This is a genomic window from Corynebacterium uberis (assembly GCF_020616335.1).
Lineage (GTDB): Bacteria > Actinomycetota > Actinomycetes > Mycobacteriales > Mycobacteriaceae > Corynebacterium > Corynebacterium uberis.
Genome location: NZ_CP085051.1, coordinates 631,117 through 688,632 on the forward strand (window position 1 = coordinate 631,117; position 57,516 = coordinate 688,632).

Genomic DNA, 57,516 nt, shown 5'->3' on the forward strand with positions numbered 1-57,516 from the left:
CTTTGCGCCGGGGGAGCCTGCGGCCCGGGTGGATGAGACCGCTGCCGCGGCGTTGCGGCTGGCCGATGCCTTAGCGGAGGTTTCCGAGCGGCCGGACCAGGGCAGCAGCGATGTGTTTTCCTTGGCGGATCAGGCGGCTTGGTCGGCGACGCTGACGCAGGTGGATCAGAACTTAGAAGACGGATTGGATCGGGACCTGATCGCGGTGCTGCGCCAGGCGCGCACGGCGGTGTCAGGTCCGGTCCAGGTGGGCCATGCGGACATGCTGGCTACCACGATTTACGCGGGCGATGCGGCCCCGGTGGTCACTGATCTGGTGGGCGTGGTCCACCCGCATGGGTATACGGCTGCTCAGGTGATTGCGGACGGCCTGCTTGCGCGGGCGGTGGACCCGGGGATTTTGGATCGCTTCTCCTTCGTGCCGGATTGCCTCCAGCTGGTGATTCGCGCGTTGCTGTATCGCGTGTACGTGCATGCCTTGTTGGATTCGGCGCATCCGAAGGCCACGGGCCGCCTGGCGGAGGTCACGGAGCTGGTGTTGTCTCATCCGGGGGCGCGGCGTTAAACCCATGGTCAGTGCTGCACATGCGGGGGTTGGTGGCGCACCGATTCCACAGATTCGGTTGGTGGCGGGCACACCGGGGGCGTCGACAAGCGATGTGCGCCGCCAGTGGCCGCAGCTGCCGCACGAGGGCTCCTGGGTGGTGTCGGGACCTGCGGGTTCGGGGGTGAGTTCTTTGCTTATCGACGCCGCCGTCGCGCGCGTCGACGCCACCCACCCATTGTCGGGACTACTCATGATCGCCGCGTCGAAGGATGCCGGGGTACGGATGCGCCGGGAGCTCTACGCGGCGCTTCCCCCCGCGGCGATGGTGACTCAGGATTCCCCGGTGCGCTCGATCCACTCGCTGGCGTTCGCCCTGCTGCGGCAGGCGACGCGCACCGATGAGGGCGCGCAGGTGCGCCTGATTACGGGGGCGGAGCAGGATGCGGTGTTTAGGGAGCTGCTCGCCTGGCAGGCCGCGGAGGGGCGTGGTGGGTGGCCGGCGGAGTACGTCCCGGCGCTGACCATGGTGGGTTTTGCCCGTCAGCTGCGCGACTTTTTGTTGCGCGCCGCGGAGCGTGGCGTGGGCCCGGAGCGGCTGCGCGAGCTGGGTAAGACGTACCGGCGTCCCGTGTGGGTGGCGGCCGGGAATTTCCTGCAGGAATATGACCGCGCCATGGCGCTTACTGAACAGCGGTGGTACAGCGCCTCTGAGCTGGTCAGCGCGGCGCTCGACCAGGTGCGCCGGGACCCGGACCTGATAGCGGACGCCGGCTGGCACAGCATCTTCGTCGATGACGCCCACAATCTGGACCCGCGCTCGGGCGAGCTGATCGCCGAGGTGGCCAAGCACGCCGAGCTCGTGGTGGTGGGCGGGGACCCGGAGCAGTCCATTTTCCACTTCCGGGGCGCAGACCCGGCGGTGTTGAAGAATTTTCCGGCTGACCACCACCTGCGGCTGGAGCATTCGTGGCGCCACCCCACCCGGTCGGTGGTGCGGGCGGCCACCCCAGCCGCGGAGATGGCGGCGGTGGCCGATTGGGTGCGCCGCGCGCACCTGATCGATGGGGTGGAGTGGTCCCAGATCGCGGTGGTGGTGCGGTCCTCGCCGCAGGTGGAGGCGGTGCGTCGGGCGCTGCACGCGGCGGGCGTCCCGGTTTTCGTGCCCACCACGGATGTGGTGCTGGCCCACCAGCCGCTGGTGCGCTCGGTGCTGCTAGCGGCGGCGTCGTTAGCGCGGGAGCTGACCCACGAGGAGTGGGAGGCCGTGGTGCTCGGCCCGGTGGGCGGGGCGGATCCGGTCACGCTGCGGCGGTTGCTGCGCGGATTGCGCCGGTGGGACATGTCGCGGCGCGCGATGGATACGCTGCGCGACCTGCTGGTTCATTCTCCGGATCCGGACGTGCAGCTGGAGCTCGAAGAGGTGCTCACAGGCCGGGAGCTGGAGATCCTGGAGCGGGTGCGTGGGGTGCTGGCCGCGGGCCGCCAGGAGCGCAACCAGCACGGCTCGGCCGAGGAGGTGCTGTGGGCGCTGTGGCAGGAGACCGGCGTTGCCGATCGGCTCATGGCGCAGGCCCTGCGCGGAGGGGTCGCCGGGGCGCAGGCTGATCGGGACCTGGATGCGGTGATGGCGTTGTTCGATGCCGCGGGCGATTTCGTGGAGCGCCGCCCGGCCGCCGGGGTGGATTCCTTCGTGGAAACCATGATGAGCCAGGATTTGCCCACTGGCGTGCGCGACCGCCGCGGCGTGGTCTCGCCGGCGGTGGAGGTGACCACCGTGCACGCCACCGCCGGGCGGCAGTGGGCGCGCGTGGTCATCGCCGGGGCGCAGGATCACCTGTGGCCGGCGTTGGGGGAGACCGGCAGCCTCTTCGAGCAGGAAGAGCTGGTGGATCTGCTGGACAGGGACGTCGACCCGGATGTCTTTGTGGGGCGCCGCGAGGACAAGTTAGCCGAGGAGGCCCGCCTGTTCGGGGTGGCCTGCACGCGGGCGACGCAGGCGGTCCTCATCACCGCGGTGCATGACCCGGACTCAGAGGAGCCAGTGGAACTGACCAGGTTTGCCGCGGACCTGCCGGGTGCCACTACCCCCGCGGTGGCCGACGCCGCGCCAGACGCACCAGCCCCGGGGGACCACGAGGTGCCGGAGCTCGGCCACCGGGTGCTCTCCCGCACGCACCTGATCGCCGAGCTGCGCCGGGAAGTCTGCGATACGGCGGCCCCACAGTGGCGGCGCACGCAGGCGGCGCGCGGGTTGGCGCGGCTGGCGGCAGCGGGAGTGCCGGGGGCGGATCCGGAGCAGTGGTGGGCGACCACGGAGGCGTCGACAAGCGTAGAGCTGCGGCCCGCCGGGCAGACGGTGGCGCTGTCCCCGTCGCGCATTGAGTCGCTGGATGCCTGCCCGCTGCGCGCCGTCGGCGAACAGATCCTCGGCGAGTCCACGCATTCTGATGCTTCCGTCTTTGCCATGCTCAAAGGCACGCTGGTGCACGGGTTTGCGGAGGCCCTCCAACGCGGCGCGGATCCTGCCGCCGCCCGCGAGCTGGTCACCGCCGCTTTCGCCGAGCTGCCCGGCATGCCGCCGTGGGCCCGCCAGACGCGAAGGGAGGAGTGGGACGAACTCCTCGATCGGACCTCCTCCTGGCTGGCCGCCCGCGGGCGCTTCACGCTCGTTGGCGTTGAGGTGGACGTGAATGTGGACCTGGGCAACGGGGTGGCCATCCGCGGGCGCATCGACAGGCTGGACAAGGACGACGCCGGGGATCACTTCATCGTCGATCTCAAAACCGGCAAGAACGCACCTACCCAGAAAAAGACCGAGCAGCAGATGCAGCTGCAGGCCTACCAGCTGGCGTTGACCCGCGGCACCATCACCGCCCGCGGCGTGACCACCGGGCAACCCCACCCGGAGTGCGGCGGCGCGCTGCTGGTCTACCCGGGAACCTCGGCGAAGTCCGTGACGTGCCGCCAGCAGGCACCGCAAACCCCACAACAGGGCGAGCAACTCGCCGCCTACCTGCCCGAGCTGGCCCACCACATGCGCGGGCCGCGGCTGTGCGCCCGCCTCAACGATGGCTGCTCGTCGTGTCGCCTGCGCACCATCTGCCCACTGCAACCAGAAGGACGGGCGAGCACGGATGTCTAACCGCGAACCCATCTCCCCAGCGCTGCTCGCCGCGGTGCTGGGGCGCAACAAGCCCACCGACCAGCAGGCCCGCGTCATCGCCGCGCCTCCGGGGCCGCTGCTGGTGGTCGCCGGTGCGGGCGCCGGCAAGACAGAGACCATGGCGTCGCGGGCCGTGTGGATGGTGGCCAATGGACTCGTCGCCCCGGAACAAATCCTCGGGCTGACGTTTACGCGCAAGGCCGCCCGCCAGCTGGATAAGCGCATCCGGGACCGGCTGGCCATGCTTGCGGGCAGCCCCAAGCTGCGCGATGTTGATCCCACCGGGCAGCTCGCCCGGACGTTGGCCAACCCGCAGCCCAGCGTGCACACCTATGACGCCTACGCGGGGGCGCTCGTCCACCAGTACGGGCTGCTCGCCCCCGTCGAACCTGACGCCCGCCTCATCGGACGGGCAGAGCTCGTGGACCTAGCCTCCCGGATTCTTAGCGACTACCACGGCGACCTGAGCACCAGCCATGCCCCGGCAACGGTGGTCAATACCCTGCTTGACCTGCATGCGGAGATGGCTAACCACCAGGTCGCCGCCGCCGACATCCAGGAAGAAACCGCGGCGCTGCTCGACATGTTCGAGCAACTGCCCAAGGGGCCGCGGCAACGCGGTGATGGGACCACCGACGTCATTCGTTCCTGGCTCAAGACCCAACGCCAGCGCCTGGACTACCTGCCGCTGGTGGACCTTCTGAACACCACGCTTGCGGACCGCGGCCTGGCCACCTTCGGCGGGCAGATGGCCGTCGCCGCCGCCCTGGCCCGCAACCACCCGATCGTCGGGGAGAGCCAGCGCCGCCGCTACCGGGTGGTCATGCTTGACGAATACCAGGACACCTCGCACGCCCAGCGGGTCCTGCTGCGCTGCCTGTTCGGCCAGGGCGCAGACCCGGAGCTCACCGTCAATGCGGTGGGCGATCCCATGCAAGCCATCTACGGGTGGCGTGGCGCCACCGCGGCCAACCTCCAGGCGTTTGCGGAAGACTTTCCCACCCCCACCGGCCCTGCGCCCCACGCCGAACTGACCGTCAGCTTCCGCAACCCACCCGCGGTCCTGGACCTGGCCAACGCCGTGTCCTCCAGCGTCCTCGGCGCCCCGGGAACCCCCAGCCGCAGCGTCGCGCCCCTGGAATCCTTTGACGCGGCCGCCCCCGGGCGGGTCCAGCTGGCCTGGTTCGACACCGCGGATGCGGAGCGCTCCTATGTTGCAGACGAGCTGGCGCAGCGCTACGAACGCGCCCAGCAGGAAGGCGAGCACTTCACCGGCGCGGTACTCGTGCGGGCGAACAAGCACTCCGGGCCAATGGCGGCCGAGTTAACGCAGCGCGGAGTCCCGGTGGAAATCGTAGGCCTCGGCGGGCTGCTCAGCGTCCCGGAAGTCGCCGACATGCTGGCCTTTGCCACCCTTCTGATACGCCCGGACGATGACACCCAGGCCGCGCGGATCCTCCTGGGGCCCGCCGTGGGCCTGGGCTGGGCAGACGTGCGCGCGCTGGCGCGCCGGGCCGCCAACCTGGCCGGGCGTTCCCGCGATCACAGCGCCCCCCAGCCCCAGGACGAGGATCCGCTCGAACGCCTCCGCGCCATCATCGCCGAGGCCACCCCGCCAGTAGCAGAACAAAATGCCGGACTGGGCGATGCGATTGCAGACCTCGGCGAGGCCCCCGACTTAAGCCCGGAGGGGCGCCGCCGCATCAGCGACCTGGCCAGCCGGCTGCGCTACCTGCGCACCCACAGCCTGGCCAAACCCTTGCCCGAACTCTTCGCAGACATTGAGACCCTCAGCGGTATCCGCATCGAAGTGCTCGCCCGGCAGGATCCGCGTGCCGACGCCGCCGCCGGCACCGTCCACCTGGACCGACTCGCCGAAGAAGTCGCGGCCTACTCCCACATCCCCGGCGCCACCCTCGCCGGCCTGCTGGACTACTTCGAGCTCGCCCGCACGGAAGAAGACGGGCTGGCCCCCGGGCAGGTGATCGTGCGTGCAGACCGGGTGCAGATCCTGACCATCCACAAAGCCAAGGGCCTGGAATGGGGCACCGTGGCCGTGCCGCACACGGACGCCGGCACGTGGAAGGTCAAGGTCAGCTCCTTTCTCACCAACGTCGGCCACGTCCCGTCCACCCTGCGCGGCGATGCCCAGGAGGAAGGCCAGGACCGCGGCCATTCCGGGGCCGTGCCCATCTTCGCGGCAGGTGACGCCGAGGATCGTTCCGAGTTTCAGGCCCTGGGCAAGGATTTTCTCAAGGAGATCCGCGCCGACCTTAGCGAGGAGCACGCGCGCCTGTTCTACGTGGCCATCACCCGGGCAGAACGCGACCTGCTGGTCACCGGCGCCACCAAACGCGACTCAGGCGCACAGAGCGCACCCTACGAGCTCATGGAGCTGCTCGCCCGAATCGCGCCGGATGCCGTCGACCCGGACGCGCCCCTGCCGGGGGCAGACGGCCCCGAGGAGGACGAACCCGGCCCCGAGGACGCCGAGGCCGTGGCCACGGAGCTCAGCCCCCGCCTAGAGCCCAGCCCGCAGGTGGCCGACGGCGCGGCCCTTGTCGCCGCCGCGCTTGAGCAGCTACCCGCCCCCGCTGACGGTGAACTCGCCGAGCTGTGGGAGGCGGACGTGACCGCCCTTATTGAAGAACACCGCGCCGCATCCGCCCCCCGCGTGGACGTGGAACTGCCCGGCCAACTGACTGCCTCCCATCTCGTGGCGCTGCGCAGTGACCCGGAGCAATTCGCCCGCCGCCTGCGCCGCCCCGTGCCGTTTCGCCCCAATTCCTATGCCAAGCGGGGCACCGCCTTCCACCAGTGGCTCGAAGACCGTTTTGGGGCCCAGCACCTCCTGGACGAAGACGAGCTGCCCGGCGTGGGCGAGGAGGCGGTGCGCGCGCAGGACCTTGACCGACTCAAGGAGGCGTTCTTAAACAGCCCCTGGGCGCAGCGCAGCCCCGTCTACGTGGAGCACCCCTTCGAGGTCTCCATCGGTGGGCGTACCATTCGTGGGCGCATCGACGCCATTTTCCGGGACCCCGAGGACGGCCACTGGATCATCGTGGACTGGAAGACCGGGCCCAAGCCGCGAGGAGCGGAGCTGGAGGCAGCCGCCGTGCAGCTGGCCGTCTACCGGGTGGCCCTGGCCCACCAGCTCGCCGCGCAGGGGTATCAGGACCCGGACATCCGTGCGGCCTTCCACTACGTATCGTGGAACTACACCTTCGAGCCGGCGCAGCTGCTTGATGAACGCGGCCTCGAAGAGCTCATGGCCCGCGCGACGTCGCCGGGGGACAGGCCCGCCGACTAAGGTCTGTGGCAGCAATGGCGTGCGCGCCAACCATGCCAACGGGGCTGACGGAGAAAGGATCCAGCGTGGCCAATAGATTCCGGGAGCGCTTTCGCACCGACGGCGAGCTCAATTCGCTTCCGGTGCACGGCCTGTTGGGGGTCATCTCTATCCCCGGCAAGCCGCGGTCGAGCCCCTGGGTGCTCATCGCTACCCGCATCGGGTATGCGCTGCTGCTGCTCATCATCGTCTCAGTCATCGTCTACCTGGACCGCGATGGCTACACAGAGACACTGACCTTCATCGACGCGCTGTACTACTCCGCGGTGTCCCTGTCGACTACCGGCTACGGGGATATCACTCCGGTGACCCAGCATGCGCGTCTGCTCAACATCGTCCTGATCACCCCGATGCGCATTGCCTTCCTGGTCATCTTGGTTGGCACCACGCTGTCGGTGTTGACGGAGGAGTCCCGTAAATCCCTGCTTATCCAGCGCTGGAGGAATCGCGTGCGCAACCACACCATCGTCGTCGGCTACGGAACCAAGGGGCGCTCAGCGGTGGCGGCGCTGCTGGCCGATGGGGTGCCGGCCAACCAGATCGTCATCATTGACACGGACCGCTCGGCGCTCAACCGGGCGGAAAACCTGGGCCTGGTCACCGTCTATGGCTCTGCCACCAAGGCGGATGTGCTCAAGGTCGCCGGTGTGAATCGGGCGCGCGCCGTGGTGGTTGCCCCCAACATGGATGACACGGCCGTCCTGGTCACGCTCTCGGTGCGCGAGCTAGCCCCCAGCGCCATGATCGTGGCCAGCGTGCGCGAGCACGAAAACCAGCACCTGCTGGAGCAGTCCGGGGCGGATTCGGTGGTGATTTCCTCCGAGACCGCCGGGCGCATGCTCGGCCTGGCCACCGTCACCCCCTCAGTGGTGGAGATGATGGAAGATTTGTTGTCGCCCGATGAGGGCTTCTCCGTGGCTGAGCGTCCCGTCGCGGAGGATGAGGTGGGGGCCAACCCGCGGCATCTGGCAGACATTGTGCTGGGCGTGGTGCGCTCCGGGGAGCTCTACCGCATCGATTCGCCGGAATCGGAGACTGTCGAGCCAGGCGACCGGCTACTATTTGTCCGCCGGGTCACCGGTGATGATGTGAAGGGGCAGTAGATCGCGGTGTTGATTGGCATTGACCCGCAGTATCGGGTGGCGGTGCGCCCGGGCGGCCAGCCGGTGGATATGAGCGGCCAGGTGCCGCTCGGCGGGTTGACGGTGGGGCTTGGCCCCGAGGTGTCGGTGGCCCGCATGAGCGCAGAGCTTGTCGACGCCGCGGCCGCACAAGTCGGCGGTCGCGTTGCGGCGGTGCGGGAGCTCAGTGGGCTGCAGCTGGTGGTGCGCGCGGCGGCGGTGCTGCGGCACCGGGAGACCTGCCGCTTCGACGCGGCGACGGGAGCCGAACTGAGCTTCGCACAAGACAGCCTGGTTGGCCGCACCCCGGAGGGCGCGCAGGTCTATCCGCAGATCAGCCCGGCGGTGATTGGGTTGGTGGCAACGCAGGACGGCCAGCGGGTCCTGCTGGGGCGCAACGCGCAGCGCGCGCAGTATTTCTCCCTGATCGCCGGCTACGTGGAGCTGGGGGAGACCATCGAGGCCGCGTTCGTGCGGGAGCTGCGCGAGGAGACCGGGGTGTTGGGTACGGATGTGCGCTATTGGGGCAGCCAGCCGTGGCCGATGTCTGGGTCTGTGATGCTCGGGGTGACGGCAACGTGCCTGGACCCCACCGCGGTCGGCCCCACGGACGGCGAGCTGGTGGAGACCCGCTGGGTCACCCGCGCCGAGCTTGCCCAGCTGCCGCTTCCCGCGCCGGGATCCATAGCGCATACGATGATCAGCTGGTGGGCGAACCACCAGGAACACCTAGAAAAGGGGGGAAATCATGATTGATCTTGAGGCGTTGGATGCGGATCAGCGGGTGGCAGCGACGGCGCCGCGGGGCCCGGTGTGCATCCTGGCCGGAGCTGGCACGGGCAAGACCCGCACCATTACGTACCGGATTGCCCATCTCATCGACGCGGGATTTGTCTCGCCCCAGCGGGTGCTGGCGGTGACGTTTACGGCCCGCGCGGCCGGGGAGATGCGCGACCGGCTGGTGCACATGGGCGTCGGCGGGGTGCAGGCGCGAACGTTTCACGCCGCGGCGCGGCGCCAGCTGCGCTACTTTTGGCCGCAGGTGGCCGGGGACCTGCCGTGGCGCTTGGTGGATAACAAGTTTCCGCTGGTGGGGCGCGCCGCGCGCGGGGTGGGCCTGGAATCCCACAAGGAAATGGTGCGCGACCTGCTCGGGGAGATCGAGTGGGCCAAGGCCTCGCTGATCACGGCGGATCAGTATGCGGAGGCGATAGCCGGCAGCCACCGCACCCCGCCGGCGCGCCCGGAGCAGGTCGCCGAGGTCTACCGGCGCTATGAGGCCGCGAAGTCAACCCCGGAAGGGATGCTGCTGGACTTTGATGACCTGTTGCTGCACACGGCAGGGGCGTTGGAAAACTCCCCGGCCGTGGCCGAGGAGTTCCGCGAGCAGTACCGCACGTTTATTGTGGACGAGTATCAGGACGTGACCCCGCTGCAACAGCGCGTGTTGCAGGCGTGGCTGGGCCAGCGCGATGACCTGACGGTGGTGGGGGATGCGAACCAGACCATTTACTCGTTCACGGGAGCCAGCCCGGAGTTCTTGTTGAACTTTTCGCGCGACTATCCGGACGCCACGGTGGTCAAGTTACAGCGGGATTACCGCTCGACTCCGCAGGTGACAGACTTGGCCAACACGGTCATCGGGCAGGCCCGCGGCCGCATCGCCGGCACTCGCCTCCAGCTGGAGGGGGTGCGCGCGCCGGGCCCGGAGCCGGAGTATCACGGCTATAGCGATGAGCCGACGGAGGCGCGGGAGATCGCGGGAGCGATTTTGACCCTGCTCAACTCGGGGGTGCCCGCCCACGAGATCGCGGTGCTCTATCGCGTCAATAGCCAGTCGGCGGTCTTTGAGCAGGCGCTGTCGGATGCCGGCATCGTCTATCAGGTCCGCGGTGGAGAGGGGTTCTTCCAGCGCCCGGAGATCAAGCAGGCGATCAGCGAGCTGGTGCGCGTGGCACAGCGCCCGCGTGACGACGCCCCCTTAGCCGACGTTGTGCGCGCCGCGCTTGCCCCGCTGGGGTTGACGCCCACCGAGCCGGCCGGTGCTCAGGCGCGGGAGCGCTGGCAGCTGCTCGGCGCGCTGGCGGACCTGGCCGAGGAGCTGGCCCACGACATTCCAGACCTGGACATGCCGGGGCTGATCGCCTCCTTGCGGCAGCGCGCGGAGGCAGGCCAACCCCCGCAGGTGGCGGGGGTGACCCTGGCCAGCCTGCACGCGGCGAAGGGCCTGGAATGGGACGCGGTTTTTCTGGTGGGGCTGGTTGAGGGCACGCTGCCCATCCGGCACGCCATCAAGGCCGGGGATCACCAGATCGAAGAAGAGCGCCGCCTGTTCTACGTGGGGATTACTCGTGCGCGCGAGCACCTGCACCTTTCGTGGTCGGCCGCCCGCCAGGAGGGCGGGCGCGGCACGCGTAAGCACACGCGTTTCCTTGACGGCATCATCGCGGAGCCAGAGATCTCTCAGACGCCACCGCGCGGCTCCCGCCCGCAGCGCTGCCGGGTGTGCGGCAGGGCGCTGCACTCGGCCACCCAGAAGGTCCTGGGCCGCCACGAGGATTGCCCGGCGGAGGCGGACGCGGCCGTGTTTGAGGGGCTGCGCGCATGGCGCAGCGAACGCGCCCGCGAGCTGGACGTGCCCGCCTACATCGTCTTTTCGGATGCCACCCTCACCGCCATTGCTGAGGCACTGCCCAGCACGAACGAGGAGCTGCTGGACATCTCCGGGGTGGGGCCGGTGAAGATAGAAAAGTTTGGCCCCTCCCTACTTCAGGCCCTGGAGGCTTTTCGGTAGCTCAGCGGGCACCCGGGGCGCGCCGTGGGCAGCCCGGCACAGCGGGCACAGGCGGTGGGTGTGGCACTGCGAGGCAGTAGTCGTACCGTAGGGGTCCACGGTGATGACGTCACCGGGCAAAGGCGTGCTGTGCGGCCAACCCGGCGGCGCGGGCAGGCCACTGAGGATGCTTAGCCAGGCGGCCGCCCGGGCGGCCGTGGCCGCGACGAGCACCGGGTCTGCGCGCTGAGCGGCCGGGCCGTAGTCGGGGGCGACCCGGTGCCAGCCCGGGTCCGCCTGCGATCGGTGTAGGTCGCGGCACATAGGGCATGGCCCGGAGCCCCACATGCGCAGGGGGCCGACCACCCCGCGGGCGTCCATGATCGCGGCGGGGATGATGATGTCCGCCCCGGCGACGATCGCGGGGGCGATGGTGCGGGTGTACGCGAGCTGATCGGCAAGGACCACCGGGGTGCCGGGGGCGCTGTAGGACAGGTAACTGCGCAGGTCCTCTTGCGCGAGGGGGCGGCGCACGGTGAAGGAGAGGCTGTCGGTCAGGGCGGCGAGGGCGTCGGCAAGCGGGGAGCGGCCCACGATGATCACGGTGGGGGTCTCGGGCACCGGATGGATGATGCCGTAGGCGAGCAGATCGGACAGTACGATCGCGGCGTCGTGGGCGTCCATGCCCGCGGCGACGAGCCGGGAGCTGAGTGTGCAGAGTTCTTCCGGGGCGTCGGCAAGCGGGCATAAGGCGGCCACGACTTGGGCGGCGTGGTCGACGTGCAAGACACCCGCGGTGGTGGCGTCGAGCCCGAATTGCACGTGGGAACCGTCGCGCAGGAGGGGCCAGCTGTAGCGCGAGAGGGCGACGACGCTCATGGCCGATCCGCCCCGCGGCGGCGAGAACAGTAATATCTCATGCTATGTCCGACCGCTCCCGCGCCGCTGCGGTTCCCGACGGCGGCGATACACCCGAAGTCACCGTCATTCGTTCTGCGCGGCGAACGCGGACGGTGCAGGCCCGCTGGGTCTCCGGGAAGATCGTCGTGCGCATCCCCGCCCGCATGAGCGCGCAAGAAGAGCGCGATGTGGTCGCCGACATGGTGGCCCGACTCCGGGCACGCAGCGCGGCGAGCGTCGGGGACGCGGAGCTGGCCTCCCGCGCCGCGGCGCTCAACGCCGACTACCTGGAGGGGCGCGCCCGCGCCGGATCGGTGAGCTGGTCTGCGCGCCAGGCCACCCGCTGGGGGTCCTGCACCACGGCCACGGGGGCGATTCGCATCAGCGATCGGCTGCGTGAGGTGCCCGGCTACGTCCTTGACGCGGTGCTCATCCATGAGCTCGTGCACACCTTCATCCCCGGTGGGCACACCGCCGAGTTTTGGAGCTGGGCTAATCGGGCCCCGCAGGCCGAGCGCGCCCGCGGGTACCTGGAGGCCTACCAGCGCTGGGGGACTGGCTCCCGCTAAAGGCCCTGGGGCGGCAGGCAGCTAGGAGTCCGAGCGGGGCTGTTGGTCCTGCCCGTCATCCGAATCCGAATCAGAATCCGGGGTTTCCGTCTCCTTCTCGGTGCCCTCTGTGGCGGCGTCTGTGCTGCCTTCTTCGGTGGCCAGCCGCTTCTCCAACGCCTCGATCTCGCTGATGGGATCGAAATCAGCCATGCCGCCATCATCGATGAGCCCGTCAATGAACTCGGCAGAGTTGTCCAGGTCCTCCGCGACGGGGAGGAAGTCCGGGTGATCCCACACCGCATCGCGGCGCTGGGGGCCCACGGCGGTGTCGGCGCGGGCCCACAATTCCATGGCTTCCGCGACCTTGGGGGCGGCAAATTCGATGCCCACCACCCGGGAGAAGGCCTGCTCGGCGGAGCCGCCGGTAGCGCGGCGCCGACGCCACGCCTCATTCATGGCGGCGGTCGACGGGATCCTCTCGCCCATGGCCGCGGTGACCACGTGCTCAACCCAGCCCTCGATAAGCGCCAGCAGCGTCTCCAGGCGGGTAACTGCCGCGGCGTTGCGGGAGGTGATCCGCGGGGACAGGTCCATGCCCTGCAGCTGGCTCATCGCCTCCTGGATGGCACTCGGATCGCCGGACTCCAGGTTGAGCCCGCGGGCGGCCTCCTCAATGTGCGAGGTGTCAATGACCAGCCCCTGCGCGTACTCCTCCACGGAGGAAACCAGGCGCTCCACCAGCCAAGGCACGTGGCGGAAGAGCCGCTGGCGGGCAGCCTCGCGTGCGGCGATGTAGACCAGCACCTCCTGAGAGGCGATGCCCAGATCGCGCGCGAGGGTTTGAATATTGCCGGTGAGCAGCGCGGTGGTGCCGGTGGGGGCGACCGGAATGCCAAAGTCCGACCCAGTCAACGCCTGGGTGGCCAAGTCGCCGAGCGCGTGGCCCAGCTGCATACCAAAGTTCATGCCGGACATCTGCTTCATCATCGCGGCCATGGGGCCCATCATCGAGCGGGCCTCCTCCGGAAGCGAATCCAGCTGGGCCTGGCCCATGTGCTCGGCGACCGGGGTGACCAGGCGCTTCCACATGGGCATGGTCTTATTCAGCCAATCCTCCGCGGACCAGGCCACGGGGGTGCCCTCCCCGGCGGGGAGTTCCGTGGCCTCACTGAGCCACAGGTCTGCCAGGCGTACGGCCTCCGCCACCGCGGCGGTGTCAGAATCCTTGACGCTGCCGGCCCGGTGCTGGGCGTCTAAACGCTGGCGAGCAATGCGCTCAGCCATATCAAAGTTCACCGGCCCCGCCCCGTCCGGGGAGTTCATGGAGGAACCCATGCCGCTCAGCATCTGCCCAAATTGGCTAAGAATATCGCCTAGGCCACCGCCGGCGCCGCCGAAGCCGAAGGCCTCGAAAGGATTCGATCCGCCCCGGTTGCCGTCATTATTGGACCCGGAGTCGCCGGGCTTGCCGGAGTCGCCGGAACGATCGTCATTGTTGTCATCGCCAAAGTTGCCAAAATGGAAGCCAAATCCGCCTGTGCTCATGTCACCAACCTACCGGCGCGACCGACCCGGGAGCCATAGTGCGAGCTACGCTGACAGCGAACACGCCGGGTACGCTGTCCGATTGTGTCCCATCAAAGCCGCCGCCTAACCACACTGACCTGGGGAGCGCTGCCCCTGCTCGCGCTGACGGTGCTGGTGAGCCTGGATCATGTTCCCGGTACCAGCATTGATCTGACCGTTCCCTATGCCGCCCAGGGGCCCGGCCCCACCATCGATACGCTCGGCGCGGTTGATGGCAAGCAGGTCGTAGAGATCACCGGCGCGCAGGCCCAGCCGACCGACGGGCACCTCAATATGACCACCGTGTCAGTGCGCTCCCACATGACCCTGGCGCAGGCGCTGGGCCGCTGGCTGCTCACCGATGACACCCTGGTGCCCATCGAGCAGGTCTTCCCACCGGATAAGTCCCCCGAGGAGGTCACGCAAGCCAACACCATCGCCTTTTCCAACTCGGAGGCCTCCGCCACGGTGGCCGCCCTCAACCACCTCCACCGGGCGCTCCAAGTCGAGGTTGCAGACGTCCTTGGGCAGTCCGCTGCGGAAGGGACCCTCAAAGCCGGAGACGTCATCCGGGCAGTCGACGCCACCCCGGTGGATCGGCCCGGACAGGTGCGCGACGCGGTGGCGCGCCATCAACCCGGAGAGCAGCTTGCGCTGACCATCGAGCGCGACGGTGCGCGGCGCGATGTCACGGTCACCCTGGGCTCCGACCCCGAAGACCAGACTGCCCCCTTGTTGGGGATCCTCATGAGCTCCGCATCCGCCGACGGCATTGCTGTGGATTACAACCTCAGCGATATCGGCGGCCCCTCGGCGGGACTGATCTTCTCCCTGGCCGTGGTGGACAAGCTCAGCCCGGGGTCCGTGACCGGCGGCAAGTTCGTGGCGGGCACGGGCACCATCGCGGAGGACGGCACGGTGGGGCCCATCGGCGGCATCGAGCATAAGGTGACCGCGGCCCAGGAGGCGGGCGCGGAGGTCTTTTTGTCCCCGGCGGCCAACTGCCAGGCGGCGCTGGGCGGCAAGCATGATTCCATGACCGTGATCAAGGTGGATACCCTCGACTCGGCGTTGCGCTCCCTGCATGACTACGCGGAGGGCAAGCAGGTCCCCACCTGCTAAAACCCGCAGAACTGGCCGCTCCTGTTGCGGTGGCCGCTGCGCGGAGCGCCCGTGCGCAGGGCCACCGGGGCAACGGGGCTACCGGCTACCGGGGCTACCGGGCGCTCGGTGTGGGGTGCGCGCTCGCGGTGGGGGAGACGGAAGCGGTGGGGCTGTGGGTGGCCGCGGCGGCGTCGACAAGCCCCAAGTCGATCAGCCGGGTCATCGGATCGATTTTGCCGGAGGACACCGGCTGCTGCATGAGCTGCCCAGCCTTGCGATCAACCACCGTGATCACCGCGGTGGAGCCCAGCGTGGACCAGCCGACGATGCGCGAACCGTCGTCGGAAACGATGTGTGAGCTTTGCAGACCCGTGAGCAGCTCGACGGTCGAATCGGCCTTGGCGCGATCGTTGAAGAACTGGAACTGCCCGCTCGCCGCGCCCGTGCACTCGGGCGATCCCTCCAGGCCAGAGGGGTTGCAGGAGTCAAAGTGCGTAAAAAAGCTCTCCGGGGCCAGCGCGGAGAAGGTGTGCGCCACCTCGGCGATGGCCTGGGCCTCCTTGGACTCCTTGGCGGCCTTCGGATCCTTGTCCGCTGACGCGCTGGCGGACGGGGAGGAGGTACTGTCCGCGGGGGTAGCGGCGTTGGTGGCGCCGGATTCCTGCGTGGGCTCCGGATCGGGCGCGGATCCCCCGCACGCGCTCAGCCCGGCGGCGAGGGCGAGTGTGCATGCGGTGAGGAGCACCCGCGTGGCGCGCGGTTGGGGGGACACGAGGGCGAGGTCGACGTGGCTCACTTGACAGGGTTTCCTTTTTTAAACAATCCAGAATCCAACTTCGATGGCGCCGCACTCGGGTGCGCCCGGTGGGGGCCAAGCAGAGTCGACGCGGTACCGCTTCATACTAATTCACCGCGCCTTCCCCCCGCTCGGAGTCGAAACCGTAGGCCAGGGCGGCAATGACGTCCGGGGCCACCCCGGGGCCTCCGCGCAGTTCAACCTGGTCTTCTGCGAACAGTCCGGCGCGTTCGAGGTCCTCCGGGGAGGGGCGCAGCTGCAGCAGCGTGAGTTCCTCGCCGGTATGGAGCACACCGGAAAATAGGCGGGCGGGGCGCGGCGCGGCGTCGCTCGTTGCGGTATCGCGGAAGACAATCTCTTGTGCCAGCACCGCGCCGACGACCTGCGGCGGCCACGTCACGCGAGACAGGTAGTCTGCCAGCTCACCAGATCCGGGGCGCAGGTGGCCCGGGAGATCCTGAACCACCAGCGTCAGCGGGGAGTCATCTTCTCCGCTTATCGACGCCCCCCACTGCTCCTCGAGCACATCCGCCGGCACCAGCCCAAACAGGGTTGGGGGGCCGTCCCAGCCCTCGGCATGAACAAAGTCCACGGCCTCAAGCATGGCCTTGTTGAGCATTTGTTGGGTCAGGGGCTGGTGGGGCATGAAAGTCCTTCGTCGTTAGTCGTCATTGTTCAGACCACATAACAGTGTGCGTATGGTGGAAGACTACCGGCAGCATTTATCTACAGAACAAGGAGACCCACGTTGGCCACAGGATTTAGTCCCACCAACGCGCCCCTGCGCCGACCCTCGCGGGCAGTGACCTGGACCATCGGAATCATCGCGGCGTTGGTGATTATCGCCCCGGTGGTCATCGGCATCTATACCGACTGGCTGTGGTTCGGGGAGGTGGACTTCCGCGGGGTCTTTGGCAAGGTCATCGTCGTTAGGGTCATCCTCTTTATCGCCTTCGGCCTCATCGCCGGCGCGGTGACCTGGCTTGCCGGGTATCTGACCTGGAAGAACAGGCCCCGATCGCTGGGCGGGTTTGACCTCAATTCGCCGGTTCACCAATACCGCCAGGCCATCGAGCGTTCCGTGCGCGGCCTGCTGACCGTCGTGCCGGTCCTTGTTGCCGTCTTTGCCGGGTTCCTTGGCCAGGGCTCCTGGCGCACGGTGATGATGCTGTTCCACCGCCAGCCCTTTGGCATCTCCGATCCGCAGTTTGGCCACGACCTCGGGTTCTACGCCTTTACCGTGCCGGCCCTTCGGCTTGCCGAAAGCACCCTGTCTCTCCTGCTGGCCATCGCCTTCATTATCTCCTTGGTGGGCTACTACCTGCTCGGTGGAATCAAAGTAGGCAACAAGGCCGCCGGCATTAAAGGCACCATCACCCGCCCCGCCCGCGTGCAGCTGGCGATCACCGCCGGGGCGTGGATGATAGTCAAGGTGCTGGGCTACTGGCTCGACCGCTTTGACCTGATGAACCACCGCCAGCAGACCTTCACCGGTGCCAGCTACACGGACATCAACGCGCAGCTTCCCGCAAAGATCATCCTCATGATCATCGCCGTGCTCGTCGCCGTGGCGTTCTTCTCTGCGACCGTGATCAAGGACCTGCGCATTCCTGCGCTGGCCACCGTGCTGATGATTGTTTCCGCCATCGTCGTGGGCGCAGCCTGGCCCCTGATGATGGAGCGCTTCTCCGTCGCCCCCAACCGGGCCGGCAAGGAAGCCGAGTACATCGCCCGAAACATCGAATCCACCCGCCAGGCCTACGGCCTGACTGATGACAAGGTGACCTACCTGGACAACTGGGGTGCCGCCAGCGCCAAGGATGAGGAAGTAGCCTCCGACGAGGCCACTATCTCCAACATTCGGCTCCTCGACCCCGACGTGCTCAGCCCCACCTTCACTCAGCAGCAACAGCTGCGTAACTTCTACGGCTTCCCCCGCACGCTGGCCGTCGACCGCTACCAAATCGACGGCACCATGCGGGACTTCGTGGTCGCCGCCCGCGAGCTCAACCCCAACTCGCTGCAGGAAAACCAGTCCGACTGGATCAACCGCCACACCGTGTACACCCACGGCAACGGATTCATCGCCGCGCCGGCCAACAAGGTCGACGAGGTGGCGCGCGATGTCGGCTCCACCCGCGGCGGCTACCCCGTCTACACCGTCTCTGACCTGCAATCCAACGCCGCGGCCAAGGATGCTGCCACCGCCGAGAAAATTGGCATCAAGGTTGACGAACCCCGCATCTACTACGGGCCCGTCATCGCTTCCGCGCGCGACGGCGCAGACTACGCCATCGTCGGCGACACCGGCAAGGGGCCGGTGGAATATGACACCGACACCTCCAGCTTCACCTATGAAGGCAAGGGTGGCGTCGACGTAGGAAACTGGGCCAACCGGGCCATCTACGCCGCTAAGTACCAAGAACTCAGCCTCATCCTGTCCGACCGCGTGGGCAGCGAATCCAAGATCCTCTACAACCGCGACCCGCGCAAGCGCGTGGAAAAGGTCGCCCCGTGGCTGACCACGGACTCCAAGACCTACCCGGCCGTCATCGACGGGCGCGTCAAGTGGATCGTCGACGGATACACCACCCTCGACGCCCTGCCGTACTCCACCCGCATCCCGCTGCAAGACGTCACCGAGGACGCCCTCAACCCGCAGGGCACCACCCAGCGGCTGATCAATAACGACGTCGGCTACATCCGCAACTCCGTCAAGGCAACCGTCGACGCCTATGACGGCACCGTGGAACTCTACGAGTTCGATTCCACCGACCCCGTGCTCAAGGCCTGGGAGGGCGTGTTCCCCAATAGCGTCAAGCCCTCCAGCGAGATTAGCGACGAGCTGCGCAATCACCTGCGCTACCCGGAGGACCTTTTCAAGGTGCAGCGCGAGCTGCTTGCCCGCTACCACGTCGATGACCCGCAGGTGTTCTTCCAGAATGACTCCTTCTGGTCCGTGCCTACTGATCCGACGGCGCGCGAGGGCCGCAATGAGTTGGCGCAGCCGCCCTACTACGTGGTTGCCTCCGACCCGAAGACCGGGGCCCCGTCCTTCCAGACGATCACCCCCTACCGCGGCCTTCAGCGCCAGTTCCTCTCTGCGCACATGTCCGTGTCCTCCGACCCGGACACCTACGGCCGCATCACGGTGCGCGTCCTGCCCACGGACACCCAGACTCAGGGTCCCCAGCAGGTCCAGGACATCATGGACTCCTCGGACCAGATCTCTCGTGACCGTAGCCTGTGGGAGGGCACCAACGACCTCTACAACGGCAACCTGCTGACGTTGCCCGTGGGCAACGGGGAAATCCTCTACGTCGAGCCGCTGTATTCGCAGCGCAAGAACCAAGAATCGGCCTTCCCCAAGCTGCTGCGCGTCCTGGTCTCCTACAAGGGAACCATCGGTTACGCGCCCACGATCTCCGAGGCGCTCGCCCAGGTGGGCATCAACCCCAAGGCGGCACAAGACATCGCCGTTGTTGACGACGCCGCCGGTGCCAAGGATGGTGCAAAGGACTCCGCAAAGAAGGAGCCCGCTAAAGCCAAGGACGAGGCAAAGCCCAGCGCCACCCCCTCCGCCCCGGCGAGCGGAACGGGCCAGCAGGGCCAGTCGATCGAAAAGATCAACGAGGCGCTGCGCGGCCTGGAGTCCGCCCGCAACGGCAGCTTCGAGGACTACGGCCGCGCGCTGGACAACCTGGATAAGGCGGTCGCCGAATACCAGCAGTCCCAGGGCCAGCACCAGTAAAACGCGGTGCTGTGCCCCGCCGAAGGGGGCGCTGAACAGGCAGTTTGGCGTCCCCGCCGGTGCTGTGTAGAGTATCTCCTTGTCGCCGCAAAGGCGCGGTGAGTTCCCTTAAAAGGGGATTTGCCCGACGCGGGGTGGAGCAGCTCGGTAGCTCGCTGGGCTCATAACCCAGAGGTCGTAGGTTCGAATCCTGCCCCCGCCACTAAGTTGGAACCCTCGGAACGCGAAAGCGTCCCGGGGGTTTCTTGCATGCCCGCAGTGGCGATCCGGCGGGGGAGCAAATCAGTGATATCAACGCCAAAAAAGTCGGCAGTGGTATAGAGCTCAGACAGGGACCAGTTCACCTTGCCTCGGACTTTTCGTCCAAGGTTGACCGCGCTCATGTTGAGAGCTTCGGCGAGATCCTTCTTCGTTCTTCCATGCACAAGCAGTAGCTGATTGACTTTGATGGCGACACACTCTTCAGGCGAGAGCCTGCGTGATGGTTTGGATGTCGTCATAGTAGCGAGATTAGACGCAATTGTCAGATTATGCAACTAGTGACACTCGACGTCGCCCGGGTGGTGAGCTAACAGTATAGGTATGACATTGTAGAATCTGTTACAACTAAGCGGTACTGACTGGTATACCCCCGGTGAAGCTGCTGCGATCATCCCCGGAGCGAGCACTCGGGCAGTCATCGCTTGGGCGAAGCGGGGCGATCTTCCGGGCTGCCTCAAGCTTCCAAATGGTCGTTGGCAGATCTCGGCAAGCGCAATAGAGGCAATGCTCCGTGGAGCGGTGGAATCGGCATGATGGTAACAGAAAAAGCCCGCTCCCTGGGTTGGGGAGCGGGCTTTGCTGTTGTCGTATTGCCGGTTCCCCGGTGTGGCGTCACCCCGGTTCCCCGGGGGACCGGTTTGCCGTATTGCCGGTGTGGCGTCATGCCGGTGTCCCGTATTCCCGGTTCCCCGGGGTACCGCATCCCCGGGTTGCCGGGATGACGTCATGAAGCCATTTCTTTACGAAAAGACGCCAGCGAATGCACCTGTGGTACAACCCAGCAGTTGTAGGTTCGAATCCTGCCCCCGCCACTAAGTTGGAACCCTCGGAACGCGAAAGCGTCCCGAGGGTTTCTTGCATGCCGGGACAGGGGGCGTCGCACAGCGCACTGTACCCGGCGAACCGGGCTGTGGTGTGGGACAGCGGACCGCGGGTGGCAATAGCCTGTGGGACTCACATGGGCCGGGTAAAAGCGCATCGCCGGCGACCAGCCCGGTGGTACGTTGAGGATTCTTCGCCGTCAACGCGCACGCGCTTTGCGGCGGCCGAGGCAGCAGATGGAAACCGTGAGGAGCAGGGGGTGTGTCGGGGTGAGAACCCGGGGACAGTGGCGTCGTGAGGCCGGAGTGCGTTCCTGGTTATGGGGAGCGCCCCAGGCGCTCGTGCTTGCCCTGTGCCTGCTGATCTCCGCCTGCGCTACCCCTGGCGCGCAGCTGCTCAGCCCGCCGGCACCCGGCACAGGCCAACTGGAGGCCGCAGCGCTGCTGGAGTCCCTTCCGGTAAAAGGGCGCGCTCCCATGACCGGATACGACAGGAAGCAATTCGGCCAGGCGTGGTCCGATGACGTGACCGTGGATTTTGGGCACAACGGCTGCGATACTCGCAACGACATCCTGCGCCGGGACCTCGGACACGCTGAGATCAAGCCCGGAACGCACGGGTGCGTGGTGCTGCGGGGGATCTTGGATGATCCGTACACCGGCACTCGCATCGAGTTTCAGCGCGGTGCTAAGACCTCACGGGCGGTTCAGATTGACCACGTGGTGGCCCTGGGCAATGCGTGGGCAACCGGGGCGCAGCAGCTTGACGACGCCACCCGGCGCAACCTGGCCAACGATCCGCTCAACCTGCAAGCCACCGACGGTCCCACGAATCAGAAAAAGCGCGCCGGGGATGCTGCCACGTGGATGCCGCCTAACCGGCGCTACTGGTGTGAATACGTCACTCGGCAGATCACGGTCAAGGCCCGCTACCACCTGTGGGTCACCCAGCCGGAGAAGGATGCGCTGGAGCGCGGCTTGGCAACGTGTACCACCTCCTAGCCCCTTCGGCGGTACCGCGAGGATGGGGCAGTGGCTGTGACTGAGGAGATGCCCGGATTTAACAATCCAGGTGATGTATTCAGCGAAGAGAAAGCCTCCATTCCGTTCCTGTAGAACCGAATACAGCAATTTCTCTGATGCCGTGCTGGGTGTACATTCCGCCCCCGGGACTTCTTGCGCCCCAGCCGAGCCACGTGCGTGGCGCCGACCTGCATATATCTACCCTGCATGCATGACGTGTGCGGTGTTCGGTGCTGGTGGGGCTAACCAAAGGGGGGCACAGCGTTCGCGCTCCCTTGGCGGCAAGGTCTAGCTCGCGTGAGTGGGAGGGGTCGGTGGACACTGCCGCATGGTGGTCCGTCCCGGGCCAGTAGCGCAACCGCGGCCTTGGCCAATCATCGCTGTGAGCGCGGCGTGGTGCACACAAGGTGGTGATTGCACGTCTTGGGCGTTGACCAGAGGTACCGCGAGGTTCGGAGCACAAGGACGCCAGGAGGGTGAGCGCGGCCTGTCGTTAGGAGCCTCCTGTCAGCGGGGTTGTAAACATGATTGCCGCTGTACGCGTTGGCTGTGGGGTAGCCGGGCGAGCGGTACTCCAGGAGGGGCGTGCGGGTTGGACGTGGCCACAACTGCGACAGCAAGACCGGTGGGGGGTGGCGCTGGCAGGGCCGGGGTGGGAGATGGGACTGCTTTACTGGACGTATATCGGAGATGCGCTACCGCTGAGTCTGGGTGAAGGCGTCCGAAAACGACGATCCATACTGCCGCTCGCATGATTTTAAGTCATGTGTGACATATCTCATAGATAAAGTTCCTGCCAAAAGGTTTCACTATGGCCCCGACGCGAGCCCCCTTGGTGTAAGGGAAGCTTCGGACAGGCCGTAGATGAGAAAAATTTGTTTGGACCACCAATATGGGGGGTATCCATGTGGGCACTCTTATACGTTAACGTGGGATCCAGTGAATAATATGAGCGTATTGTGTTCACGGAAATAACTACCGGGCTAACTGTGATGTGTCCACCGATAAGTTAAGCCTTATGACGATTTAAAGGCTAAAGTTCTGCTACCGACACATGGCGGTAGGGGATTTGGGCGCTAACTCCAATTAGATATTGGACGGCACTGGAAGCGCCTTGCATTGGTCGATATACTCAAAAGCGAACCGGCACATGGAACAAGATTTCGCAGTCAGAGTTGCCACATACCGGTTCGCCCGCAAGACCAACCGAGCCAACGAGTGCAAAGGAAAGGTAATGACTAAAAAATCACTAACCGTCCGGATTGCTGCGGCGTCAGCGCTGCTGGTCGTGGCGCCTATGGTAGCACCGGTAGGTGCGACGGCGCAGGAGGGCTCCAGCGATTTGAGCTTCCTCACTGACATCTTCGGTTCCTCAGCGCCCGCTGCGGGCGCCACAGAGGGCACTGCGACGGGCGCAGCGCCGGTCTCCCAGGCTTCCTCCTACAAGGGCAACAAGGTCGAGGTAGAGAAGGCTCAGAAGATCTTTGAGCTGACGAATAAGGAGCGTACGAGCCGCGGGCTCGCCCCCCTGGAGTTCAAGCAGGACCTCGCTGACGGGGCCTATGACTGGGCCAAGAAGATGGATCGCACTCAGGACTTCACGCACTCCCACGGTGGCTACGGCGAGAACCTCTTCTGGTTTGCCAAGCAAGGCTCCCCCGAGCTCGTGGTGGAGATGTGGATGAAGTCTGAGGGGCACAGGAACAACATCCTCAGCCCTGACTATAAGACTCTCGGAGTCGGAGTTTCCGATTCCGGTAATGGAACCTATGCGGTGCAGCGCTTCGGCGTTTAGAAATAGGCTAAAAAGCCCGGCCGTCCTGCCCGGCCGGGTTTTTTTGGTGCTCAAAACTAATTGCAATTCGGGGGAAATGATAAAAACAATTATCCACCTACCAGGTGGTAAATCGGGGTCCGAGAATGGCGAATTACGGCCCGAGATAAGGTCTTTTCTCCATGCATATACCCCGCCCTAGCGGGGTATACTATGCGGATACCGGAGCTAAATAGATCTGTGCGTACGCTGTATTCGCCCATTGCCCGAGCTACCCCCGGGGCTGTCGCTGCTGCTCAGAGGGGGTGTGGCGTGGGGGGTGGTGTGGGGGGCGTGGGGAACAGTCGGGACATCCGATGTGTCTGCATTCCACCGCATAGTTGCAAAAAATATAATTAAACCGAGACGTTAGTAAAAAACTGACTTTCCACGCGGGTGCCCGGGCGAAATTTAACCTTGTGCAGCGATAGAGCACACCTATGTCTGGCTGTGAGGGTGCCGCGCCCTCCGCAGTTGGCATGCCGGGAGCACCCATCAAAAAACGCTTTTGGGCAAAGAAAAACCGCATGCGCACCCCTTCTGTCTAGCCCGCAGCACGGGCTAGCCCCCAGCCAGTGGTTGGATGCCGGCGCTGCGTGTCGTGTCAGGTGCCACGGGCTACAGGGAGGCACCGCGCGTGCTCTTGCGAGCCGGAAGGCTGGGGGAGACGGAGTGATGATTGTGCCGAGTGGGTGGCCGCATAGGCGGCAGCGCTGGCCGCGTGCGGTAACGGCGAGGCAGAGGAAGCGGGCTGGCAGGCGGCGAGTAGGGCGGCTCGCGGCGCGTCCAGGGGCGTCGAGAAGCGCCGAGAGCTACCGAGAGATACCAAGAACTGTCGCGGAGCGCCCAGAAACCCGAAGGCCGGGCGGCTCGGAGCACGCGTGCACCCGTCAGAAGGCCCAGTTCGGCGGGCATGAAAAAATCCCGCCGGGAAGACGGGTGCACGAAATCCCGGCGGGAAGTATAGGGGGTCTTAGGCGAACAGGCCGACGATCTTAGCGATGATCGGGATGGCCTGGCCGATGACGCTGAGGAAATCGGAGGCGGAGGAGCCCTCGCTGTCAGAGGAGGAGCCCTGCTCTTCGGTCTCGGTCGTGGTGGCGGCGCCAGCCTCGGAGGGGGTCTCCGCGTTGGTCTCATCCTTGGAGGAGGAGCCCTCGGAGTGGGAGGAGCCTTCGCCAGCCGGGGCGGGGGCCTCGGACTCAGCGGGAGCCTCGGACTCAGCCGGGGCCTCGGACTCGGCGGGGGCCTCAGACTCGGCCGGAGCTTCGGTCTCGGCGGGAGCCTCGGTGGTCACCTCAGCGGTGGCGGTGGAATCGGCGGCGGGAGCCTCGTCGGCGAAGGCCGGGGCGGTCAGGCCGGCGGTGGCCAGGGCTGCGGACGCCGCGATGGCGGCGATGTTCTTACGAGAGATGATCGACATGGCACTGTCCTTTTTCTCTGGTTGGGAGTGGAACGAGCGCCAGTCTAAAAGCAGGCCGCCCTGCTTATCAATGCTTTTCACCCTTCGTACCGCAAGAGTGTCAAAAGGGGGACCCCCGGACGGGTGGATACCAAAGTGGACTGTCCAGGTCAGGGCTGTGGGGCCTGGAGGGCGTCGAGTGCCAGCTGGTGAAGGGAGCCGTTGGTAGCCAGGGCACTTCCGTGTCCGGGGCCGTCCGATCCGGTCAGTGAGGTGAAGCGTCCGCCGGCTTCGGTGACCAGGAGGCTGGGGGCGGCGAGGTCCCAGAGGGAGACTTCTGGTTCCGCGGCAATGTCCACTGCGCCTTCGGCGACCAGGCAGTAGTTCCAGAAGTCACCGAAGCCGCGCAGCCGCCACGTGCGATCGCTGAGCGCCACAAAGGATTCGCGCAGGCCCTTGTCCTTCCACCCGCTGAGTGAGGAAAAGGACAGGGACGCGTCATCGAGCCGGGTGACTTCGGAGACGTGAAGTCGGCGCGGGTCGTTGGTGTTGAAGCGCGACCAGGCGCCCTCCCCACGCTGTGCCCACCACCGTCGGGTGAGCGCCGGGGCGGAGATGACGGCGACGGCGGGGGCGGCGTCGATAAGCAGGCAGATGAGGGTGGCCCACACGGGCACACCGCGGACATAGTTTTTGGTGCCGTCGATGGGGTCGATGATCCATTGCCGGCCGGAGGTCGCGGGGGTGCCGCCGAATTCCTCGCCGAGGATGGCGTCATCGGGGCGCTGGGCGGCCAGCAGGTCGCGCAGGGTGCGCTCGCAGGCGAGGTCGGCATCGGAGACGGGCGTCATGTCCGGCTTGGTGTCTACGCGCAGGTCTGCGGCCTGAAACCTGGGCAGGGTGAGGGCATCCGCGGCGTCGGCAAGGGCGTGGGCAAGGTGCAGGTCTGCGCTGGTCATTGAGCTTCCTTGAGTAGTTGGGCGATGCGGGTCACACATGCGTGGCCGCCGGCGATGCGCCAGGTGACCCCGCCGGCTTCGACGGTCGCGGTGGTTCCGCCGGCGGCTTCGACAAGCGCCCGGCCGGGCAGCCAGTCCCATGGGGCGACGGAATGTTGGAACCAGGCCCCGTGGGTTCCTGCCGCAATGCCAGCCAGGTCCACGGACGCGGCGCCGAGCATGCGCAGCGTCGCCGCTTGGGTGACCACCGCGAGCCAGGCGTCGCGGGTGGGAGCCTCGGCGAGCTTGGTGGGGTGCAGGTAGGTGGCTACGGCGCTGCGCTCCAGGGGTTCGGCCGAGGGGCCGGCAACGGGGGTGCCGTCGCAGGTGGTGGGGTGTTCGGGCCCGCCGCACCAGGTGTAGCCCATGTCGGGCCGGTGCACGGCGCCGACGATGACCTCGTCCGGATCCGCGGCGTCCCCGCGCACCAGCGCCACCGCGCTGCACCAATAATCCGAACCGCGGGTGAAGTTGTAGGTACCGTCCACGGGGTCAATCACCCACGTTCTTCCGCTTGTCGACGCCGCGGCGGCCCCCTCCTCCCCAACGATGCCGTCGTCAGGGCGCAGGGCCGCGAGCGCGCCCGCAACAAAGCGCTCGGCAGCGCGGTCCGCATCGGTGACCACATCAGATACTGAGGTCTTGTAGTCAGTATCAACCCCGGCGGAGCGCATCCGCCACGCCAACCGCCCGGCGTTGAATACGAGTGCCTGGGCGAGCTGGGCGTCGGTGTCTCCACGGCGGGCGGCGACAAAGGTAGAGGTGACAGCGTCGATCATCGCCTCGACCGACGGCGGGGAAGAATGGGACGAATCCATGGGCTCCATTGTGCCCAACGCCGCCGCATTGCGCTCAGCGGCCCCACCTGGGGTCCATCCGGCACGGTTGGCAGCTGTGCGCGCGGTGCCCAGGTGGGGCCTCGATGCCGGCTCAATGGTGCTTCGATGCTGCCTTGCTGCTGCCAGGGTGTTGCCGGATTGTTGCCGTGTTGTTGCCATACAGTGACCGTTTTGCCCTTGTCGGGGTCCTGCCGCGCCGCGTTAGCTTAAACCATGACTTTTGAATCACTGGAACATATGACCGTCGGTGAGGTGCTCACCGGAATAGCTGCTGTGGACGCGATAGTCATCGGCGTGCCCGCGGTCGTGCTCGCGATCGTTGCCAGCGCTGTGTACTACGGAATGGATCGCCCCGGGGCCACCGGGAGGCCGTTTGGGTGGGGCAACTGGCTTCTCGTCGCAGTCGGGTGCGTGGCCGGGCTCGCGGTCTTTGGGGCCCTGCTGACGTGGCCGCTCGGTGAGCATGGAGATTGGGCGCCCTGGCAGGTGGCCTTGGCCTCTGCGGTGGCCGTGGCGATCACCGCGACGCTGGTCACGCGCGCTCGGTGGCTATGGTCGGGGGCGCTGAGCGCCGCGACCGCGGTGGCGGTGGGTGTCAGCGTGGCCTGGAGCTTGTGGGCGGGCTTTGAGGACTCCACCGGGCTGTGGGGAGCGGGGCTTGTGTTCTTAGTTGCTGGCGTGGTGGCCGGGCTGATTGTGACGGGAGTTGTCACCGCTGGCGTGGTGGCAAGGAGGCGACACCGGGCCGGCGGTGGGGGTCGGTAGGATGAGCAGTCATGCGACCAGAAATCTCCTCGGAACTGCATGACCTTGACTCCACTCTCACCACAATTGAAAAGGTGCTTGACCCGGAGGAGATGGATGAGCGGGTCCGCGAACTAGAAGCGCAGGCGTCCGATCCGACGTTGTGGGACGATCCGGAGCACGCCCAATCGGTAACCATGGAGTTATCCAACGTGCAGGCACGCCTGCGCAAAATACGCGGCCTGCGCCAGCGCTTAGAGGACTTGCCGGTGATGTATGAGCTGGCTGAAGAGGAGGGAGAGGGGCTCGATCTAGCCGACGCGGAGCGGGCAGAGCTTAAGGATGCCATCGCCTCCTTAGAGGTCACCACCATGCTGTCCGGGGAATACGATCAGCGTGAGGCCGTGATTAATATCCGCTCCGGGGCGGGCGGCGTGGACGCGGCCGACTGGGCCGAGATGCTCATGCGCATGTACATCCGCTGGGCGGAAAAACATGAGCACGCGGTGGACGTCTATGACATTTCTTATGCGGAGGAAGCGGGCATCAAGTCGGCCACCTTCGTCGTTCACGGGGACTATATGTACGGCCAGCTCTCGGTGGAGCAGGGTGCCCACCGCCTGGTGCGCATCAGCCCCTTTGACAATCAGGCCCGCCGCCAAACGTCCTTTGCAGAGGTGGAGGTCCTGCCGGTGGTTGAGCAGACAGACCACATTGATATCCCGGACGCAGACGTCCGCGTGGACGTCTTCCGCTCCTCTGGTCCCGGCGGGCAGTCCGTGAACACCACGGATTCTGCGGTTCGCCTGACGCACACCCCCACGGGCATCGTGGTGACCTGCCAAAATGAGAAGTCCCAGATCCAAAACAAGGCCTCCGCCATGCGGGTGTTGCAGGCCAAGCTGTTGGAGCGCAAGCGCCAGGAGGAGCGCGCGGAGATGGATGCCCTTGGTGCCGGGGGCAATGCGTCCTGGGGCAACCAAATGCGCTCCTACGTGCTGCATCCTTATCAGATGGTCAAGGATTTGCGCACCGGATATGAGACCGGGGATCCTTCCTCCGTGCTGGACGGCAACATTGATGAGCTGCTGGAGTCGGGCATCCGCTGGCGGATGGCGCAGCACAGCGAGGCCGAGCACGCCTAGGGGGTAGCTGGGGCCTACCCCCTCGCCGGAGCGGCGGCGCGGCGCCCGGCGGCGGTGGTGGTGCGGCGGCTGGGTCCGGTGACCGGGGGTGCGAGCGTGGGGGAGGGGGCGTCGATAAGCGTGTCCTGCTGCCACGGTCCAGGGCTCGCGCGGTGTGCGGGAGGTGGCGAGCATTCCGTAGGGCGTGCGGCGCGGGTGGCGCGCGGTTCGTTGGGGCTGTGCGGGCCCGCGCTGATGTCGGCACGCGCGAACTGTGGAAATAGTGACATCAGTGGTCGAAGTTAAACTTGTGGTCTTTGGGGCACGTCGTGGGCAGCTCCGCTAGGGTAGGACACCGTGATCACGTTTGACTCCGTAACCAAGGTGTACAAAACCTCGACGCGGCCAGCCCTCAACAACGTCTCGCTGCAGATAGACAAGGGGGACTTCGTCTTTCTCATCGGGCCCTCCGGCTCCGGCAAGTCCACGTTCCTAGAGCTGCTCATCCGTGAAGAACGCCTGACGTCGGGAGACCTCTACATCGGGGACTTCCACGTCAACAAGCTGCGCGGCAGCCAGGTCAACCAACTACGCCGCGGCATCGGCTACGTCTTCCAGGACTTCCGCCTGCTGCCCAAACTGAGCGTCTATGACAACGTCGCCTTCGCGCTGGAGGTCATTGGCGCGAAGAAGAAGCAGATTGCCCGCGCGGTGCCGGAAACCCTTGAACTCGTTGGACTGGCGGCCAAAGCGAATCGCCTGCCCAGCGAACTGTCCGGCGGTGAGCGCCAGCGGGTGGCTATCGCGCGCGCCTTTGTCAACCGCCCTCAGGTGCTCCTGGCGGACGAGCCCACCGGCAACCTTGACCCAGATACGTCCGACGGCATCATGAACCTGCTGACCCTGATCAACCGCACCGGCACCACGGTCATCGCCTCGACCCACAACGCCCGGGCCGTCAATGACATGCGCCGCCGAGTCATCGAACTGAAACTCGGACAGCTCGTTCGCGATGACGCCCACGGCGTCTACGGCGAGGCCCACTGACCCAACCGCCCTTGTCCACCTCCGGCGTGCCGCTGCGCCGCCGGGCGGGAATCAAGGAAGAAAGGCTTTGAGAAAATCACCATGAAGTTCGGATTTGTCTTACGCGAAGCCCTTCACGGGCTGGGTCGCAACATCACCATGACCATCGCCTTGGTGATCACCACAGCGATCTCCCTGGCCCTTCTGGCCACAGGTCTGCTGGTGACCAACATGACAGAAGACACCAAGCAGATCTACCTCGACCGCGTGGAGGTGATGATCCAATTCGATGACGAGGTCTCCGCCAAGGACTCCACCTGCACGAGCTCCGAATGCGCCGCCGTCAAGGACGCCCTGGAAGGCGCCGACGGCGTCGAATCGGTCACCTTCCGCTCCCGCGACCAGTCCTACGACCGCTTTGTCGAAGTGTTTGGCAACACCGACCCAGACCTGGTCAAGGAAACCTCCAAGGACGCGCTGCCCGCGGCCCTGCACGTCCGCCTGACGGACCCGCTGGACACCACCCCCCTGGACAAGGTTCGCAACATGAGCCATGTCGCTGAGGTTGTCGATCAAGTCGATGACCTCCAGGGCGCCACGGACAACCTCGACTCCGTGCGCAATGCCACCTTCTTGCTCGCCGCCGTCCAGGCCATCGCCGCGATCTTCCTCATCGCCAACATGGTCCAAATCGCCGCCTACAACCGGCGCGATGAGATTGCCATCATGCGCATGGTCGGCGCGTCCCGCTGGTACACCCAGGCCCCCTTCGTCCTGGAGGCCGTGGCCGCCACCGTCATCGGCGGAATCCTGTCGACCGTGGGACTGTTCCTGGGCAAGCAGCTGGTGGTGGACAAGGCGCTCAGCGGCCTGTATGAAGCCCAGTTGCTCGCCCCAGTGACCAGCGCAGATATCTGGCTTGTCATCCCGGGCGTGGTCATCCTTGGCATCATCTTCGCCGCCCTGACCGCGCAATTCACACTGCGCGCTTACGTGCGGAATTAAATCTTTAGATTCTGCTGGCACCGGTGTAGTTTGGGGAGTTGACATGGCAAAGAAAAAGAAGAAGGCCTCCGGCTCCCGGGCGAGCTCCAACGCGGTTGGCATGACCATTGCTACCAACCGCAAAGCTCGCCATGACTACAACATCCTGGACACCTACGAGTGCGGAATCCAGCTGGTAGGAACCGAGGTCAAATCCCTGCGCGAAGGCAAAGCCTCCCTGGTAGAGGCCTTTGCCACCATCGACGATGGCGAAGTCTGGCTGCGCAACCTCCACATCCCGGAATACTCGCACGGGTCCTGGATGAACCACTCGCCGCGGCGTGTGCGCAAGCTGCTCCTGCACCGCCGAGAAATCGACTCCATCATGGGCCGCGTGCGCGACGGCCGCCGCACCCTCGTTCCGCTGAAGCTCTACTTCAAGGACGGCCGACTCAAAGTCGAGCTGGGCCTGGCAGAGGGCAAGCAGGACTATGACAAGCGCCAAGACATCAAGCGCCGCACCGAAGAGCGCGAAATCGTCCGCGACATGGGACGCAAGATTAAGGGCGTCCACGCGTGAAGTGCACCCTCCTCAACGTCCGTGACTACATCGCTGACCCGGATGCCGCGCACGGCCCGGTGATCCTAGTGGATCGGCTCTGGCCGCGCGGCATAGCCAAAGCCGTATTCACCCCAGACTTCTGGCTCAAAGGCGCGGCCCCCTCGACGCGACTGCGCACCTGGTTCCACCACGATCCGCAGCGTTTCCCCGAGTTCGCACAACGCTACCGCGCCGAGCTATCAACCAGCGACGACCCGGACCTCGAGCAGCTGCTCACGCTCATCGACGCCTCCGAGGTCACCCTTGTCTACGCCGCCCGCGACCGCACCAACAACCACGCCCGAGTGCTTGCAGACTGGCTCGATGACGCTTGCCACAGCCCCCGGACGTGAGGTAGCATCGCACCACCGGTTGAGGATGCGTCATGTGCACAATCCCGCCTCAACCGCAGTTACGTAAGACTTGGGGCTGATTTTGGTTTCGACTTCGTAGCTCAAGCCAGGGGAAGCGTGCCGGTGCAGGCTGAGGACCACCGTAAGCGTCGCAGCAAACTGATAAGCGCCGAGAACACTCAGCGCGACTACGCCCTCGCTGCCTAATAGCAGCCAGCGCGTGTCTGTCAGCCCGGGTTAGTCCCTGACCCGCAAGCTGGCATCGACTTAAAGGGACTTGCCTTAGGGCCGCGTCAGCGGGGCCCTAAGGGACACCTTCCGCTGACTGGGCCCGTCATCCGGACGTGTTCGACCGAACCGGAGGGCCGAGTAGAGGCTCCGCGCGAACTGCGCACGGAGAAGCCCTGGCGCGACAACGAAGGACCCGGGTTCGACCCCCGGCAGCTCCACCAAGCCCCCTTTCCAGCACTCCTGGTGAGGAGGCATTTTCTTTGCTTTCAAGGCCCTGACCTGCGGTGATGCCAAGTGTGGTTGAGTGGTGTGGTTGGGTTTACGGCCATCGAGTGCCGGCGCCGCTATTCGGTGGGTTGGCCCATTGAGAGGAACACGGGTCCCATGTCCTTGGGAGCCGAATGCGTTGACGGTGAGACTCGGGCGTAATGCGGGCGGACAATTGCTGCTGGGCTGCTCACTTTGTTTTCCTTGCAGAGCTAAGGAGCGCCCCTGATCCGGGGAGGTGGGGGTCGGGGGGCGTCGATTAGCGAAAATAGAGACAGGCGGTGCGCACTGCTGTGACGCGTGCGGGGGTAATCGGGGGCATTGGCATGGAGTGCTGTCCGGTCATGTGTCGTATATCTGCGGCAATACGTACAAAAGTATTACCTGTGAAGTGCATATGGGTTAGGCTAGCTAGATACTGGATAGCTGAGGGTGGCATGGCAAGATGGCGCCCTTGCGGTTGGTCCAGACCTGAAACCCGATACCTACGCAGTCCCTCTGGCACACACGCCAAGTCTTGTGGCCCGAGGCACACGAATGAGGAGAGTTTTTCTATGGCGCTTCACCGTTCTGCACTGGCCACAGTGGCCGCAGTGACCACGAGCCTGAGCCTGCTGTTGGCCGGCTGCTCCAGCGATGAAGGAACCACCAGTGCTGCCAGCTCGACGGCGGCAACTGCAGAGTCCACCAGCACGGCCGCCGCCGGTTCGGTGACCGTGGAAGACAACCACGGCGAGCACACCGTGTCGCTGCCGATCGGCAAGGTGGCATCGACGGATAACCGGAGTTTCGCCCTCCTGGAGGCCTGGGGAGTGGATTTGGTCGCAGCGCCGAAGCCGCTGATCCCGTTCACCGTGACCAAGTACACGGATGATCCCAAGGTGGCTGACCTGGGCAACCACCGTGAGCCCAACCTTGAGGCGCTTGCTGCCGAGCAGCCGGATCTGATCATCAACGGCCAGCGTTTCGAGCGTTTCTACGATGATATTGTCAAGCTCAACCCCAAGGCGACGGTGTTGGATTTCGAGCCGCGCGAGGGTGAGGATTTGGACGATGAGCTGATTCGTCAAACCGAGGAGCTAGGCAAGGTCTTTGGTAAGGAATCAGAAGCCGCCAAGACCATTCAGGACTTCAAGGATGCCAAGGAGCGCGCCAAGAAGGCCTACAAGGACTCCGATACTGTGATGGCCGTGAATGTCACCGGTGGGGAAGTCCACTTCATCGCTCCGAAGGTCGGCCGCACTTACGGCCCGCTGTTTGAGATGCTGGATCTGAAGCCCGCGTTGGAGGTTCCGGAAGGCTCTTCTGACCACAAGGGCGATGACATTTCGGTGGAGGCTATTGCACAGGCCAACCCGGATTGGATTCTGGTCCTGGACCGCGATGCAGGAACGAATAAGCGCAAGGACGCCGACTTTGTCAAGGCCCAGCAGGTCATTGACAAGAATGAGGCATTGGCTAATGTCACGGCGGTGAAGGAAGGCCACGTGTACTACGCCCCGCAGGACACGTACACCAACGAGTCGATCATTACCTACACCACGATCCTTAATCAGCTTGCTGATGCTTTCGAGTCCGGCAAGGGAAACCAGGAGTCCGATTCCTAAGTGAACGGGCAGCCCGTGCGCACGCCAGCACGCCAGCAAATCACACGCCCCGCGCGTCGGTGGGCTCTGCCCGCCGCGGTCGTGGCTGTGGCTGGCCTGCTGGCAGTCTCCTTGTTTACGGGTGCCTATGACATCATGGGGGCAGAAGATGGCTCCCATATGTTTGCGTTGACCCGGATTCCGCGGACAACGGCACTGGTATTAGCCGGTGCGGCGATGGCCATGTCGGGGCTGGTCATGCAGCTGCTCACGCAGAACAGATTCGTGGAACCCACCACAACGGGGACTACGGAATGGGCCGGGTTAGGCCTATTGTGCGTGATGTGGGCGGCGCCATCGGCGTCTATTTTGACCCGCATGATCGTCGCGGTTGTCTTCGCGTTCGTGGGAACGTGGGTGTTCTTCCTCTTTTTGAGGCGCGTATCGCTTCGCAGTTCCCTGATCGTGCCCATTGTCGGCATCATGTTGGGTGCAGTAGTCAGCGCCATTTCCACGTTCTTTGCTCTGCGCACGGACATGCTGCAGTCATTGGGGGTGTGGTTCGCGGGAAGTTTCACCTCTGTGATCAAAGGCCAGTGGGAAGTGCTGTGGATAGTACTCATTTCCGTCGCCCTGGTTTTTTGGTTTGCCGATAGATTGACTATCGCCGGCCTGGGGCAGGATGTGGCTACCAACGTGGGGGTCAATTATCAGCGCATGGTGTTGATAGGCACCTCACTCATTGCTATTGCTACAGGCGTGGTGACGGTTGTCGTAGGTAACCTGCCCTTCTTAGGCCTCGTTGTTCCCAATGTTGTTTCCATGATTCGGGGCGATGATCTCCGCTCGAATTTGCCCTGGGTATGCGTCAGTGGCGTTGCGTTAGTAACGGTATGTGACCTCTTTGCCCGCACGGTGATTGCGCCTTTCGAGGTCCCAGTCTCCGTGGTATTGGGCATGGTGGGAGCGGTGGTGTTCGTGATACTTATCCTTCGGAGGGCCCGTGGCTAGCAATTCGCTTATCGACGCCGCCCCGCACCGCCATGCGGGGGCCTTTCCTACTGCAGCACAGCGGCGCAGATACTGGATCATTCTTGTGGCGGTCATCCTTATCGGTGCTGCCAGCGCATGGGGCTTGATCGCCTATGGCAACCCGATGCCCGTGGGCTCAGAAGTCTTTTGGCTCATCGCACAACGACGCGTGGTCGCGGTGGCCACTATGGCGATCGTGGCAACCTGCCAGGCAATAGCCACCGTGGCGTTTCAAACGGTCACGGGCAACAGGATTCTGACCCCGTCGATCATGGGCTTCGAGGCGCTCTACGTCACCATTAACACCGCCGTGGTGTTCTTCCTCGGCGCCAGCGGGTTGGTGCGGATGGATCACCTGGGCATGTTCCTCGTGCAGGTGGCGCTCATGGTGGGGCTGTCTTTGTGCCTCTACAGCTGGCTGCTGGGCGGCAGCGGAGACATGCACGCGATGCTGCTGATTGGCATCGTGATCGGCGGCGGGCTGGGCTCTTTATCAACCTTCATGCGCCGTCTGCTTACCCCGAACGAGTTCGACGTCCTCACCGCCCGCATGTTTGGTTCCGTGAATAACGCGGATCCACAGTACTTTGGCGTGGCCATCCCACTGATGGTGGGCGCGGCCGCCGTGATCCTGTTTTTCTCCCGCAGGCTCAATGTCATCGCCTTAGGCCGCGATGTAGCGATGAGCGTCGGACTGTCCTATCGGGGCGTCGTCCTCACGACGTTGGTCTGCGTGTCCATCCTCATGGCGGTGTCTACCGCGCTGGTAGGCCCCATGACATTCCTGGGCTTCCTGGTTGCCACCCTGGGATACCAGTGTGCGGCAACCTACGATCACGCCTATGTCCTCCCCATGGCGTGGGCGATCGCGTTTGCAGTACTCACGGGCGCGTATTTCCTGATGAACCACGTGTTTTACGCCCAGGGCGTGGTCTCCGTGCTCATCGAACTCGTCGGCGGGGCAGTATTCCTCATAGTCATAGTTAGGAAGGGGCGGCTGTGAGCCATCACGGCATCCACCTGAGCGAGGTGGCCAAGCGCTACTCCGGTGACGTGCACATTGGGCCGGTCACCGTAGACATCCCTGCCGGAGGCGTGACCGCGCTCGTGGGTCCCAATGGGGCAGGTAAGTCGACCGTGCTGACCATGATTGGTCGCCTGTTGGGCATGGACGAGGGGCAGATCACCGTCGCCGGAATGGATGTGAGCACGGCCAAGACGAAGGACTTGGCCAAGGTGCTGTCGATCCTGCGTCAGGACAATCACTTCATTACCAGGTTGACAGTCCGTCAGCTCGTCGGCTTTGGCCGGTTTCCGTATTCGGGTGGGCGCCTCACGGCCGAGGATGAGCAGATCATCTCCCGCTACATCGACTTCTTCAATCTCTCGGAGCTCGAGCATCGATACCTTGATCAGCTCTCTGGCGGGCAGCGCCAGCGGGCCTATGTGGCGATGGTCTTGGCTCAGGAGACGGACTACGTGCTGCTTGATGAGCCACTGAACAATCTCGACATTGCCCACAGCGTCCAGATGATGCGGCACCTTCGTTCGGCTGCCGACGACCTCGGGCGCACCGTTGTGCTCGTCCTCCATGACATCAACGTCGCTGCCGCCTATGCGGATCGCATCTGTGCGGTCAAGCAGGGCAAGGTTGTCGCCTCCGGTCCCGTCGACGAGATCATGGACGATCAGACGCTCACGGAAATTTTCAACACGCCGATCTCCGTGGTGGACACATCCCGTGGGCGCGTTGCCTACTGCTGGTAAACACCCCTGTTGACCTGGTGGTTTGTGTTGTGTGGTGGGGGTGTGTAGCTTTATGCGAGTCGCTGCGGGCCGGCTTGGTTGTTTGTGAGTCGGTGTGGCTGGGTTGACTTGTTTGTTTGCCTGGTGTTAATGTTAGCGGCCTACGTACCCGGTGGGGTTTGGTCACTGTTGTGGTGGTTGGATTCTGTGTGGGTGTGTTGTGTGAGAACTCAATAGCGTACCAATGTACTTTTTTGATTTTGTTGTCATTGTTTCAGCTGGCTCTGCTTTGTATGGGTGGGGTTGGTTGGTGTGTGCCAGCGTGGTGTAACGGCCACGTTAAATAAGTGCCACAATTTGGTTGTGGTGGTTGTTGTTGGCTGGCAGTGATGATTGTTGTTTTGATTATTTTTCTTGTCAGTTTTTCTTTTTTGCTAGGTTTTGGCTTTTCACGAGCCTTTTGTGGAGAGTTTGATCCTGGCTCAGGACGAACGCTGGCGGCGTGCTTAACACATGCAAGTCGAACGGAAAGGCCTCCTGCTTGCAGGGGGTACTCGAGTGGCGAACGGGTGAGTAACACGTGGGTGATCTGCCCTTGACTTTGGGATAAGCCTGGGAAACTGGGTCTAATACCGGATAGGACCATCGTTTAGTGTCGGTGGTGGAAAGCTTTTGCGGTCAGGGATGAGCTCGCGGCCTATCAGCTTGTTGGTGGGGTAATGGCCTACCAAGGCGGCGACGGGTAGCCGGCCTGAGAGGGTGGACGGCCACATTGGGACTGAGATACGGCCCAGACTCCTACGGGAGGCAGCAGTGGGGAATATTGCACAATGGGCGCAAGCCTGATGCAGCGACGCCGCGTGGGGGATGACGGCCTTCGGGTTGTAAACTCCTTTCGCATGGGACGAAGCTTTTTGTGACGGTACCGTGAGAAGAAGCACCGGCTAACTACGTGCCAGCAGCCGCGGTAATACGTAGGGTGCGAGCGTTGTCCGGATTTACTGGGCGTAAAGAGCTCGTAGGTGGTTTGTCGCGTCGTCTGTGAAATTCCGGGGCTTAACTCCGGGCGTGCAGGCGATACGGGCATAACTTGAGTACTGTAGGGGTAACTGGAATTCCTGGTGTAGCGGTGGAATGCGCAGATATCAGGAGGAACACCGATGGCGAAGGCAGGTTACTGGGCAGTTACTGACGCTGAGGAGCGAAAGCATGGGTAGCGAACAGGATTAGATACCCTGGTAGTCCATGCCGTAAACGGTGGGCGCTAGGTGTGAGGGTCTTCCACGACTTTCGTGCCGTAGCTAACGCATTAAGCGCCCCGCCTGGGGAGTACGGCCGCAAGGCTAAAACTCAAAGGAATTGACGGGGGCCCGCACAAGCGGCGGAGCATGTGGATTAATTCGATGCAACGCGAAGAACCTTACCTGGGTTTGACATGCACTGGATCGGCGCAGAGATGTGTCTTCCCTTTGTGGTCGGTGTACAGGTGGTGCATGGTTGTCGTCAGCTCGTGTCGTGAGATGTTGGGTTAAGTCCCGCAACGAGCGCAACCCTTGTCTTATGTTGCCAGCACGTTGTGGTGGGGACTCATGAGAGACTGCCGGGGTTAACTCGGAGGAAGGTGGGGATGACGTCAAATCATCATGCCCCTTATGCCCAGGGCTTCACACATGCTACAATGGTCGGTACAGTAGGTTGCGAGACCGTGAGGTGGAGCTAATCCTTTTAAAGCCGGCCTTAGTTCGGATTGGGGTCTGCAACTCGACCCCATGAAGTCGGAGTCGCTAGTAATCGCAGATCAGCAACGCTGCGGTGAATACGTTCCCGGGCCTTGTACACACCGCCCGTCACGTCATGAAAGTTGGTAACACCCGAAGCCCATGGCCCAACCAGTTTTCTGGGGGGAGTGGTCGAAGGTGGGATCGGCGATTGGGACGAAGTCGTAACAAGGTAGCCGTACCGGAAGGTGCGGCTGGATCACCTCCTTTCTAAGGAGTTTTGTTTATTTATTTTGTTTTCTGGGTGGATCGCATGCCACGTCTGTGGGATGGTGATGGCAAAATCGTGTTGTATGTTGGTGCGTTGTTGGGTGTCTGGCATGGCATGCTTGTTGTGTGTGGTGTCGTTGATCGGCCAGTAGGCTGGCTGCCGTGTTTTCGTGGTGGTTGGTTGCAGGTTGATGGGTTGTGTGAGAACTGTATAGTGGACGCGAGCATCTTTATTCTTGTGTAAATTGTTTGTTGTGTTTTTTAAGGCACACGGTGGATGCCTTGGCATACTGAGCCGATGAAGGACGTGTGAGTCTGCGTTAAGCCTCGGGGAGTTGGCAACTAAGCGTTGATCCGAGGATGTCCGAATGGGGAAACCCGGCCATCGTTGTTGGTGGTCACCCTTCCATGAATTCATAGTGGTTGTGGGGGTTACGCGGGGAAGTGAAACATCTCAGTACCCGTAGGAGAAGAAAACAATAGTGATTCCGTTAGTAGTGGCGAACGAACGCGGACGAATGGCTAAACTGCATGCGTGTGATACTTGGCAGGGTTTGCGTGTGTGGGGTTGTGGGTGCATGTGTGATGGGTCTGTCAGCCTGTCGGCGTTTTTGTGCGTGGTGAAGCGGAAGTGGTTTGGAATGGCCTGCCGGAGTAGGTGAGAGTCCTGTACGTGAATCATCATGTGTGGCGCTAATGTGTTTACCCGAGTAGCAGCGGGCTCGTGGAATCTGCTGTGAATCTGCCGGGACCACCCGGTAAGCCTGAATACTCAGTGTGACCGATAGCGGATTGAGTACCGTGAGGGAATGGTGAAAAGTACCCCGGGAGGGGAGTGAAATAGTACCTGAAACCGTGTGTTGACAATCCGTCAGAGCCTTGACTGTGGGGTGATGGCGTGCCTTTTGAAGAATGAGCCTGCGAGTCAGCGGCATGTCGCGAGGTTAACCCGTGTGGGGTAGTCGTAGCGAAAGCGAATCCTAATTGGGTGTTTTTAGTGGCATGTTCTGGACCCGAAGCGGGGTGATCTACCCATGGCCAGTGTGAAGCGATGGTAAGACGTCGTGGAGGCGCGAACCCACTTAGGTTGAAAACTGAGGGGATGAGTTGTGGGTAGGGGTGAAAGGCTAATCAAACTCCGTGATAGCTGGTTCTCCCCGAAATGCATTTAGGTGCAGCGTTGTGTTAGCTTGCCGGAGGTAGAGCTACTGGTTGGTTGAGCGGGACTATCATCTTAGCAACATCAGCCAAACTCCGAATGCCGGTTAAGTGGTGCATGGCAGTGAGACTGTGGGGGATAAGCTCCATTGGTCGAGAGGGAAACAGCCCAGATCGCCGGCTAAGGCCCCTAAGGGTGTACTAAGTGGAAAAGGATGTGGGATCGCGAAGACAGCCAGGAGGTTGGCTTAGAAGCAGCCATCCTTGAAAGAGTGCGTAATAGCTCACTGGTCGAGTGGTTCTGCGCCGACAATGTAGTGGGGCTGAAGTACACCGCCGAAGCCGCGGCAGCAAGTCTTTTGGCTTGTTGGGTAGGGGAGCGTCGTGCATGTGTTGAAGCGTCCGTGTGAGCGTGGTGTGGAGTGTGTGCGAGTGAGAATGCAGGCATGAGTAACGAGTGGTAAGTGAGAATCTTACCCGCCGTATGACTAAGGGTTCCTGGGTCAAGTTCGTCTTCCCAGGGTGAGTCGGGGCCTAAGGCGAGGCCGACAGGCGTAGTCGATGGTTAACGGGTTGATATTCCCGTACCCGTGTGTGTGCGTCCATGGTGAATCAGGGATACTAACTGCCTGCTGTCACTGGCTTTGTCGCATGCCCTTTTTGGGTGTGTGTTGTTGGTGGTGGTGCGCAGGGCCTGATCTGGTAGTAGCCAAGTGATGGGGTGACGCAGTAGGGTAGCTGGGCCACTTATTGGATTGTGGTGTAAGCGTGTAGGGTGTGGTGTAGGTAAATCCGTGCCATGTTAAACCTGAGGCGTGATGCGTAGCCTTTTTTGAGGGTGATGTCAGTGATCCTGTGCTGTCGAGAAAAGCCTCTAGCGAGTGCATGTACGGCCCGTACCCTAAACCGACACAGGTAGTCGAGTAGAGTATACTAAGGCGTTCGGGTGAACTGTGGTTAAGGAATTCGGCAAATTGCCCCCGTAACTTCGGGAGAAGGGGGCCCATGTGTGGTGCATCATCCTGTGCGGTGGTTGTGCTGTGTGTGGGCGCAGAGGATAGAGGGAAGCGACTGTTTATTAAAAACACAGGTCCGTGCGAAAACGTTGAAGTTGATGTATACGGACTGACGCCTGCCCGGTGCTGGAAGGTTAAGAGGACCTGTTAGATCCCTTGTGGGTCGAAGCGGAGAATTTAAGCCCCAGTAAACGGCGGTGGTAACTATAACCATCCTAAGGTAGCGAAATTCCTTGTCGGGTAAGTTCCGACCTGCACGAATGGCGTAACGACTTCCCTGCTGTCTCAACCACAGGCCCGGTGAAATTGCAGTACGAGTAAAGATGCTCGTTACGCGCGGCAGGACGAAAAGACCCCGGGACCTTCACTATAGCTTGGTATTGGTGTTTGGTTCGATTTGTGTAGTATAGGTGGGAGACGTTGAAGCATTGACGCTAGTTGGTGTGGAGTCGGCAAGTGAAATACCACTCTGGTCGGATCGGGCATCTTAACCTTGGCCCATGATCTGGGTTGGGGACAGTGCCTGGTGGGTAGTTTAACTGGGGCGGTTGCCTCCTAAATGGTAACGGAGGCGCCCAAAGGTTCCCTCAGCTTGGTTGGCAATCAAGTGTTGAGTGTAAGTGTATAAGGGAGCTTGACTGTGAGAGTGACGGCTCGAGCAGGGACGAAAGTCGGGACTAGTGATCCGGCACCTACTTGTGGATGTGGTGTCGCTCAACGGATAAAAGGTACCCCGGGGATAACAGGCTGATCTTCCCCAAGAGTCCATATCGACGGGATGGTTTGGCACCTCGATGTCGGCTCGTCGCATCCTGGGGCTGGAGTAGGTCCCAAGGGTTGGGCTGTTCGCCCATTAAAGCGGCACGCGAGCTGGGTTTAGAACGTCGTGAGACAGTTCGGTCTCTATCCGCCGCGCGCGTTGAAACTTGAGAAAGGCTGTCCCTAGTACGAGAGGACCGGGACGGACGTACCTCTGGTGTGCCAGTTATTCTGCCAAGGGTAGGGCTGGTTGGCTACGTACGGGAGGGATAACCGCTGAAAGCATCTAAGCGGGAAGCCTGTTTTGAGATGAGGTTTCGTTTGAGGTGTCCTGTAGATGACGGGGTTGATAGGCTAGATCTGGAAGCCATGTAAGTGGTGGAGGTGACTGGTACTAATTCGCCGAGTAACACAACAAGTGTTGTTGTTGTGCGAGAGTATTATGGGTGTTTGCGTCCACTGTGCAGTGTCTGGCATGGCTTGTTGGCTTGTGCTGGTTGGTTGTTTTTTGGTTGTGTCGGTGGTTGATGGTGGCGGGGTCACGCCCGGTCCCTTTTCGAACCCGGAAGCTAAGCCCGTTTCACGCTGATGGTACTGCACTCGGGAGGGTGTGGGAGAGTAGGTTGCTGCCGGCCTTTAACTTAATGTTGGGGTGTGGGTGGTGTGTTGTGGAGTCTGTTGACTTCGTGGCATGCCACCCACACTTTTTTTATACCCACAACACCCGCACAGGAAATGCGGGTTGTAGAGACTTCTGAAAGAATAAAGGCCCTGGAGGGAACGCTCGCGTCCACCTCCAGGGCCTTTCTGCTGGTCCGCTACACCAAGGCTACGAGCCTTCTCAAATAGTCGGCCACAAAGTCCCTCGTGCTTTCGCTAAGCCACTGCCCATCAGAGGTAATGAGGGTAGGGGACTGACCCAGGAACACTTCAGGTTGGCCCGGCATCGGCATATCAAAGTAGGACAACGCGAGGCGTAGATTCTTCTGTGACGAGTAGCCGCCCATCCTGCCCACAGAATGGCTGATGATGCCCGCAGGCTTGTTCTTCCACACCACATCCGAATTCGGTTTCGATCCGATGTCCACGGCGTTCTTCAAACATGCCGGAATGGTGCGGTTGTTTTCCGGGGTGACAAAGAGAACGGCGTCCAGTTCGCGGATGGCGTTGCGGAAATCGGTGTACACCGCCGGGGTTGGCACTTCGGGGACGTCCGGGTCGTCGTAGTCGAAGTTGTACAAGGGTAGGTGCGCGATGGGAAGGATCTTCGCTGTGGTGGCGTCGGGAAGCAGCTCCATTGCAGCACGCGCGATGGCGGCCGCGTAGGAGGCCTTACGCAGGCTGCCGACGATGATCCCAAGGTTGGTAGGTGTTCGCATTGTTAGAAATCCCAATCTGAGTCGGAGGTGACCTCGGCTTTGCCCATCACGTAGGAGGAGCCGGAGCCGGAGAAGAAGTCGTGGTTTTCATCCGCATCGGGAGACAAGGCGGCCAGGATCTCTGGGCGCACTTCTGTTTCCTCGGGTGCGAAGGGGGCGGGGTAGCCCAGGTTCATGAGGGCCTTGTTGGCGTTGTAGCGCACGAAGACGGCGACGTCGTCGCTTAAGCCGAGTGGCTCGTAGAGGGCGCCAGAGTATTCCAGCTCTAGCTCGTAGAGGCGGGCCAGCAGGGTATGGACAAAGTCGTCCATCTCTTCCCGGCGGTCTGGGTAGTGGTCCAAGCCGCGTTGGTATTTGTACCCGGAGTAGTAGCCGTGGACTGCTTTGTCTCGCAGGATGAGCCGGATCATGTCTGCAGTGTTTGTCAATGTGCTGCGTGCGGCGAAGTGCAAGGGCAGGTAGAACCCTGCGTAGAGCAGTAGGGACGACAGCAGGGTGGACGCGGCTTTCCGCTTGAGGGGGTCGGGCCCGTAGTAGTGCTCGAGGACGGTTTTCGCGCGGGTTTGCAGGACGTCATTGTTGACGGCCCACCGGTAGGCGTCGTCGATTTCTGTGGTGCTGGTCAGCGTGGAGAAAACGGAGCTGTAGGAGCGTGCATGGATCGATTGCATGAACGCGATATTGGTGTAGACGGCCTGCTCGTGTTCCGTGCGTGCATCGGGGATCTGGGCGACCTCGCCGACGGTGGCTTGGACGGTGTCCAGCATGGTCAGTCCCGTAAACACGCGGATAGTCTGGCGCCGCTGAAGGGGGCTGAGGGCCTTCCAGTCCGGCAGGTCGTTGGACAGCGGCACCTTTTCGGGCAGCCAGAAGTTGGCGGTCAGTCGGTTCCACACCTCGAGGTCTTTGTCGTCTTGGATGCGATTCCAATTGATGGGACGCAGGCGGGCGTGCGGGTCGGTGCGGTAGCTCGGCGGCGTGACGGAGACGTCGATAAGCGGTGGCAGTGTGGTCATGGCTGGGTCCTTTCGTGGGGGCCGAAGAGGCAGTCGAGAATGGAATTGGTGGTGGAGACGTCCCTGCTGGTTCCTAGTAGCTCAAAGCGGTGAAGTTCGGGGACATGGCACTTGGCGGCGATGATGGGCCCGGCGATGCAGTAGTCGGTGCCAAAGTTGCGGTTGCCGCCGGTGATCACGCCGCGCAGGTGGGCGCGGTTGTTCGGATCGTTGAGAAAGGCGATGACCTGTGGGGGCACGGCGCGGGATCGTTGCCCGCCGCCGTAGGTGGGCACGATGAGTACGAAGGGGCGGCAGACCCGGATCATGCCGTCGCGGCGCGGATAGAGGGGGATGCGGGTGGCTGGCCGGTTGAGGCGCTGGACAAAGCGTTTGGTGTTCTCGCTGACGGAGGAGAAGTAGACGATCTCGTGGGAGGCGTCGGGGGGAAGCGGGTGGAGGGTGAATCTGGGGGTCCAGGTCTCTGGTGGTGAAGAGGTATGCGTTTCTCCAGTCATGGAACCAAAACTAACACGAGCAGTAAGCCGAAACTACGGCACGCCGTAATTTGATCCTGTATGTGTGCCACTCCCCAAACATATCTACTACTACAAAGATGACAGCGTCGTCATCACGGGGTCAGCCCTCTGACCCGGCCCCCACGCCGCCATCACCTCGCCGTCATCCCCTCGCCGCCAACTGAGACGCCGCCGTCACTCAGGCAACGGTGTCACCCAGATGGCATCCGTCGCGCCTGTTCCCAGCTGCACGGGGCGGGTGGATCCTGGCACAAAGACCCCAAGGGTCTCAGAAAACGGCGTGCCTAGCTCCACGGCGACTATCGCGCCGATGGTGATGCCGTGGCCTGCGCAGTATTGCAGCAGTTCGGAGTTTTGGTCGGAGATGCGCTCTACGCGTCCTTGCTGCCCTGGCGACAGGGTGGTCAGCGGTATGGCGTCGGGCTTGCTGGTGGTCCCGTCTGGCTGCGGGATGGGGTCTCCGTGGGGGTCGCGGGTTGGGTGTCCCAAGACGGCGTCCATGCGGTCGACCATGAAGTCGGAGACGGCGTGTTCGAGTGCCTCGGCCTCCTGGTGTACTTGGTCCCAGCGGTAGTCCAGGGTGGTGACCAGGAAGGTCTCGATGAGTCGGTGGCGGCGCACCATTTCTACGGCTACGGCGCGCCCGGCGGGGGTGAGGTCTATGGCTCCGTACCGGGTGTCTAGCAGGAGTCCTTGGTCAGTGAGTTTGCGCACGGCGTCGGAGGCGGCGGAGATTTTCACGCCGACGCGCTGTGCGAGCGCGGTTTTGCTGACGGGATCTCCCGACCACTCCTGAAGGAGCCACACGGCCTTGAGATAGTTTTGGCTGCTTGCTGAAAGCTCGCTGGCACGGGAGACGGGCATGTCCGCATGCTAGCACCGTGCTGGTGTGCCTCGCGGGGTCCTCACAGGATGAGCAGGTTGCGCGGGGTGGCCTTGACGTCGTCGAGGCGGCTGCGCAGCTTTTTTACCTTCCCCCAGGTAGCGCGGTCAATGGCGGCGGTGGCTGCCGCGATGGTTTCTGTATCCGGCGTGCCCCACGCGATGGGCATGGGGGTGATTTCGTCCCATGTTTGTGCGCGGCTGGAGCGGCGCCCACCGACCGCGGCGGCGGGCACTTGGACGCCTACTTTGCGTTCGTGGCCCTTGAGTGCTGTGACGGTGCGCAGGGCTAGTGCTGGGACTGGGGGGCCTGCGGGGTCCACGGAGGCGTCGACAAGCGCGAGCAGGACGACGTCGCGGGCGTTGACTTCGGCGATGATCGCGGGGACGAGGGGGTAGCGGTCATAGAGCTGTTGGGCCTGCCCGGCGCGATTCGGGGTGACGCACGCGATGATGACAAAAACGATCGCCACTGCGGCAAAGCCGGCGAAGAATAGCCAGCTGCCGGCGTAGGAGCTGAGGATGAGGCGGGCGGCTATGCCGGCGCCGAGGAAGATGGCGGCAAGAATAAGTGCGGCTATGCGCAGTCTGCGCGAGTCGCGCAGCAATTCATTGTTTTGTTTGGCCCAGGCTTCGTCGACTCTAAAATGGTAGGGCTTCATGGCAACCTTTCTGTGCTGAGAAATTTATCAAGATCACCAGCGTCAACAATATGGTAGGCGTAGCCTTGCTCCGCTAAGAAGCGTTGCCGATGTGCCGCATACTGCGTGTCCAAGGTGTCCGTGCTGACAACAGAATAGAAGTGCGCGGTGTTTTCCGCCTGCTTGGGGCGCAGGAGCCTTCCCAGGCGTTGGGCTTCTTCTTGGCGGGAGCCGAATGATCCGGATATTTGAATGGCCACCGCGGCTTCGGGTAAGTCGATGGAGAAGTTGGCTACTTTGGAAACAACGAGTGTGGTGATGCGCCCGGACCGGAAGTCATCGAATGCGCGCTGCCTGTGGGCCGTTGATGTTGCTCCGGTGATGAGGGGGAATCCAAAATGTGCGGCAATTTCTTCGAGCTGGTCCACAAATGCGCCGATGATGAGCGTCGGCTCTGACTTGTGGTGAGATACCAGCTTATCGACGACCCCCACCTTGCCGTGCGCGCTCGCCGCAAAGCGGTAGCGTTCCCGCGGTGGTGCTGTCGCATAGGCCATCCGCTCGGATTGGCTGAGCGTGCAGCGTACTTCGACGCATTCGGCGGTGGCGATGAACCCGGAGTGCTCGAGGTCTTTCCAGGGGGCGTCGTAGCGTTTGGGCCCGATGAGGGAAAAGACGTCCGCCTCGCGGCCATCTTCGCGCACGAGCGTTGCCGTTAGCCCTAATCGGCGCCGCGATTGGAGATCGGAGGTCAGCCGGAATACGGGGGCGGGCAGGAGGTGAACTTCGTCGTAAATGATCAGGCCCCAGTCGCGGGAATCGAAAAGCTCAAGCGCCCGATATTCCCCCTTGGTTTTGCGGGTGACCACCTGGTACGTGGCAATAGTTACCGGACGGATTTCTTTCTTTTCGCCAGAGTATTCGCCGATCTCTTCGGGCGTGAGGCTGGTGCGGGCGAGCAATTCGTCGCGCCATTGCCGCCCGGCGATGGTGTTGGTCACCAGGATCAGCGTGGTGGCTTGCGCCCGGGCCATCGCCGCCGCCCCGACGATGGTTTTGCCGGCCCCGCAGGGCAAAACGACGACCCCGGACCCGCCTTCCCAGAAGGCCTCAGCGGCGTAGCGCTGGTAGTCGCGCAGATGCCAGTCGGTGCCGTCGGTCAGGGCGATAGGGTGGGCTTCTCCATCGACGTAGCCGGCGCGGTCCTCGGCCGGCCAGCCGATGGCTATGAGTTCCTGTTTGAGCCTGCCGCGTTCGGAGGGGTGGACGACGTGCGTGGTCGCATCGATCTGCGCGCCGAGCATCGGCGCGATCGTCTTATTGTGACGCAGCTCGGCGACCAGCGCCGGGTCTGCGGTCTCCAGAACCAGCCCGTAGGCGGGGTGATTGTGCAGGCGGATGCGGCCGTAGCGCGACATGGTTTCGGCGACGTCGATAAGCACTGCCTGGGGGACGGGGAAGCGTGAGTAGCGCTCGAGTACATCCACCGCCTGCTCGGCGTCGTGGCCGGCGGCGCGGGCATTCCACAGTGCGAGTGGGGTGATGCGGTAGGTGTGGATGTGCTCGGGTGCGCGTTCGAGTTCGGCGAAGGGGGCGAGTGCCGCGCGGGCGGCATCGGCGTCGGGGTCACTGAGATCAAGGAGGACCGTCTTGTCCGATTGCACGATGAGGGGGCCTGCGCCGAGCGCCACTGTGTACCTTCGACCTTTCCTTGGTGGGGCTGTGGTCAACAACCGTATCGACGCCTCATTATGTCACGGGGGCGTCAACGCTCGCCGCAGCCCCGTGGCTCAGGCATCCTCTGGATCCGCGGCACTGCGCAGGTCATCAGTATTGGCACCACCTGCCAGCCCGCGGGCATAGGTGTAGGCGGAGACTAGGGCCAGCCAGCCTGCCGCCATACCCAGCAGGCGAAACGCGATCATGCAGCCTTCAGTACCTAGCGCAGGCACGGCCGCCGGGAGGACGAGCGCGACCGTCATGACAACCAGCAGGCTGCACATGAACCACGTCATGGCCCGGGAGCGCAGGCGCAGCGCGCGGGCTGCCAGGTATTCGTCCAACCCATGTGGGGTGGCGGTAAATGAGACCCCGGTAGCGCGTTGCAGCGCCACGAGACACAGCGGATGCAAGACCATTCCTACAACCCACAGTGTCATCGCGGTGGGCATGTGGAACGGGAAGATGGGAAGCGCCATTCCCGCGATGCCGAGGGTGACATCGGCGCAGGCGATCAGGCGGTTGCGGCGGGTGACGGTGGCGGGTCGAGTGGTTGACATAGTGCTAGCTCCTGGTGAGGGAATCGGCAGACAGCGGGGCAAAGGGTGTCCGGGAGAACACCGCCTCAACCGGCAGTTCATATACCTCGCAGATGCGCAAGGCCAGGTCGAGGCTGGGGGAGTGGTCGCCGCGTTCGAGGGCGCCCACGGTCTGGGGGTTGACGTCGATGAGTTCTGCGAGTTGGGCGCGCGAAAGGTTGCGCTCGGTGCGTAGCAGGCGGATGCGGTTGTAGATGGGTCTAGCTGGTCGTCGTCGCGGTGTCACACAACAAACTGTTGCATAAACCCAACAGTCCGTCAAGAGTATCTACCCAATGATGGCGCGGCGAGCCCCTTCCGATCGCGCGCAGTGCCGGAGCCCCGCATCTCCTGGCCGAAGGAACCCCCAGGTCCCCCAGACCCCCAGACCCCCCGTCCTCCGCGCCCCCGAACCCCGTGCCCTGGCACTGCCGCGTGGCCGCGTGGCCGCCCCGCGCTCTCCGCGCGCGCCTAGTCCAGGGTTTCTACCGACGTGACCCGGTGCAGGCTGAAGCGCCGAGCCGCACCATCGCTGAGCGCCACGGCTTCCACGTGGCCCTCCGCCACCCGCACGGGAGTGATGTTCATCTGGTGAGCCCCACCCGCACTGTCTACATACCCCAAGCGCACGGCCTTGCCCGCCCGTGCGGCCGCCTTGAGCTGGGTGATCGGGTTAGTCGCGCGCTGCGTGGCACCCTGGTTCCCGTTTCCGCCGCTAGTATCGCGGCGCAGCGCGGCGATTGCCGCGGCAATGCGTTGGGGGTCGGGGGCGGTTGGGGTGCGAAAGTCTGGAACCGCGCCTGCCGCTGCGTGTGCGGGCCCGCGGGCTGGCGCATTCGCCGCACCCCGACTCGCCGCGCCCAGGCCAGCTCCACCCCGACCTGCCGCGCCGCGATCCCGCCGCCGACGCCCCGGGCTGATCCGCGCAGGCTCGGGGCGCAAGTCGATGCTTCGGCCCTCGGAGTCCTCGGCAGCGATGGTGATGCCTTCGCCGCGCAGGGCTGTGATGACTTCTGCAAGCGGGCGGTCTGAGACCGCCACGGTGGGGGCGAGACCGCGCAGGTGCAGATCTGCCGCGATGGGTAGTCCGAGGGCTTGGGCAAGCTGGGCGGGGTCGGCGCACCGCACGTAGCTTCCGGCCGGCCCGCCGCGCAGCGTGCCGTGGGTGCGGGCGAGGTCATCTACGAGGTAGCTCACCGCGGAGGGGACTTCTCCTCTGCAGTGTGCGCGAAGCCAGGCGTGAATGTCTGCGGCGGTGCGCCCGGCATCAAAGGCGCGGCGCAGACTGTCTTGGGTGATCCGATACACGCTGGCCAGCCCCGGAGATTCCAGATCTGCCAGCAGTGTGAGTTCCCGATCCGTTTCTGGGTTGAGCGGCCCGGGGGCGGTCACCGTCATGTCTGCCTGCACGATGAGGTAGTCCACGCTGGGAGGTGTGGCCGCGGTGGTGGCGCGCGCCACGGCTTCCGGGTCTGCCGCCAGCAATCCTTCGACAACGGGGGTCAGGGTTCCGTCGCTGAATGCGCCGATGCTCGTGGCGGACGCCAGCGTGCGCTCCACGGCGCTGACCGGGGTGCGCCAGGACAGCAGGGGGTGGTGGTAGCCAAGGAGCGCGGCAACGTCACTGTGCTGGAGACGCACTGCCTGTGGGGCAGTGCGACAGGCATCGGCGATGGCGTGGCGCAGGACCGGTAGCTGGGCGTTGCGGGTGGCGGGAGTGGCCAGGTGCGCATCGCCGACGGCGGCGTCGTCCCACGCGGAGTCCCACCAGGACACCAGAAGGTGGGCCCAGCGCGCGGCGGGGGTGGCGCTGAGCCATTCGTCGGCGGCGGGGGTGGGGGCCAGGTACTCGGTGGTATCGGTGTCGCTGATCTGGCCGGTAGCAATTAGCCCGGCGCTCAAGCCGAGGTTGCACAGCCGGATGCATTCGTCGGGCGTGTCATTGATCAGCCCTGCTAGCCGGCCAATTTCGCGGACCCCTACGCCGTGGTCGCGCAACAGGCGCGCGGGGGTGAGGCTGAGGGCGTCGATAAGCTGTGCCATGTCGCGCACGGTGGACAGTCCTGCGGTGACTCCGGCGTCGTCGTTTGTGGCGGGGGTGGGCGCTGGCAGCGTGGGCGGCTGGAGGCTGAGCGCGACCAGGTCTTCGGAGGTGATCGCTGCGCGCACGTGCCTGGGCAGGCGCACGGTGGTGGAGTTGATGCGCTGGATGAGCCCCGCGGCGATCAGGCGTGGAATGGGGCGGGTGGGCTCGGCGTCGGGGTCGGCATCGCGGGTGGTGCCGGTGCCCCCGGAGCGGGCGAGGGTCTCCAGGATCGCCCGCGAGGTGTCATCCAGGGCCGCAATGTCGGTGCGCAGCGTCGGCGCCGGCGTGGCGGTGGCCTCTGCGCGCAGGTCCCAATCGGCAGGCAGCGTGGCCATGACCTCGGCGAGCTGGCGCGGATCCTGCGGGTCGCCGTACCAGAGGCCGAGCGTGAACAGGGCATCGCGCGCGGAGTCAAGGTCAGCGGAGTCAAAGTCAGCGCAGGCATGGTCTGCCGCGGCAACGATGTCTGCGTACGCGACGGGATGGTATTCCGCCCCTGCTGCTGCGGCGATGTCGCAGGCCATCAGCGCTGGGGTGTTGAGTTGGGCGAGCGCGTGGGCAACGGACGTGCGGATGGTCAGGCGCGCCGCCAGGGAGCCGATGGTGGGCGGGGGAGGGTAGGCGGCGTCGGGGCGGGCGCGCAGGAGGGCGGTCAGTTCTGCGTCGGTACGCCCTGCCAGCCAGGTGGTGTAGGGGTCAGGGGTAGTCATCGGGGGCAATAATAGTGTTGGAGCAGGTGACGGCGCGGCGGGGAGTCTGCCACAATGGTGGTTATGGCACATGTAGAGAAGAAGGGTTACGTGGACCCGGCCTGGCCTGAGGTCGTGGGCGATCACCACGCGGTTACTGAGCTCATCGCGCCTTTGGCTGGTGCTTCTAGCCCCTTTGGCGATGATCTGGAGCTGCCTGTGAGCTACGAGCAGACCGGCTACGTTCACCCCTACACCCGCATCAACAAGTAGCAGGCGGGGCGTCGCTGTCGGTTTCCCGCGTCAACGAGCCTCCTGCTGTTTTCCCCTAGAACGCACAATCCCCCAGCTCCACACGATGGTTGACATCGCAGGGGCGGGGGATTGTGTGCTTATCGACGCCGCGCGTTCCCAGGCAGGTCCGCCGCAACCGCGCGCGGGGGGAATCCTGCTCGCGCGCGTGGGGTGTCCGGGAGGCTGCGGGTTCGTCTTGGGTGCTGCTAGGCGGTGAACGCCGCGGCGGCCTCGCGCAGCTGGTTGAGCGCCGGGCCGCTGTGGGTGGTGGCGTAGTTCAGGGCGGGGTTGATCAGCTCAGCGCCGGCGGCGTAGAAGCCGTCAATGTCATTGAGGTGCGCGGCGAGCAGGGTGTTCAGTTCGCCCGGGACGGCGACACCGGCCTGGGTGAGCGCGGAGGAGACCACGTCATAGAGCTGCTGTGCGGGCTTGAGGCCGCTCAGGTCGCTGGCCTTGGTGAAGGCCGCGGCTGCCGGGGCAGATTCGGTGCGCGCCGGCGAGGAAGCGGGGGCGGCTGCCGGGGCTGCGGCGGCGGGGGCCGGGGAGGAGGCAGGTGCCGGGGCGGGAGCGGGGGCGGTGCGCTGCGTGGGCGCGGAGTTCAGGCCCAGCTGGGAGGAGCAGGCCGGCCAGGCGCCCCAGCCCTGGGAGGCGAGGACTCGTTCGGCGACCACGATCTGCTGCTCGCGGGAGGCCTGGTAGGCGTACGGGGCAAATTCCTGGCCGCCGTTGGCGTTCCACGTGGCGGGGGAGAACTGGAGGCCTCCGTGGTAGCCGTTGCCGGTGTTGATGGCCCAGTTGCCGCCGGACTCGCACTGTGCCAGCGCGTCCCAGTCGGCGTCGCTAGCCGCGCTGGCCGTGGGGGCCAGCAGGGCGGAAGCGGTGCCCACGGCGACGGAGCCGAGCGCGATCTTGGCGGCAATGGAGGTGGTCTTTGCTGCGTGACGTCCCATGGAGTTGAAAAGGTCCTTCCCTGTGGTGAGTCGCGGTTGACTCGCCCCTGCTGTGTGTCTCTTTTTTGTGTCTTGCTGTCCGGCGGGCGTGTGCGCGGGGGCAGGTGCCCGCCGGGTGATTGCTTTTCTGCACCAGCGACGCCTGTTGCCATCACGGGCGCAGGGGCGCGGTTGGTTGTGATGGACGAATGCGGCGTCGGTGCCTGGGGCCAAAGCGTAACGGTTTATAACGATTGTGTCACGCTCGTCGCTTCATTAAGTCCTAAGGATTCCACGCAGCGTTCATGCGGCTGCTATTGGTCCTGGTCAGAGCGCCCATCGCAGGTGTGTGAGTTACGTCACGTGGTGTGTGGCGTGGTGTTTGTGTGACTCGTGAGAATTACGACGCCTCCCAAACTCCCGTGTAAAATGGGACCTTCTTGGGCTGAGCGGCCCCACTGTGGGGCTGGTGCTCATGCGGCCGCTGTGCTAGACGCCCCGCGCGTGTGATGCCCGCGGTTGGCGGATAGACACCGCGGCGCGTCGCGTGCTGCGCCGGCACCCGCTGCGCTCCGGCACGCCGGGGATGCACCCCGGCAGCACTGTGCAGCCGCGCGGCGTGGCGCTGTATGGCGCTGTGTGTTGGCCTGCGCGTCATCGGCCGACACCGGTCCGCTGCGACCGCAATCGGCGCACGGCGACGGAAACCGGCACAAGCCGGCACCCGTCGGCCGCGAACAACCGGGATCGGCCGCAAGCAGCAGCGAACAGCCGCCAGCAGCCGCCCAGCCCAGACAACCGGCCGTGCAGCCATGCACAGTCGCTGCCTCATTACGTGGAAAAGGTGATTGTCCGATGCCCGTCGGAACAGTGAAGTGGTACGACCCCGAGCGCGGGTTCGGGTTTGCCTCCAACCCAGGCTCCGAGGACGTCTATATTGGCCGGCAGGTGCTGCCCAAGGGGGTCACGGAGCTGACCTCTGGCCAGCGCGTGGAGTTCGACTTCGCCTCGGGGCGGCGCGGCCCGCAGGCGCTGCGCGTGCGCATTATTGATACCCCCACGATCGCGGGCGCTGACACGCGTGGTGGTCGCGGCCGGGGTGTGCGCGGCGCTGGGCGCGCGACCGGACCGGGCGGGGCGCAGGGTGCGCGCGGGGGACGCCACCAGCACCGCTATCAGCCCGATGAACTGAACTCCATGATCTCTGACCTGGTGTCGCTGATGGAGGTCAAGGTGCAGCCCGATCTGCAACGCGGCCGGTTCCCGGAGCGCAAGGTGGGCCGCCAGGTTGCAGAAATCCTGCGGGCGCTGGCCAAGGAGCTTGACGCCTAACTCTCCGGCACAGCGGCACCACGCCGCCTAGGGGCGGGGTGCCGGCGTGTGCGGGGCCGCGGATGTGGCCGGATCCGGGTTGGTCAGGATCGACCACACCGCCACGTAGGGGGTTTCCTCGCCGTTGTCGTTGTGGCCGATCATGGGGGCGGAGACTTCTACCACGGTGAGCCGGGGGCGGTGGGTGGATCCCTGAGCCACGGGCTCGGCGGAGCCGGCCACAGTCACCTCGGTTTGTTCGTGCGGCCCGAAGCGCTGCTCATCGTTGGCGGCGGGGTCGTCGTAGATGGTCAGCAGTTGCCAGTTGTGGTCGTGGATCTCCCGCGGGATGGTCAGCGTGAGGTGCTCGTCGGCGCCCACGCGCACGGTGGGTACGTCGCCGTCGGGACAGGAGGTTCCCGGCTCGCAGACCTTGTAGGGGGCGATGTCCTGGGAGTGATCGCCTACCGTGGCGGTGACGCGGACGTCGGCAGGCTCTGCGCCGGGCCGGGAGTTCCACCAGGTTTGGAACAGGTATCCGGCGACGACGACGATGACCACCGCGATGATGAGCGCGAGGATTTGAAGGAGCGATCTGCGGCCCCGGGCGCGCCGGGAGAGCGGGCGGGTAGAAGGCATGCCCGCTAGTCTATTCGCCTGTCGTATCCGCGGGCGGGGTGTGCCCCGGGTCACGGGGGAGAAGGGGCGTCGGCGATAATAGGGGACGTGTCCACAGCTCGTCCCCACCGTTCCCGTGCTTCTTCTTCCGCGCACTCGGCTTCTCGACGCCGTGCGCACACCACCCCGGCGCGCCGCCGGGAGCAAGCGCAGGGCTCGGGGGTCTTAAGTGCCCAGGCGGTCGATGTGGCGCGCCAGGCATTGTGGGAGATGGGCGAAAGCCCCCAGCAGGTGGGGGCACACGTGGGGGCGCAGCGCTGTGGCGATGACCCCGACCATGTGGCGACGCACCGCTTCGCCGCCCAGGTCCCGGGCTACCCGGGGTGGGAGTGGCAGGTGGTGGTGGCGTGCGCGCCGGGAAGCCAGGACATCACGGTCAACGAGGCGGCGCTCGTGCCGGCCCCCTCGGGGCAGGCCTTGCAAGCCCCGGATTGGGTGCCGTGGGCGCAGCGGGTTCGCCCCGGGGATCTTCATCCCGGTGACGTGTTGCCGCCGGAGCCGCATGACGCGCGGCTCACGGATGTTGCGGCCCAGGCGGCGGCCCCTGATCGTGCGCGCGGGGATTCCGCGCAGGGCCCGTGGCTGAGTCGGACGGGGCTGGCGGATGCCAAGCAGCGGTGGCGTCGCGGGGATTTCGGGCCGACCAGTGTTTTTGCCCAGGAGGCGGCCCTGCATTGCCGCAGCTGTGCGTTCTTTGTGCCGGCTGCGGAGCCGATCGGGGCGACGTTTGGGGTGTGCGTCAACGAGTTGTCGGCTGATGGCCGGCTGGTGCATGCGCGCTATGGCTGTGGGGCCCATTCGCGGACTCCTGCGCACCCGGTTGCCGCGAGCCAAACGCGGCCGGCCTTTGATGATGAGCGGCCAGTGTTTTAGACGTGTTCACGGCGCTGCATGATCCCCCGCAATGGCTGGTGGTGGATGCGTGGTGTGTGCGTGCGGTCTTGCCAAGTGGGCTAGGTCAGTGGGACTCTAGTGGGGGCGCGGCCTCCGGGTAGTTGGATGCGCGGGGATGCGCCCGATTCTTTTAAAGCCTTCTACTTTTCCCTTATATCAAGGAAGCCTTCTGCACAACCATGACTGGGCCTACTGCTGCGCCGCCGCGCGCTCACAATTCTTCTTTGTCTTCGCGGCTAGATTCGTATTTTGGCATCACTGAGCGGGGCTCAACGGTGGGCACAGAGGTGCGCGCCGGGGTGGTCACGTTTTTTGCGATGGCCTACATCGTCATCCTCAATCCGCTCATTTTGGGCACTTCCGCGGATTCGCAGGGCACCACGTTGGGGATTCCGCAGGTGGCGGCGGCCACGGCGCTGGCTGCTGGGGTGATGACTATTGCTTTTGGTCTGATCGCACGCTACCCCTTCGGCATTGCCACGGGCCTGGGCATTAACACCATGCTCGCGGTGTCCCTGGTCGCCGGGGAGGGGCTGACCTGGGCAGAGGCCATGGGTCTGGTGGTCATTGACGGCATTGTCATCGTGGTGCTGGCCGTCTCCGGGTTCCGGGAGGCGGTGTTTAATGCCATCCCCGCGCCGATGAAGGCTGCCATTGGGGTGGGCATCGGGGCGTTCATCGCCATGATTGGGCTTGTCGACGCCGGCTTTGTCACCCGTGTGCCGGATGCTGCGGGCACCACGGTGCCGGTGTCCCTGGGGGTTGATGGCTCCATTGGCACGTGGCCCACGTTCGTTTTTGTGGTGGGCTTGATCATTTGTGGCGCGCTGGTGGTCCGCGGGGTGCGCGGCGGACTGTTCATTGGCATCGTGGCTACCACCTTGATTGCCATGATCGTGGAGGCGATGACCGGTGTGGGATCGTCGGCCGAGCACCACGGCGGGTGGTCACTGGCGGTGCCCACCTTGCCCACGTCCTTTGGCGGCATTCCGGACCTATCCATCGTGGGCCACGTGGACCTGGTGGGGGCCTTCACCCGGGTGGGGGCCCTGGCCGCGGCATTGCTGGTGTTCACCCTGGTGCTGGCCAACTTCTTTGACGCCATGGGTACCATGACGGCGTTGGGCAAGCAGGCTCGCCTGGTTGATGAGCAGGGCAACCTTCCGGACCTGAAGAAGGCCCTGGTGGTGGAGGGCACGGGCGCCATCGTGGGTGGTGCGTGTTCGGCAAGCTCGAATACGGTCTTTGCGGATTCTGCCGCCGGTATTGGCGATGGCGCCCGCACCGGTTTGGCCAACGTGGTCACCGGCGTGCTGTTCCTCGCCGCGATGTTCTTGACGCCCCTGTATGAGATCGTGCCGATCGAGGCCGCCGCCCCGGTGTTGGTGATCGTCGGGGCGATGATGATGGCCCAGGTCACGGACATCAATTGGGCGCGCTTTGATGTCGCACTGCCGGCCTTTTTGACCATCGTGGTCATGCCCTATACCTATTCCATTGCCAACGGCATCGGGGTTGGTTTTGTCACGTTCACGGCGATGGCCGTCGCGGCGGGCAAGATTCGGCGCGTCCACTGGATCATGTGGCTGGTTTCGGTGCTGTTCATCATCTACTTTGCGATGGACCCGATCATGGCCGCGGTGGCCGCCTGATGGCCGGGCGCGCGGTCTGCATCACCGATCCCGCTGACCCGCGGCTCGATGATTTCCGGGACCTCAACCATAGCGATCGCCGCCCGGACGCCCCCGGGGGCAAGGGGCTGGTCATCGCGGAGGGCGCTTTGGTGGTCTCGCGGCTGCTGCAGTCGCGGTGCCCGGTGCGTGCCGTGGCGGGTTTTGGTTCCCGGCTGGCTGACGCGGTGGATTCGGGGCTGATTCCAGACGGGGTGCCCGTCTATGAGCTCACGCGTTCGGTGCTGGCCCAGGTCGCCGGCTTTGATATGCACCGGGGCTTGGTGGCCTCGGCGGATCGGCCGGCGCCGCTGCCGGTCTCCCAGGTGTTGGCGGGGACGCGCACCGTGGTGGTCCTGGAGGGGGTGGGCGATGCAGAGAATATTGGTTCGATCTTTCGCAACGCCGCCGGCATGGGCGCGGACGCGGTGATCTTTGGTAACGGCTGTGCTGATCCGCTGTATCGGCGCTGCGTGCGGGTGTCCATGGGGCATGTGTTGCGGCTGCCCTTCGCGCACCTGGGTGGCTCGCACACCACGTGGCAGCGCGGCCTGGAGCAGTTGCGCGAGCAGGGCTTCCGCCTGGTTTCTTTGACCCCTGACCCGCAGGCCCGTCACGTGGCGGAGGCGCTGGTGGATGACCACGGTGTGGCGTGGCCGAAGGTGGCCATGCTCGTGGGGGCGGAGGGCCCAGGCCTGACGGAGCATGCGATGCGGGCCACGGACGTGCGCGCCCGCATTCCCATGTCCCCGGGTACGGACTCGCTGAACCTGGCAACGTCAGCGGCCGTGGCGCTGTACGAGCGGGACCGGAGCCTGCAGCTGGGCTAGCGGTCCGTG

49 protein-coding genes, 1 tRNA gene, 3 rRNA genes and 1 other RNA gene (2 of these 54 cut by a window edge) are annotated in these 57,516 nt (G+C 64.4%); 33 read left to right on the forward strand and 21 right to left on the reverse strand.

Annotation, left to right across the window (positions count from 1 at the left end):
• The 6 genes in view from LH390_RS02895 to LH390_RS02920 are tightly spaced (at most 32 nt apart) and all read left to right on the forward strand, a layout consistent with a single transcriptional unit that may run on beyond the window.
• A protein-coding gene (locus LH390_RS02895) for a TIGR02569 family protein (protein ID WP_227280670.1) crosses the window boundary here: on the forward strand, positions 1-565 show its 3' portion. The gene continues 305 nt to the left of window position 1, outside the view; the window shows 565 of its 870 coding nt (coding positions 306-870); its start codon lies off the left edge, out of view; it ends in the stop codon at positions 563-565.
• 4 nt (positions 566-569) lie between these two features.
• On the forward strand, positions 570-3,689 hold the full coding sequence (locus LH390_RS02900; RefSeq protein WP_274709715.1) for an ATP-dependent DNA helicase: 3,120 nt from the start codon (positions 570-572) through the stop codon (positions 3,687-3,689).
• A complete protein-coding gene (locus tag LH390_RS02905; RefSeq protein WP_227280668.1) occupies positions 3,682-7,020 on the forward strand; it encodes an ATP-dependent helicase in 3,339 nt (1,112 codons plus the stop codon). The genes LH390_RS02900 and LH390_RS02905 overlap by 8 nt, the downstream gene beginning before the upstream one ends.
• 32 nt (positions 7,021-7,052) lie before the next feature.
• A complete protein-coding gene (locus tag LH390_RS02910) occupies positions 7,053-8,162 on the forward strand; it encodes a potassium channel family protein (RefSeq protein ID WP_227288270.1) in 1,110 nt (369 codons plus the stop codon).
• A 6-nt stretch (positions 8,163-8,168) separates the two neighbouring features.
• Positions 8,169-8,936, forward strand: a complete 768-nt coding sequence (locus LH390_RS02915; protein WP_227280666.1) for an NAD(+) diphosphatase — start codon at positions 8,169-8,171, stop codon at positions 8,934-8,936.
• Entirely contained in the window at positions 8,929-10,974 is a 2,046-nt protein-coding gene (locus tag LH390_RS02920; protein ID WP_227280665.1) for an ATP-dependent helicase, read from the forward strand. Before LH390_RS02915 ends, LH390_RS02920 begins: the two co-directional genes overlap by 8 nt.
• Here LH390_RS02920 and LH390_RS02925 read toward each other — a convergent pair.
• Complete coding sequence (locus LH390_RS02925; RefSeq protein ID WP_227280664.1) at positions 10,945-11,832, reverse strand: hypothetical protein; 888 nt, start codon at positions 11,830-11,832, stop codon at positions 10,945-10,947. The genes LH390_RS02920 and LH390_RS02925 overlap by 30 nt on opposite strands.
• Positions 11,833-11,876: 44 nt before the next feature.
• Between LH390_RS02925 and LH390_RS02930 the strand changes: the two genes are divergently transcribed.
• Positions 11,877-12,422: a M48 family metallopeptidase gene (locus LH390_RS02930; protein ID WP_227280663.1), complete on the forward strand. Its 546-nt coding sequence runs from the start codon at positions 11,877-11,879 to the stop codon at positions 12,420-12,422.
• Between the two features lie 21 nt (positions 12,423-12,443).
• On the opposite strand, the gene LH390_RS02935 is transcribed toward LH390_RS02930, so the two are convergent.
• Complete coding sequence (locus tag LH390_RS02935; protein ID WP_227280662.1) at positions 12,444-13,949, reverse strand: zinc-dependent metalloprotease; 1,506 nt, start codon at positions 13,947-13,949, stop codon at positions 12,444-12,446.
• A gap of 81 nt (positions 13,950-14,030) precedes the next feature.
• On the opposite strand from LH390_RS02935, the gene LH390_RS02940 reads away from it, so the two are divergent.
• Positions 14,031-15,092: a YlbL family protein gene (locus tag LH390_RS02940; RefSeq protein WP_428845006.1), complete on the forward strand. Its 1,062-nt coding sequence runs from the start codon at positions 14,031-14,033 to the stop codon at positions 15,090-15,092.
• A 94-nt stretch (positions 15,093-15,186) separates the two neighbouring features.
• On the opposite strand, the gene LH390_RS02945 is transcribed toward LH390_RS02940, so the two are convergent.
• The gene (locus LH390_RS02945) at positions 15,187-15,870 is read right to left on the reverse strand and encodes a hypothetical protein (RefSeq protein WP_227280660.1); all 684 of its coding nucleotides are present in this window, start codon (positions 15,868-15,870) and stop codon (positions 15,187-15,189) included.
• Between the two features lie 106 nt (positions 15,871-15,976).
• Positions 15,977-16,516 carry a PPA1309 family protein gene (locus tag LH390_RS02950; protein WP_227280659.1) on the reverse strand — a complete coding sequence of 180 codons (540 nt, stop codon included), beginning with the start codon at positions 16,514-16,516 and terminating at the stop codon, positions 15,977-15,979.
• Positions 16,517-16,618: 102 nt separating this feature from the next.
• Between LH390_RS02950 and LH390_RS02955 the strand changes: the two genes are divergently transcribed.
• Both LH390_RS02955 and LH390_RS02960 read left to right on the forward strand, forming a co-directional pair.
• Entirely contained in the window at positions 16,619-19,621 is a 3,003-nt protein-coding gene (locus tag LH390_RS02955) for a UPF0182 family protein (protein ID WP_227280658.1), read from the forward strand.
• Between the two features lie 128 nt (positions 19,622-19,749).
• Positions 19,750-19,823: transfer RNA gene (locus LH390_RS02960), tRNA-Met, on the forward strand.
• On the opposite strand, the gene LH390_RS11655 is transcribed toward LH390_RS02960, so the two are convergent.
• Positions 19,783-20,121 (reverse strand): helix-turn-helix domain-containing protein, encoded by a 339-nt coding sequence (locus tag LH390_RS11655; protein WP_227282646.1) that lies wholly within the window; start codon positions 20,119-20,121, stop codon positions 19,783-19,785. The two genes, LH390_RS02960 and LH390_RS11655, sit on opposite strands and share 41 nt — an antisense overlap.
• A gap of 97 nt (positions 20,122-20,218) precedes the next feature.
• Here LH390_RS11655 and LH390_RS11660 point away from each other — a divergent pair, with 97 nt between their 5' ends.
• The 3 genes from LH390_RS11660 (at position 20,219) to LH390_RS02980 (ending at position 23,521) form a co-directional block, all read left to right on the forward strand.
• Positions 20,219-20,416 carry a helix-turn-helix domain-containing protein gene (locus LH390_RS11660; RefSeq protein WP_227282645.1) on the forward strand — a complete coding sequence of 66 codons (198 nt, stop codon included), beginning with the start codon at positions 20,219-20,221 and terminating at the stop codon, positions 20,414-20,416.
• A gap of 557 nt (positions 20,417-20,973) precedes the next feature.
• Positions 20,974-21,705: an HNH endonuclease family protein gene (locus LH390_RS02975; protein ID WP_227280657.1), complete on the forward strand. Its 732-nt coding sequence runs from the start codon at positions 20,974-20,976 to the stop codon at positions 21,703-21,705.
• 1,255 nt (positions 21,706-22,960) lie between these two features.
• Positions 22,961-23,521: a CAP domain-containing protein gene (locus tag LH390_RS02980; RefSeq protein ID WP_227280656.1), complete on the forward strand. Its 561-nt coding sequence runs from the start codon at positions 22,961-22,963 to the stop codon at positions 23,519-23,521.
• A gap of 991 nt (positions 23,522-24,512) precedes the next feature.
• Here LH390_RS02980 and LH390_RS02985 read toward each other — a convergent pair.
• The 3 genes from LH390_RS02985 to LH390_RS02995 all read right to left on the reverse strand — a co-directional run bounded on the left by LH390_RS02985 (position 24,513) and on the right by LH390_RS02995 (position 26,766).
• Complete coding sequence (locus LH390_RS02985; protein WP_227280655.1) at positions 24,513-24,962, reverse strand: hypothetical protein; 450 nt, start codon at positions 24,960-24,962, stop codon at positions 24,513-24,515.
• Positions 24,963-25,111: 149 nt separating this feature from the next.
• Complete coding sequence (gene hisN, locus LH390_RS02990) at positions 25,112-25,900, reverse strand: histidinol-phosphatase (protein WP_227280654.1); 789 nt, start codon at positions 25,898-25,900, stop codon at positions 25,112-25,114.
• Positions 25,897-26,766, reverse strand: a complete 870-nt coding sequence (locus LH390_RS02995) for an inositol monophosphatase family protein (protein WP_227282644.1) — start codon at positions 26,764-26,766, stop codon at positions 25,897-25,899. The genes hisN and LH390_RS02995 overlap by 4 nt, the downstream gene beginning before the upstream one ends.
• Before the next feature lie 225 nt (positions 26,767-26,991).
• On the opposite strand from LH390_RS02995, the gene LH390_RS03000 reads away from it, so the two are divergent.
• Positions 26,992-27,543 (forward strand): hypothetical protein, encoded by a 552-nt coding sequence (locus LH390_RS03000; protein ID WP_227280653.1) that lies wholly within the window; start codon positions 26,992-26,994, stop codon positions 27,541-27,543.
• Positions 27,544-27,554: 11 nt separating this feature from the next.
• A complete protein-coding gene (gene prfB, locus LH390_RS03005; protein WP_227280652.1) occupies positions 27,555-28,667 on the forward strand; it encodes a peptide chain release factor 2 in 1,113 nt (370 codons plus the stop codon).
• Between the two features lie 14 nt (positions 28,668-28,681).
• Here prfB and LH390_RS03010 read toward each other — a convergent pair whose 3' ends face one another.
• Positions 28,682-28,936: a hypothetical protein gene (locus LH390_RS03010; RefSeq protein ID WP_227280651.1), complete on the reverse strand. Its 255-nt coding sequence runs from the start codon at positions 28,934-28,936 to the stop codon at positions 28,682-28,684.
• A gap of 67 nt (positions 28,937-29,003) precedes the next feature.
• Between LH390_RS03010 and ftsE the strand changes: the two genes are divergently transcribed.
• From ftsE to rrf, 13 genes are all read left to right on the forward strand, one after another.
• Positions 29,004-29,693, forward strand: a complete 690-nt coding sequence (ftsE, locus tag LH390_RS03015) for a cell division ATP-binding protein FtsE (protein ID WP_227280650.1) — start codon at positions 29,004-29,006, stop codon at positions 29,691-29,693.
• Between the two features lie 81 nt (positions 29,694-29,774).
• Complete coding sequence (ftsX, locus tag LH390_RS03020) at positions 29,775-30,677, forward strand: permease-like cell division protein FtsX (protein ID WP_227280649.1); 903 nt, start codon at positions 29,775-29,777, stop codon at positions 30,675-30,677.
• Between the two features lie 43 nt (positions 30,678-30,720).
• Positions 30,721-31,236, forward strand: a complete 516-nt coding sequence (gene smpB, locus LH390_RS03025; protein WP_269961653.1) for an SsrA-binding protein SmpB — start codon at positions 30,721-30,723, stop codon at positions 31,234-31,236.
• Positions 31,233-31,610: a DUF488 domain-containing protein gene (locus LH390_RS03030; RefSeq protein ID WP_227280648.1), complete on the forward strand. Its 378-nt coding sequence runs from the start codon at positions 31,233-31,235 to the stop codon at positions 31,608-31,610. Before smpB ends, LH390_RS03030 begins: the two co-directional genes overlap by 4 nt.
• 72 nt (positions 31,611-31,682) lie before the next feature.
• Positions 31,683-32,062: a transfer-messenger RNA gene (gene ssrA, locus LH390_RS03035) on the forward strand.
• A gap of 600 nt (positions 32,063-32,662) precedes the next feature.
• Positions 32,663-33,715 (forward strand): siderophore ABC transporter substrate-binding protein, encoded by a 1,053-nt coding sequence (locus LH390_RS03040; protein ID WP_227280647.1) that lies wholly within the window; start codon positions 32,663-32,665, stop codon positions 33,713-33,715.
• Between the two features lie 15 nt (positions 33,716-33,730).
• Positions 33,731-34,705, forward strand: a complete 975-nt coding sequence (locus LH390_RS03045) for an ABC transporter permease (RefSeq protein WP_399524568.1) — start codon at positions 33,731-33,733, stop codon at positions 34,703-34,705.
• Positions 34,698-35,729 carry an iron chelate uptake ABC transporter family permease subunit gene (locus tag LH390_RS03050; protein WP_227280646.1) on the forward strand — a complete coding sequence of 344 codons (1,032 nt, stop codon included), beginning with the start codon at positions 34,698-34,700 and terminating at the stop codon, positions 35,727-35,729. Before LH390_RS03045 ends, LH390_RS03050 begins: the two co-directional genes overlap by 8 nt.
• Entirely contained in the window at positions 35,726-36,493 is a 768-nt protein-coding gene (locus LH390_RS03055; protein WP_227280645.1) for an iron ABC transporter ATP-binding protein, read from the forward strand. The genes LH390_RS03050 and LH390_RS03055 overlap by 4 nt, the downstream gene beginning before the upstream one ends.
• A 438-nt stretch (positions 36,494-36,931) precedes the next feature.
• Positions 36,932-38,460, forward strand: a 16S ribosomal RNA gene (locus tag LH390_RS03060).
• Positions 38,461-38,470: 10 nt separating this feature from the next.
• Positions 38,471-38,704 (forward strand): hypothetical protein, encoded by a 234-nt coding sequence (locus LH390_RS03065; RefSeq protein ID WP_227288208.1) that lies wholly within the window; start codon positions 38,471-38,473, stop codon positions 38,702-38,704.
• A 6-nt stretch (positions 38,705-38,710) separates the two neighbouring features.
• Positions 38,711-41,812, forward strand: a 23S ribosomal RNA gene (locus LH390_RS03070).
• Between the two features lie 97 nt (positions 41,813-41,909).
• Positions 41,910-42,028: ribosomal RNA gene (rrf, locus tag LH390_RS03075) — 5S ribosomal RNA — on the forward strand.
• The 16S, 23S and 5S rRNA genes sit together here, the layout of an rRNA operon.
• A 183-nt stretch (positions 42,029-42,211) precedes the next feature.
• On the opposite strand, the gene LH390_RS03080 is transcribed toward rrf, so the two are convergent.
• The 9 genes from LH390_RS03080 to LH390_RS03120 all read right to left on the reverse strand — a co-directional run bounded on the left by LH390_RS03080 (position 42,212) and on the right by LH390_RS03120 (position 50,922).
• On the reverse strand, positions 42,212-42,772 hold the full coding sequence (locus tag LH390_RS03080) for an NADPH-dependent FMN reductase (protein ID WP_227280644.1): 561 nt from the start codon (positions 42,770-42,772) through the stop codon (positions 42,212-42,214).
• Positions 42,773-42,774: 2 nt separating this feature from the next.
• Positions 42,775-43,788, reverse strand: a complete 1,014-nt coding sequence (nrdF, locus tag LH390_RS03085) for a class 1b ribonucleoside-diphosphate reductase subunit beta (RefSeq protein WP_227280643.1) — start codon at positions 43,786-43,788, stop codon at positions 42,775-42,777.
• Positions 43,785-44,285 carry a class Ib ribonucleoside-diphosphate reductase assembly flavoprotein NrdI gene (gene nrdI / locus LH390_RS03090; RefSeq protein ID WP_227280642.1) on the reverse strand — a complete coding sequence of 167 codons (501 nt, stop codon included), beginning with the start codon at positions 44,283-44,285 and terminating at the stop codon, positions 43,785-43,787. The genes nrdF and nrdI overlap by 4 nt, the downstream gene beginning before the upstream one ends.
• 195 nt (positions 44,286-44,480) lie before the next feature.
• A complete protein-coding gene (locus tag LH390_RS03095) occupies positions 44,481-45,170 on the reverse strand; it encodes a metal-dependent transcriptional regulator (RefSeq protein ID WP_227280641.1) in 690 nt (229 codons plus the stop codon).
• 41 nt (positions 45,171-45,211) lie between these two features.
• Positions 45,212-45,850: a DUF3239 domain-containing protein gene (locus LH390_RS03100; protein ID WP_227288272.1), complete on the reverse strand. Its 639-nt coding sequence runs from the start codon at positions 45,848-45,850 to the stop codon at positions 45,212-45,214.
• A complete protein-coding gene (locus LH390_RS03105) occupies positions 45,847-47,520 on the reverse strand; it encodes a DNA repair helicase XPB (protein WP_227280639.1) in 1,674 nt (557 codons plus the stop codon). The genes LH390_RS03100 and LH390_RS03105 overlap by 4 nt, the downstream gene beginning before the upstream one ends.
• A 99-nt stretch (positions 47,521-47,619) precedes the next feature.
• Positions 47,620-48,108: a hypothetical protein gene (locus LH390_RS03110; protein ID WP_227280638.1), complete on the reverse strand. Its 489-nt coding sequence runs from the start codon at positions 48,106-48,108 to the stop codon at positions 47,620-47,622.
• Between the two features lie 4 nt (positions 48,109-48,112).
• Entirely contained in the window at positions 48,113-48,373 is a 261-nt protein-coding gene (locus LH390_RS03115) for a helix-turn-helix transcriptional regulator (RefSeq protein WP_227280637.1), read from the reverse strand.
• Positions 48,374-48,597: 224 nt separating this feature from the next.
• Positions 48,598-50,922: a helicase-associated domain-containing protein gene (locus tag LH390_RS03120; protein ID WP_227280636.1), complete on the reverse strand. Its 2,325-nt coding sequence runs from the start codon at positions 50,920-50,922 to the stop codon at positions 48,598-48,600.
• Positions 50,923-50,985: 63 nt separating this feature from the next.
• Here LH390_RS03120 and LH390_RS03125 point away from each other — a divergent pair, with 63 nt between their 5' ends.
• The gene (locus LH390_RS03125; protein ID WP_227280635.1) at positions 50,986-51,174 is read left to right on the forward strand and encodes a hypothetical protein; all 189 of its coding nucleotides are present in this window, start codon (positions 50,986-50,988) and stop codon (positions 51,172-51,174) included.
• Positions 51,175-51,401: 227 nt separating this feature from the next.
• Here the strand turns inward: LH390_RS03125 and LH390_RS03130 are convergent, their stop codons facing one another.
• On the reverse strand, positions 51,402-52,145 hold the full coding sequence (locus tag LH390_RS03130; protein ID WP_227280634.1) for a transglycosylase family protein: 744 nt from the start codon (positions 52,143-52,145) through the stop codon (positions 51,402-51,404).
• 834 nt (positions 52,146-52,979) lie between these two features.
• On the opposite strand from LH390_RS03130, the gene LH390_RS03135 reads away from it, so the two are divergent.
• Positions 52,980-53,456, forward strand: a complete 477-nt coding sequence (locus LH390_RS03135) for a cold-shock protein (protein WP_227280633.1) — start codon at positions 52,980-52,982, stop codon at positions 53,454-53,456.
• Between the two features lie 27 nt (positions 53,457-53,483).
• On the opposite strand, the gene LH390_RS03140 is transcribed toward LH390_RS03135, so the two are convergent.
• Positions 53,484-54,074 carry a DUF2771 domain-containing protein gene (locus LH390_RS03140; RefSeq protein ID WP_227280632.1) on the reverse strand — a complete coding sequence of 197 codons (591 nt, stop codon included), beginning with the start codon at positions 54,072-54,074 and terminating at the stop codon, positions 53,484-53,486.
• A gap of 87 nt (positions 54,075-54,161) precedes the next feature.
• Between LH390_RS03140 and LH390_RS03145 the strand changes: the two genes are divergently transcribed.
• The 3 genes from LH390_RS03145 (at position 54,162) to LH390_RS03155 (ending at position 57,507) form a co-directional block, all read left to right on the forward strand.
• Positions 54,162-54,986, forward strand: coding sequence for a DUF3027 domain-containing protein (locus LH390_RS03145; protein ID WP_227280631.1), 825 nt, complete (start codon positions 54,162-54,164; stop codon positions 54,984-54,986).
• Positions 54,987-55,186: 200 nt separating this feature from the next.
• The gene (locus LH390_RS03150) at positions 55,187-56,659 is read left to right on the forward strand and encodes an NCS2 family permease (RefSeq protein WP_227280630.1); all 1,473 of its coding nucleotides are present in this window, start codon (positions 55,187-55,189) and stop codon (positions 56,657-56,659) included.
• Complete coding sequence (locus tag LH390_RS03155) at positions 56,659-57,507, forward strand: TrmH family RNA methyltransferase (RefSeq protein WP_227280629.1); 849 nt, start codon at positions 56,659-56,661, stop codon at positions 57,505-57,507. Before LH390_RS03150 ends, LH390_RS03155 begins: the two co-directional genes overlap by 1 nt.
• On the opposite strand, the gene LH390_RS03160 is transcribed toward LH390_RS03155, so the two are convergent.
• On the reverse strand, positions 57,504-57,516 hold the 3' end of the coding sequence (locus tag LH390_RS03160) for a DUF6928 family protein (protein ID WP_227280628.1). Its footprint extends 881 nt past the window's final position; only the last 13 of its 894 coding nucleotides appear in the window; the start codon falls outside the window, past its right edge — the gene reads right to left on this strand; it ends in the stop codon at positions 57,504-57,506. The genes LH390_RS03155 and LH390_RS03160 overlap by 4 nt on opposite strands.

Bases quoted from the DNA above. Each gene is read 5' to 3' on its own strand.
- LH390_RS02900 (WP_274709715.1), top strand. From the start codon at position 570: ATGGTCAGTGCTGCACATGCGGGGGTTGGTGGCGCACCGATTCCACAG.
- LH390_RS02905 (WP_227280668.1), top strand. From the start codon at position 3,682: ATGTCTAACCGCGAACCCATCTCCCCAGCGCTGCTCGCCGCGGTGCTG.
- LH390_RS02910 (WP_227288270.1), top strand. From the start codon at position 7,053: ATGCCAACGGGGCTGACGGAGAAAGGATCCAGCGTGGCCAATAGATTC.
- LH390_RS02920 (WP_227280665.1), top strand. From the start codon at position 8,929: ATGATTGATCTTGAGGCGTTGGATGCGGATCAGCGGGTGGCAGCGACG.
- LH390_RS02925 (WP_227280664.1), bottom strand. From the start codon at position 11,832: ATGAGCGTCGTCGCCCTCTCGCGCTACAGCTGGCCCCTCCTGCGCGAC.
- LH390_RS02930 (WP_227280663.1), top strand. From the start codon at position 11,877: ATGTCCGACCGCTCCCGCGCCGCTGCGGTTCCCGACGGCGGCGATACA.
- LH390_RS02935 (WP_227280662.1), bottom strand. From the start codon at position 13,949: ATGAGCACAGGCGGATTTGGCTTCCATTTTGGCAACTTTGGCGATGAC.
- LH390_RS02950 (WP_227280659.1), bottom strand. From the start codon at position 16,516: ATGCCCCACCAGCCCCTGACCCAACAAATGCTCAACAAGGCCATGCTT.
- LH390_RS11655 (WP_227282646.1), bottom strand. From the start codon at position 20,121: ATGACGACATCCAAACCATCACGCAGGCTCTCGCCTGAAGAGTGTGTC.
- LH390_RS02980 (WP_227280656.1), top strand. From the start codon at position 22,961: ATGACTAAAAAATCACTAACCGTCCGGATTGCTGCGGCGTCAGCGCTG.
- LH390_RS02985 (WP_227280655.1), bottom strand. From the start codon at position 24,962: ATGTCGATCATCTCTCGTAAGAACATCGCCGCCATCGCGGCGTCCGCA.
- hisN (WP_227280654.1), bottom strand. From the start codon at position 25,900: ATGACCAGCGCAGACCTGCACCTTGCCCACGCCCTTGCCGACGCCGCG.
- LH390_RS02995 (WP_227282644.1), bottom strand. From the start codon at position 26,766: ATGGAGCCCATGGATTCGTCCCATTCTTCCCCGCCGTCGGTCGAGGCG.
- LH390_RS03000 (WP_227280653.1), top strand. From the start codon at position 26,992: ATGACTTTTGAATCACTGGAACATATGACCGTCGGTGAGGTGCTCACC.
- prfB (WP_227280652.1), top strand. From the start codon at position 27,555: ATGCGACCAGAAATCTCCTCGGAACTGCATGACCTTGACTCCACTCTC.
- LH390_RS03010 (WP_227280651.1), bottom strand. From the start codon at position 28,936: ATGTCACTATTTCCACAGTTCGCGCGTGCCGACATCAGCGCGGGCCCG.
- ftsX (WP_227280649.1), top strand. From the start codon at position 29,775: ATGAAGTTCGGATTTGTCTTACGCGAAGCCCTTCACGGGCTGGGTCGC.
- smpB (WP_269961653.1), top strand. From the start codon at position 30,721: ATGGCAAAGAAAAAGAAGAAGGCCTCCGGCTCCCGGGCGAGCTCCAAC.
- LH390_RS03040 (WP_227280647.1), top strand. From the start codon at position 32,663: ATGGCGCTTCACCGTTCTGCACTGGCCACAGTGGCCGCAGTGACCACG.
- LH390_RS03080 (WP_227280644.1), bottom strand. From the start codon at position 42,772: ATGCGAACACCTACCAACCTTGGGATCATCGTCGGCAGCCTGCGTAAG.
- nrdF (WP_227280643.1), bottom strand. From the start codon at position 43,788: ATGACCACACTGCCACCGCTTATCGACGTCTCCGTCACGCCGCCGAGC.
- nrdI (WP_227280642.1), bottom strand. From the start codon at position 44,285: ATGACTGGAGAAACGCATACCTCTTCACCACCAGAGACCTGGACCCCC.
- LH390_RS03095 (WP_227280641.1), bottom strand. From the start codon at position 45,170: ATGCCCGTCTCCCGTGCCAGCGAGCTTTCAGCAAGCAGCCAAAACTAT.
- LH390_RS03100 (WP_227288272.1), bottom strand. From the start codon at position 45,850: ATGAAGCCCTACCATTTTAGAGTCGACGAAGCCTGGGCCAAACAAAAC.
- LH390_RS03110 (WP_227280638.1), bottom strand. From the start codon at position 48,108: ATGTCAACCACTCGACCCGCCACCGTCACCCGCCGCAACCGCCTGATC.
- LH390_RS03120 (WP_227280636.1), bottom strand. From the start codon at position 50,922: ATGACTACCCCTGACCCCTACACCACCTGGCTGGCAGGGCGTACCGAC.
- LH390_RS03125 (WP_227280635.1), top strand. From the start codon at position 50,986: ATGGCACATGTAGAGAAGAAGGGTTACGTGGACCCGGCCTGGCCTGAG.
- LH390_RS03130 (WP_227280634.1), bottom strand. From the start codon at position 52,145: ATGGGACGTCACGCAGCAAAGACCACCTCCATTGCCGCCAAGATCGCG.
- LH390_RS03135 (WP_227280633.1), top strand. From the start codon at position 52,980: ATGCCCGTCGGAACAGTGAAGTGGTACGACCCCGAGCGCGGGTTCGGG.
- LH390_RS03140 (WP_227280632.1), bottom strand. From the start codon at position 54,074: ATGCCTTCTACCCGCCCGCTCTCCCGGCGCGCCCGGGGCCGCAGATCG.
- LH390_RS03150 (WP_227280630.1), top strand. From the start codon at position 55,187: ATGACTGGGCCTACTGCTGCGCCGCCGCGCGCTCACAATTCTTCTTTG.
- LH390_RS03155 (WP_227280629.1), top strand. From the start codon at position 56,659: ATGGCCGGGCGCGCGGTCTGCATCACCGATCCCGCTGACCCGCGGCTC.